Below are 48,056 nucleotides of genomic sequence, written 5' to 3'. Positions count from 1 at the left end.
CCGAGCCAGAGCGTCAGGAGGTAGCCCGGGCTGTCCCATGTGCACGTGTACTGATAGGCCTGGCCGGAGTTGACGAAGTTCTGGCCGGCCGTCTTGCAGGCAGCACTCGTCGAGTACACCTTGTAGGGCACGCTCGCGTTCGCCGGGGCGGCGAGCGCCAGCATTCCGGTGAGCGTCGCGGCCACGGCCACGGCGACCGAGGCGCCCCTGCGCTTGTTCATGTCCCCTCCAGGAAAAGCTCGTTGGTCGACCGGATCACCGGCATCCTCACATCATCGCAATGGACACGTCAATGATGCGGATCATGGGCGGTGTCCGCCGTGCCGGCCCCTCAGGAGGAGTGCCGGCTGCGGGAGGTGCGCCGCGGGGGGTGGGTGAGGGTGATCTGCCGCACGAGCTGGTGGAAGCAGGACAGCGCCGCGATGGCGGGGAGGCTCGCGACGGTCCAGTCGGTGATCGTCCGGGGGGCGGAGGCGACGCAGAACAGGATCGCGAAGGCCGAGAAGAGCAGCACCACCGCCCAGGAATGCGGCGCGCGGCGCTGGTGCAGCGCGGCCCGCAGGATCGACAGCGAGGCCACCATCCAGGGGCCGTACACCAGCAGCGGCCACCAGTCCGCGAGCCCCGACGCCCCGTCGGTGGCGGCGATGTGGCGCAGCGGGTCGTGGGCGACCATCCCGCCGAGCACGCTCACCATGGCCACGATGGTGGCGGCGACCGCCGCGACGAGGAAGCTGAGCGTCTGGGTCCTGGTCACCTTCTGCCGCAGCGCCGCCCGGCGGATCCTGCGGTGCCGGTGCCGGGTGAGCGGCAGCTCGTGGGTCGCGGCCTCCGGGGAGGGCGCGGCGAAGACGTCGTCCTCGTCGTCGTCCACCTCGTCCGGCAAAGGGGGTTCGAGGAGCTGGGCCAATTCCTCCTCGGACGTCCACACCCCGTTCAGGACGTCGTAGTCAGGGGCGGAGAAGACGCCGTTTCCCGACGTGTCGTCAGGGGTCCGGCGGGGACTGTAGATGGTGTGACCGTTGAGATGGTCCTCGTACGGCATGTCGTTCTCGAAGCGGAAACGGTCCTGCAAAGGCGGCATGAAGGAATCCCTGTCGGGGCCGGGCGTGGGCGGGGGATACGGGGAATGCACGCCCTAATACCGCCCCTCCAGATCGATTCCGGAGCAGCGGCGGGTGAAATCTCCCTCGATCCCGACCATTTCGTTGGCGAACTGTTCCAGTTCCGAAGAGCAGTACACGAGTGGAACGCGCTCCTCGCCACGCTCGATGTAGGCGTCCGAACTCCGGCCGAAGAATCCCGCCGTTCCCGGGACGAAGACCCATTCCCCGAGGGGGACGCCTTCCATCGGGCGGTACGGACGGCTGCGGCGGATGGGCGCCGGGACCGTCCGGGGGACCTCACGCCCGGACGGCGCACCCGGCGCGTTCTGGGGATCGACTGTGACCACATCCCCACAACGACCTTCGGACCGTGATGGAGTTGCGCCGTTCGAGTGACCTCCGCCCCGTGTTCCGTGAGGTGTTGGCCCTGGCCACAGGCCTCCGGCGGGCACCCTAGGGTTGGTGCCATGACCGAACCGACGCGCCGCAGCACGGCCGCCCTCGAGTTCATCGACGCCGTCGTCGACCACGGCACCTGGCACGGCTGGGACGAGCCCGTGACCGCCCTGCCCGGGTACCTCGACGACCCCGGGTACCGCGCCGACCTCGCCCGGGCACGTGAGCGCACCGGGCTCGACGAGTCGGTGGTCACCGGAGAGGGCCGGATCCGCGGCCGCCGGGTCGCCGTCGTCGCGGGCGAGTTCCGCTTCCTGGGCGGTTCGATCGGCGTCGCCGCCGGCGAACGCCTCGTACGGGCCGTCGAACGGGCCACCCGCGAGCGGCTGCCGCTGCTGGCCTCGCCCGCCTCGGGCGGGACGCGGATGCAGGAGGGCACCATCGCGTTCCTGCAGATGGTCAAGGTCGCGGCGGCCATCACCGACCACAAGGCCGCGGGCCTGCCCTACCTGGTCCACCTGCGGCACCCGACCACGGGCGGGGTCTTCGCGTCCTGGGGCTCCCTCGGGCACGTCACCGCCGCCGAACCTGGGGCGCTCATCGGCTTCCTCGGCCCCCGGGTGCACGAGGCCCTGTACGGCGAAAAGTTCCCGCCCGGCGTCCAGGTCGCGGAGAACCTGCTGGTCAATGGCATCGTCGACACGGTCCTGCCCTCCGCGGAACTCGCGGCCGCCGCGGCACGCGCCCTGGGGGTGCTGTGCGGCGACACGGCGGCTGCCCCCGGCACCGGACGGGCCGAGCCAGGTCCCGCCCCCTACGTCCCCGTCCCCCCGGCCGCGGAGTCCGTCCGGCACTCACGGCGGCCCGAACGGCCTGGACTGCGCGCCCTGCTGGCCGTGGCCGCCCGGGACGTGACCCCGCTCAGCGGCACCGGCGCGGGGGAGCGGGACCCCGGACTCCTGCTGGCGCTCGCCCGGATCGGCGGCACGCCCTGCGTCGTCCTCGGCCACGACCGGCCGGATACCGGCGACGGCCGGCCGCCCGCGCTCGGCCCCGCCGGCCTGCGGGTCGCCCGCCGTGGCATGGGCATCGCGGCGGAACTCGACCTGCCGCTGCTGTCCGTCGTCGACACGGCGGGCGCCGCGCTGTCCCGGGAGGCCGAGGAGGGTGGCCTGGCGGGCGAGATCGCCCGCTCCCTCGCCGACCTGATGAGCGTGCCCGCCCCCACGCTGTGCCTGCTGCTCGGGCAGGGCGCCGGCGGGGGCGCGCTCGCGCTGCTGCCCGCGGACCGGGTGGTGGCGGCGCGGCACGCGTGGCTCTCCCCGCTGCCGCCCGAGGGGGCCTCGGCGATCCTGTACCGGACGACGGAGCGGGCGTACGAGGTGGCGGAGCGCCAGGGGGTGCGGTCGGCGGACCTGGCCGCGCACGGGATCGTCGACCGCGTGGTCGAGGAGCGGCCCGACGCGGCGGACGAGCCCGAGGCCTTCCTGGCCCGCCTCGGCGCGGTCCTGGGCGAGGAGCTCGCGGCCCTCCGCACCCGCCCACGCGCCGTCCGCCTCGCCGCCCGCCGCACCCGCTACCGGAACCTCGGCCTGAGCTGACCTCACTCCGCGGACCTCGTTCCGCGCCGCGGGCGCCGGTGGGGCGCGTTCGGGGGCGGGATCCGCCCGCGCCCCGCCGGAGTCACAGGGGGTGGCTCCCCCGGCCACGGTGCCCCCGTCCGGGGCGGGGACACCGCTGATGCCGGCGAGGGGCGGTGTCGCCGTGGGGGCTATTGCGGCCATGGCCGGGAGCCGTCCGGTCCTCGTCCTCGGGCGCCGGGCGGCTTCCGCTCGGCGGTTGCCTGGCCGTCGCCGCCGCGCAGGCGTGGTGACCCGGGGGCGCTGGTCTGCCGGTCCTCGGGGGCCGGGCTTGGTGCGGGTGGCGTCCGGCGGGTTCCGCTGGGGTGCTGGACGGCTTCCGCGCGGCGGGTGCCGGGGCGAATCCGGGCTTGTCTCGAAGGTGGCGTTCGGTCGTGGGGGGATCTGCCCGCGCCCTGCCCCCGGAATCCAGGGGGGTGCCGCGCCTTGGACGGGACGGCGGTCCGCCCGCCCGTGGCGGGGGCATGGCCATGCGGCCGATGTTCGGCTGGGGGCGCCCGTCGACGCCGCGCCGCCGCTCCGCCCCGGCGGCGGGCCGTCCGCGGTCATCGGGCGGTGTCAGTGGGGGGTGGAAGGATCACGGGGTGGGCGAAATCAGCAGTGACGCGTACTGGGACACCGTGGCCGACCGCTTCGACGAGGAGCCCGACCACGGCTTGCGGGAGCCCGCCGTGCGGGAGGCGTGGGCGGCGCGGATGCGGGCGTGGCTGCCCGCCACCCCGGCGGACGTGCTCGACCTCGGCTGCGGCACGGGCAGCCTCGCGCGGCTGGCCGCCGAGCAAGGACACCGGGTGACCGCGGTCGACCGCTCCCCGCGCATGGCGGCGCTGGCCCGGGCGAAGCTGGCCGGCACCGGGGCCCGCGTGCTCCTCGGGGACGCGGCCGAACCGCCGGTCGCCCATGCCCGGTTCGACGTGGTGCTCGTCCGCCACCTGCTGTGGGCGCTGCCCGACCCCGTGGCGGCGCTGCGCCGCTGGGCCCGGCTGCTGCGCCGTGGCGGACGCCTGGTGCTGGTCGAGGGCCGCTGGGGGGAGGCCGAGCCGGTGGGCATCCGCGCCACCGAACTGGCCGCGATGGTGCGGCCGCTCGCCGAGCACACCCTGGTCGAGCAGCTCGCCCACGACACCGCGCTGTGGGGCGGCCCGGTCCACGACGAGCGCTACGTCGCGGTCGTGCGGATCAAACAGCCCCGCAGGCACACGGAGATCGTCGACGTGCACCTCGTCCTCCGCCGCGGCGACGAGGTCCTGCTCGGCCGCAGGGCCGGTACCGGATACGCCGACGGCCTGCTGCACGCACCCTCCGGCCACGTCGAGGACGGCGAGGACGTCCTGACCGCGCTGATCCGCGAGGCCCACGAGGAGGTGGGTGTCGTGCTGCGCCCCGAGGACGTCTCGGTCGCCCTCGTCATGCAGCACCGCGCGCCCGGCGGCGGTGAACGCATCGGCTGGTTCTTCACGGCGGACGCGGCCGTCCACGAGCCGGTCAACCGCGAGCCGGACAAGTGCTCCGGGCTCGGCTGGTTCCCCCTGGACGCGCTGCCGGACGACATGGTGGCGTACTGCAGGGCCGGTCTGGAGGCGTACCGCGCGGGCGAGCGCTTCGTGCTGCACCTGCACGAGCCGGGGGACGCGATCGCCCACGACCCGGCGGGGCCCGGCCGCGCCGTCGTCCTCACCGACGGCGCGTGCAGCACAATGGCCGCGACAAACAGCGCCGATCCGTCCCGCCGGGAGGACGACACACCGTGAGCCTCAAGATCACCGTCAGGCCCGACGCGGCCACCGCGCCCTACGAGCAACTGCGAGAGCAGATCGCGGACCAGGCCCGTTCCGGCGCTCTCCCGGTCGGCTACCGGCTGCCGACCGTCCGCGGTCTCGCCGACGACCTCGGCCTGGCGGCCAACACCGTGGCCAAGGCCTACCGCGCCCTGGAGGCGGACGGTGTGATCGAGACCCGAGGCCGGGGCGGCACCTTCGTCGCGGCCGCGGGCGACGCCGCGAACCGGGAGGCGGCCGCCGCCGCGTCCGCCTACGCCCAGCGCGCCCGGCGCCTCGGCCTGGACCGCGCCGCCGCCGAGGCCGCCGTGCGGGACGCGCTGCGCGCCGCGTACGAGGCGTAGCCCGCGCCGTTCACAGCAGCCCGGCCAGCTTGTAGAGCGCCAGCGATCCGGCGACCGCGACGTTGAGGCTGGCGCCCGTGCCCACCATGGGGATCTCGACGGCGAGGTCGAGCAGGTCCAGCGCCTCCGGCGGGATGCCCTGCTGCTCGTGTCCCAGCACGACGACCGTGGTGCGCCGCGCGGCCGGCAGGTCCGCCAGCCGGACCGCCTCGTCGGCGAGTTCGACCCCGACGACGTGCGCCCCGCGGTCGCGCTGCCGCTGCAGCCAGCCCAGGGGATCGCCGGTCCAGTGCACGCAGGCGGGCCGCCGCAGGGTGTTGCCGCGGGCGAGTGCCTCCGGCACCCAGGGGAAGCGCGGGACGACCAGGCACGCGCCGACCGCGTCGCAGGTGCGCAGCAGTGTCCCCAGGTTGGCGCCGTGCAGCGGCCACAGCGGCGCCGCGTACAGGTGGTCCCAGCAGCCGTGCGACCGCGGACGGCGGCCGCGGCGCAGTTCGGCCGGGGTGCGGGTCCGTATCCTCCCCCGTGCTCCGCCGGGGGAACCCCCGGCCATCAGAGGTAAAGGCCTCCGGAGGCGGAGGCCGCGGCCGTCTGGTGGGGGAGCGCCGTGCCGCCGGAGGCGGAGGCGGCGCGGCGCAGCGCGTACAGCTCCGCGAGCGTGGCGCCGTCCCGGCCGACGCCCTCGGACGTGCCGAGCCAGCCGGTCGCCTCGGCGCGGGTCAGCGGGCCGACCTCGATCCGGGCCAGGCAGCGGCCGGGGCGGACCACCGCCGGGTGCAGCCGCTCCAGGTCCTCGTTGGTCGTGATGCCGACCAGGACGTTGCGGCCCTGGCCGAGCAGTCCGTCGGTGAGGTTGAGCAGCCGCGACAGCGCCTGCCCGGTCTGGTGCTTGGCCTGGCCGCGAATGAGTTCGTCGCAGTCCTCCAGGAGCAGCAGCCGCCAGCGGCCCGGCCCTTCGGAGTCGTCCTCGCCGATGGCGATCTCCATCAGATAGCCGACGTCGTTGAAGAGCACCTCGGGGTCGAGGACGCAGTCCACCTGGCACCAGTCGCGCCACGCGCGCGCCAGCGTGCGCAGCGCGGAGGTCTTGCCGGTGCCCGGCGGGCCGTGCAGGAGCAGCAGCCGGCCGCTGACGTCGTCGGCGGTGAGCTTCATCAGTCCGTCCATGGCCTCCGCCACCGGCGCCGTGTAGTTGCCCCGCACGTCGTCCCAGGGGGCGGCGCTGATCTGCCGGGTGATGCGGTGCGGCCCGCGGCGCGGCGCGACGTACCAGAAGCCCATGGTCACGTCGTCGGGCTGCGGTTCCGGCTGGTCCTCGGCGTCCTCGACGGCCTGCGCCAGGACGCGTCGCGCCAGCTCCTCGCTGACCGCCGTCACCGTCACATCGGCACGACGGTGCCAGCGCGAGACGAGGATCGTCCAGCCGTCGCCCTCGGCGAGGGTCGCGCCGCGGTCCTTGTCCCGCGCGGAGCGCAGCACCGATCCGCCGCCCGGGACGAGCGTCAGTCCCGACTTGACCCGGTCCAGGGACGTGCCGCACGAGTGGGGCTGCTCGCCGGTGACGAAGCGGCTGAGGAACAGGGCGTCGATGGCGTCGGAGGGTGAGTCGTCGTCGTTCATGCCGAGACGGATGGACAGGGCGCGATGCGGTGGCGTTGCGTCGGGCATGCCGCACATGATCCGGCACAAGGTCCGCATTCGCACCGGGTTTTTGCGGAGTGGCGGAATCCCCCTGAATCCCTGAACTCCCGGTGAAACCGGCTTGATCCGGGCATTGCGCAGGTTACCCCGGCGGGTGATGGGACGTCACGCGGACGTGCCTATGGGGGGTTGCCGGTGGCGGGGCGGCGAGAGGTCACCGTGCTCCTGGGCGTCGGTGCGATCGCCCTGGTCCTCCTGCCGGCGACGTGCGGTCCCGATGGAGCCCGCCTGCTGCCAGGCGGTCGTGAACCGCGGCTGCTCCTCCAGCGCCGCCGAGACCGCCGTCCCCAAGGGGTGACGGTCCCGCCGGGCGTGGGCGTTCTCCGTCGTACTGTGCGACCGGCGTTGCCGGCGTGTTCGAGTGGTGCGGCTGCCGGAGTCCCTAAAGCGCTTGTCAACTACGGGAGTAGAGCCCATCGGCCGAGGTGGCGTCACTTCCGGTGCACGCAGCGGCGATCACGGACAGCGCACAGGAATGTCCATGTCATAAATCTTGGCATGGACACTTCCCGAACGTGTTACTGCGCGGTACGAAAGATGCGGCAGAGATCCTGCTAAGGGAGGTTCCATGAGACTGTCCCGTTTCGTGTCAGCCGCATCCGCGCTTCTCCTTACCGCCGCACTCGCCCTGGTTGGTGCCGGTTCCGCCCAAGCCGCCGGCCCCGTCTACGTGGCACTGGGCGACTCGTACTCCGCCGGGGTCGGGTCCGGCAGCTACGACAGCTCGAGCGGCAGTTGCTACCGCAGCAGCAAGGCGTTCCCCCGGCTGTGGGCGAACGCGCACAGCCCGTCCGGGTTCTCTTTCACGGCGTGTTCCGGAGCGACCACGACCGACGTGCTCAACAACCAACTCGGTCCGCTCAACGCCTCGACGACCCTGGTCAGCATCAGCATCGGCGGCAACGACGCCGGCTTCGCCGACGTGATGACCACCTGCGTCCTCAGCTCCGACAGCACCTGCCTCAGCCGCATCAACCAGGCCAGGGACTTCGCCAACAACCAACTGCCCGCACGGCTCGACTCCGTCTACAACGCCATCGGCTCACGGGCGCCTTCGGCCCGTGTCGTCGTCCTCGGCTACCCGCGCTTCTACAAGCTGGGCACCAGTTGCATCGGCCTCAGCGAGACCAAGCGCAGGGCCATCAACGACGCCGCCGACCTCCTCGACACCGTCACCGCCAAGCGCGCCGCCGACCACGGCTTCGCCTTCGCCGACGTCCGCGGCACCTTCACCGGGCACGAGCTCTGCTCGGGCTCGGCGTGGCTGCACAGCCTCACCCTCCCCGTCTACGAGTCCTACCACCCCACGGCCTCCGGGCAGTCCGGCGGCTACCTGCCGGTCTTCACCTCCGCCGCGTGACCCGCGGCACGGCAGCGCGCAGCACCCGGACGACATGAGGCGAGGGGTGCCGGGCCACGGCCCGGCACCCCTCACCCGTGCCGACGTGACCTCAGGGGGTCGGCGCCGTCCCGTCCGAACCGCTCGGTGACGGGCTCGGCGCCCGGCACGTCACCGTGAACGGGACGTGCCCGGACGCCGACTCCACCGGGCTCCGCACCGCGAACGACACCCAGCCCTCGATCGTGCCGTCCGGCTCGTAGGACGGCTCCGTGTACTCGACCGTGCGGCTCTTCGGGCCTCCCGCCGGGAATTCGAGGGTCTGCCGGCCGTGGCCGGAAGCACCGGCGCTGGACGTCCAGCGGTAGGTGACCGTCACCGGAGTGCGGTCGACCGTGACGACCGCCGAGAAGGACGGCGCCTGCTCTGCCGGCGGCGGACAGCCCCCGGTGTAGGTGTCGCGCACGGCCGAGACCGTGACGTGGACGTTCACTTGGACCGGTGTGCCGGCCGGCGGCGAGGTGTGCGGGGACCCGGAGTCACTGCCGCCGGCCGTCGCCTCGTAGCCGCTGGCGTCCGCGCCGCCGTCGTCGTCCCGCGAGCCGGTGACGGACGGGGTCTCCCCGCCGCCCGGAGTGTTCCCGGCGGTGGTGCCGTGGCCGGAGCCACCGGGCGAGCCGTCGTCGAGGAGTGCGTAGGCCGCGCCTCCGATGCCCAGGGCGAGGGCGAGCGCGCCCACCGCCATTGCCACCGCCGCGCGGCGCGGCCTGGCCGGAGAGGCCCCTGCCGGCGCGGCGCCGTACCCCGCGCCCACCGGTGCCGTCGGCCCAAGTGGCTTCGAGGAGACCGGAGTCGAGGAGACCGGAGTCGAGGAGACCGGGGTCGAGGAGACCGGGGTCGAGGAGACCGGGGTCGGCCGGGTCGGGGTGCCGTCCGGCCTCGGCGGCAGTGGCGCGGCGGCCTGCGTGGTGGCGTAGGCCGTGCCGGCGCCCGGTGGCGTGCGCCCGGAGGCGAGGGCGTCGAGCCGCCGTTGTACCTCCTCACCCGGGAGGCGGGCCGCCGGGTCCTTGCGCAGCATCCCTGTGATCACCGGGGCGAGCGGTCCCGCCCTGCGCGGTTCGGGCGGTTCCTCGTCCACCACCGCGCGCATCGTGCTCAGCGCGGTGTCGCGGCGGAACGGCGAACCGGCTTCCACGGCCACGTACAGCAGCACCCCGAGCGACCACAGGTCCGACTCCGGGCCGGGACGGCGCCCGAGCGCCCGCTCGGGGGCCAGGTACTCCGGTGAGCCGACCAGTTCGCCGGTCCGGGTGATCGCCGAGGAACCCTCGATCATGGCGATACCGAAGTCGGTGAGCACGACCCGTCCGTCATTGCCGATGAGCACGTTGCCCGGCTTCACGTCGCGGTGCAGCACCCCGGCGGCATGGCCGGCGCGCAGCGCCTCCAGCACCTTGCCGCCGATTCCCGCCGCCCGCCGCGGCTCCATGGGGCCCTCGGCGTCGAGGACGTCGGCGAGCGTCACGCCCCGGACGAGCTCCATGACGATCCACGGACTGCCCTCGGCCATGGCGACGTCGTACACCTTGATGACGTTGGGGTGCTCGACCCGGGCGGCGGCGATCCCCTCCTGCTGCAGCCGGGCGTACAGGCGCTCGACCTCCCGGTCGTCCAGGCCCGGCGGGGCCTTGACCTCCTTGACGGCCACCTCACGGCCGAGCAGTTCGTCCCGGGCCAGCCACACCACACCCATGCCGCCCCGGCCCAGCTCGCTGATCAGCCGGTAGCGCCCCGCCACAAGCCGTGTCATCGGCGTGTCCCCCCTTCGTGCCGCCCGCAGCCCAGCATGACCGAACTTCCCCCCGAACGGACCCTTTCGACGGAAAGCTCCGTCAACCGGCCATCGACAGCGCCGTCCTGAGCACCAGGCCGCAGCCCAGCACCAGCACCACGGACGCCGTGACCAGCGGCGTGAGCCGCCGCGCCGCCGTGAACAGCCGGCCGCGGCCCCGCAGCGCCGAGGCCGTCCCGGCCAGCCGGCCGAGGCGGACGACGGCGAAACCGGCGGCCGTGAGCGTGATCGCCAGACCCGCGCCGTACGCGAGGACCAGCAGGAAGCCGAACCAGGCCTGGCCCAGGGCCGCGGCGCCCACCAGGACGACGACCGCGGAAGGGCTGGGGACGAGGCCGCCGGCGAAGCCGAGCAGGACCGTGCCCCGGAGGGTGGGTCGCGATTCCTGCGTATCCGGATGCGTATGTGTGTGTGGGTGGACGTGGCCGTGGCGCTCGGGGGCGGGGTGTTCGGCGGTGAGGACGGCGGCGGGCGCGGCCTGTGGCGCCGTCCCGGGGGAGGGCGTGTGAGGGCGCGGGTGCTCGTGAGGACGGCTGTGGTGGTGATGGCCGTGGCTGTGGTGACCGTCCCCGTGGTCATGCCCGTGGCTGTGCGGCTGCCCCCGCGACCGCCATGCGCGGCGGAGCAGCGCCGCCCCGGCGCACGCGACCAGTACCCCGCTCGCGACTCCCAGCCAGCCGATGACCGAGGGCGCCGCGGCCGAACCGGTCGTCACCAGCAGGCCGAGCGCGAACACCCCCAGGGTGTGGGTGACCGTCACCGACGCGCCCAGCGCGACCATGTCCCGTCGCGACCGCCGGCCGCCCGCGGCGGCCGCCGCCGCCATCAGCGTCTTGCCGTGCCCGGGCGCGAGCGCGTGCATCGCGCCCAGGACAAGCGCCGTGAGCAGTGCCAGGGTGGCGAAGCCCGGGGTGAGCGCGTGCCGCGACACCAGGTCGGTGAGGGCCCGCGTCCAGCGGTCCGCGCCGCGCGGCAGCACACCGGCGGAGGCGGGGGCGTCCTCCTCCGCCGACAGCGCGGGGCCGCCCGGGGTCACCCGGAAGCCGGCCGCGCGTTCGTCGGCGGGTGAGGAGAGCAGGTCCATCGGGTACGCGGTGAGCCGGCGCGACACCGACTGCCCGGGCACGTCGGCGTCGTGGAGCGTCATACGGTCGCCGCGCGCGGTGATCTCCCGCCAGCCGGGCCCGGTGGCGACGTCCGCCGGACGGTAGTCCAGGGACGCCGGCTGCGTGGACGGCAGCCGCGCCGTCATCCGGCACTCGACGCGCAGCGTCGTCAGCCCGGCCTGCCCCGGCCGTACGGCCGCCGTGGCCCGGCGCACCGCCACCGGTTCGCGGCGCCCGCCGACGGACGCCCGCGCGCCCCTCGCGGCCGCCTCGCAGCGCGTCTTCGCCCAGTTCGCCAACTCGGCGCGGCCCAGAGCCCGGTCGCCGTCCCGGTCGATCGCGGGCACCGCCTGTGCCGCGGGGATCTCGGCGAGGTCCTCGACGTGATCGATCCGCAGCACACCGGGGGCGGCGACCAGGCCGTCGTAGCGGTTGACGGTGAAGTTGCCGAGCGGATGCGCCTGCGCGTGTTGCGCGGGCAGCAGCGCGAGGGCCGCTCCCGCCGCTGCCGCGGCCGCCGCGGCGGCCGTCCTGCGCCGGATCATGACGGGTCTCCTTCGATGCGGGCCAGCGCACGGCGGGCGGCCGGGGCTGCGGTGGGGGAGAAGCCGGGGTTGAGGCGGAGCGCCGCGGCCAGCGACGTCCTGGCCGCCCCGCGCTTGCCGAGGGCCGCCTCGATGACGCCGCGGTGGTAGAGGAAGGCGGCGTTGCGGTAGCCCGGCGCGGAGGAGCGCTCGGCGTACGGCAGGGCCTGGCGGTCGCGGCCGTTGACGTGCAGGGCCCAGGCGAGCGCGTCGGCGGTGTGGACGGTTGGCCGGCGTGACCATTCGGCCCGAGCCGCGCGCAGCGCCTCGGCGGCGTCCCCGTGGTCGGCGGCGACCAGCGCCGCGTCCAGGTCGGTGGCGACGCCGTTCGCCTTGGCGAGGGCGATCCAGGTGCGAGCCACCGTGTACTGCTGCCGCGCCCGCTTGTCCTGGCCTGCGGCCTCGTACAGCTCGCCCAGTCCGGCGAGTTGCGCGGGCAGCGGGTAGCGGTCGACGACCCGGCCCAGGTCGCGCAAGGCCCTCCCGCGGTCGCCGCGCGCCGCGTATGTGCGGCCGCGGCCCTCGAGCGCCGGCAGGTAGCCCGGGTCGGCCCGCAGCGCGGTGGCGAAGTGCCGCAGCGCCGCCGGGTAGCGGCCCTGGCTCCAGGCGAGCTGGCCCAGTGCCGTGGCGACGTAGGCCGTGTCGCCCGGGGTCGCGGCGGACTCCAGGGCGCGGGTCAGGATGCGGCGGGCACCGGCCGGGTCGCCGCGCAGTTCGTGGACGTAGGCCAGGCGGGTGAAGACCGGGATGCCGGGTCGCACCGCGTCGGCGTGCTCGGCGGCGCGCAGCGCCTCGTCGTAGCGGCCGAGTTCGACCAGGGCGTCGACCCGGACGGCGAGGGCGCGCTCGCCGTAGGGGTTCACCTTCAGCGCCCGGTCCGCCTCGGTGAGGGCGGTGCGGAAGTCGTGGCGGGCGGCGGCGAGTGCGGCACGCCCGGCGAGTGCGGCGTCGTTGTCGTGCGGGGCGATCCGCAGCGAGCGGCTGAAGGCCGCCTGCGCCTGCGGGTAGCGGGTGGGGTCGCCGCTGGTCCTGGCCTGCTCGACGTAGGCGGCGCCGAGCGCGGCCCACCCCGCGGCGTCCTTGGGCTGGGCCCGCAGATGCGTCTGCAGGGCCGCGATGCCGCCCGCGAGGTCGCCCTCGGCGAGGCGGTCCAGCGGGGCGTCGGCGGCGGGCGCCGCGTCCCGCGCGGAGTCCTGCGGGGCGGGGGACCCGCCGAGGACCAGTGCGCCCGCGGTGAGCGCCAGCGCGAGGCCGAGCACCAGCGCCGCGTACAGGACGGCGGCGCGAAGCCGGCCCAGGGCAGGTACGTCCATGGCTGCTGCCTTTCGGGATGACGGGGTGGAGCCCGGCCGGGGCGCTCGCGGTGCGCCCCGGCCGGGTGCCGCGCGGTGTGCTTCCCGCGGTGGCCTGAGGCCTGAGGCCGGAGGCCCGGCCTCAGGCGCGGCCGTGCGCCCGGCGGCCGGCGGGGCGGCGGCGCATCCGCCACCACAGCAGCGCGGCACCGATCAGCAGCACGCCCGCGCCGCCGGAGGCCGCGGAGGCGATCAGCACGGTGTCGTCGTCACCGCCGCCGGGAAGCAGGCCGCCCGCGTTGAGCTGTGTGATCCCGCCGGTCTGTGCCGAGTTGGTGGCCGGCTTGGCCAGCGGGCCGTCCGAACCGGAGGCCGGCAGGGCCACGTAGGGGAAGCTGGCGCCGAACGTCTGGTCGTTGGCGTTGACCGCGTCACCCAGGTCGTTCTTCGAGCCGACCAGTTCGCCCTCCACCACCTGCAGCGCGATGTCGACGACGTCGTCGCCGAGCCGGCGTCCGTTGGGGAAGCCGGCGGTGTCGCCGTCCAGGACGCCGAGCCGCTTGGGCTTGGCGGTCGGCGGGACGGCCGTGTTGAGCCGCAGCATCTCCGACGGGCGGACGCGCGGCGGCTGGTTGAGCTTCGGCACGCCCGTCAGGAACACCTGGACGAGGTCGTCGCGCGGGGTGGCCGGGGCCTTGATCTTGTAGATGCCCTCGATGAGCCCGGGCAGTTCGGGGTGCGTCACGTTCTTGAGGAACTGACCGTCGTTCCAGGGCGAGGACGCGTTGAACCGGTCCTTGTCCTTGAGCGGGTTGACCACCTCGTTCACCAGGGGCATGCCGAGGCGGGAGACCTGTGCCCAGTCGCCGTTCGCGGTCCGCCGCTGCGTGGTGGACCAGATACCGACCACCGGCTGCTTCGCCGACTGGCGGATCGCGGCCGTCGGGACCTGCAGGGCTATGGTGTTGACGTTGTAGCCCTTGAGGGTGTCGTCGCCGACCTCGGAGAGGTTGCCCCCGTAGAGCAGGTCGAAGACCCGCAGGTCCAGGAAGAACGGGTCGTCGGCCTGGCCGGCGAAGGCCGTGGTGCCGCGGCCGAGGTGCTTGACGGCCTGCTGGCGCAGCACGTTGTAGTCCGGCATCGAGGCCTTGCCGACGTTCGACGGCGCGACCGGTACGTCGTTCGCGACCTTGTAGCGGCCGGTGACCTGCTGGTTGTGCAGCCGGAACAGGTCGATGTCGTAGGTCTGGTAGAAGTTCAGGTCCGGGTCGTCGAGGCTGGTGACCGGGCCGGTGTTGTACAGGAACGTCTTCTCGTTGCGGAAGTGGTCCTGGAACGTCCACCGGTAGAGGTAGTCGCCCTGCGCGTCCCCGTCGTTGTCGATGTGGATGTCATACTGGGCGTCATCGGCGAACTTGTAGAAGTTCGGGCCGCCGGCCGGGTCCTCGAACGGGATCCAGTTCGCCACCAGCGTGGTGGTGTCCGGGCGGTCGGGGCTGACGAACGCGTAGACGTCCGTGGTGTCGTACTGCGGCTGCCCCGAGATCAGCGGCGCCTCCCGGTGGCTGGACGCCTGTGCCGTCCCCGGCTTCAGTCCGGTGACGCCCACGGCGGCGAGTCCCCCCGCGGCCAGTGCGCCCGTGGCCAGCAGGGCGATCGTGCGCGATCGCCCGAAACGGGCCCTGATCCTGCTCCTGCTGTGTGCGGTCATCGCTCGGTCCTTCGCGAGTCCGGCCCCTCCCCCTTGGAAGAGGTCCTGCGTGGGTTGTTCGGGGCCGGTCGGCTCGCGGATTGGCGGACCGGGAGGAATTTGTGTCACAGGGTTGTAACGTGATATGGGCCCGGCCGGACGTGCCGCGCACCGCGGAGGAAAGCGGGGCGACCCATGAGAGGTTCCGTGCACGAACTGGCCGCGGCGTACGCGCTCGACACCCTCGCGCCGCGGGAAGCACGCCGATTCGAGCGGCATTTGATGCGCTGCCACGCGTGCGCGGACCGCGTGCGGGAGCCGGCCGGGGACACCGTGCGGCTCGGCGCCGGGAGTCCGGCCTCGCCGTCGCCGCCCCCGATGGCGCCGCCCCCGATGGTGCCGCTGCCGGTGGACGACGCGCCGGACGGCCCGGAGGTCCCGGTGCCGCGGCGGTGGTGGGAGGCGTGGCGCCGGCCGTCCGCGACGCGCCTGGCCGCGGCGGGCGCAGGGGCCGCCCTCCTGGCCGGCTTGGTGCTGGGCGCCCTGCTGCTGCGGACCGCCGCACAACTGGACCGGGAGCGGGGGAACACGCGCGCGGTGAACGAGGTCCTGACCGCGGAGGACGCCCGCCCCGCCTACGCCAGCGACGACCGTGGACGAGGGGTGACCGCCGTGGTGTCACGGGACCTGCGCCGCGCCGTGGTGACGGTGCACGGGCTGCCGGGCCTGGAGGGACGCGAGGTCTACCAGCTGTGGCTGGTGAGCGAGCGCCCGACGTCCTACCGCTCCCTGGCGGTGCTGGGCGCCGATCCGGCGGCGGGCGGCACACCCGGGCCGTTCGTGGCCGACCGGTTGGACGAGTTGTCGTACGCGTTCACCGTGACGGTTGAGCCGAGTGGCGGATCCGTGGTGCCGACCTCGGATCCCGTGGTCCAACTTCCCCTGCTCGCGCTGGGGATCGGTTCATGACCGTCAACCCCCTTGACGCGAAGGTGAATCCGGGAACACGGATGCATAGGTGACGCTGCAGGACGATAGGGTTACCCTGCCCGGTGCCGGGTGCCCTCGAACGGGTGGGGAGTGTCATGGATCAGATAGCAATGCGGAGCAGGCCGCGAGTGCCTGCCGTCACGTGCGGGAGCAGCGCGTCCAGCGCGCGTCTCGACCGCCATCTCTCGGTGCTGGCCGGCCCTGCCGTGCCGCAGCGGGAGGCGGAGGAGGCCACGCTGCTGATGCGCGAGCTGACCTCGCGCGACCATGTGCGCGCGAACGCCAGCCGCGGTGCGCGTGTGTCGCTGTTCGCGCCGCTGCGGCGGCTGCGTCGTTCGCTCTTCGGCAGCCGCGGCTGACCGGAGGCGTTCTCGGCGTTCCTTCAGCGGACAGGCTCGGGCGCAGTGCACCGTCCCGGCACCGCGCCGCGTCATGCGGCGCGTCGGTGTGCTCCGTCCGGGCCTGTTGTCAAGTCGACTTGCGGTCACAGCAGGGCGAACTGCCCGTCCGGCCCCTCCTCGTGGTGATCCAGCACGGAGGCCGGACGGCGCGCCGTCTCGGACACCGGCAGGACGCGGGCCGCGCGCAACTCGGCGGCGCCGATCCGCGGGCCGGCCGCGACCCGGGCGGCAAGCGCGCGGCGTGACGGCCGCAACTCCGCCAGCAGGGTCAGCACACTGATCAGCTCCAGCAGTTCGGTCGTCCTGGCCCGCGGCCATGCGGCCGGCCGAATCGCGTCCAGGTCCTCCGCCGCCCCGTCGGGGATCCGCCGCCCGAACCAGGTCTCCAGCACCCGCGTCCCCCCGGCGTGGAACCCCCAGGCCGCCTCCGGCACCGGTGCCACCCGCCCGCTCCCCAGTACCAGCGCCGCTTCCCGCGGGTCGTACGACGGACCCTCCCGCGGCACGTCGGGCAGCGCCGCCCGGACATAGGGGCGCCGGCCGCCCGGCAGCCGGGGATGCCCCGCGGGGCGGTCCTCCGCCGGATCGGCGAAGCGGGTGCCGCGGGTGTGCAGCCACAGCAGACGGCGGCCCAGCGCGACGCCCTCCGCCCACAGGGCCGGATCGGCGGTGAGCGGGACCTCCACGGGCCAGCCGGTGGCGAGCGCGGCGATCCAGGCGAGCACGTCCTCCGCGCCGACCGGGGTGTCCAGCCGTCCGCGGAGGCGGTCCAGCAGACCCGGCGCGAGGTTGGGGTCCAGCCCGCCGGGGCGGCGGAACAGCGGCCGGATCCGGCCCGGCCGGCCGGCGGGGGAGTGGCCGTCGGGGAGCAGCGCGGAGAAGGCCAGCGGCGGCCCCGGGAGCTGCGGCAGGCGCGCCAACTCCACCGTGTACAGCTGCCGGTCCTCGTCGGCGACCCGCCACAACTCGGGGCGGGCCGCGTCGATCAGCCGCTGGTCGGGGATGAGCCACTGCTGGTCGTACGGGCCGTGCAGCACCCGCACCGGCTCCGCGCACGGGCCCTCCTCCCGCTCCAGCCGGGTGGTGGGCGCGGGGTGGCCCGGCAGTTGGGCGACGGCCGTGTGCGGGGTGCGTGCCCGGGTCGGGTGGAACAGCCGCTCGCGCTCGGTGCCCCTGGTCTTCACCAGCCGGTCCCAACGCGCGGTGAGGGTCGCCGCCTCGGGTGCCATGACCCAGCTCCGCCCCAGGCGCAGGGGCGGGACGGACCACGGCATCAGGTCGGCCAGCGTCGGCGCTTCATCGCTCACTGTGGGCATGCTACTGAGGCCCCTCAGGGTGCCTCCATGGTCACGGTGAAGGAGAAGCGGTCGCCCCGGTAGTGGATGCGCACCACGTCGACCACGCGGCCGGTGTCGTCGTAGGTCACCCCCGTGTAGTGCAGGATCGGGCTGAGCAGCGGCACCTGCAGCAGCCGGGCGGTGCCCGGGTCGGCCAGCCGTGCCTCGACGGTGTCGGTGATGCGGCTGATCCGCACCCCGAGGGCGTCCCGCAGCACCTTCGTCATCGGCCAGCGCGCCAGGTCCGCGAGGTCGATGCGGGCCGCCAGCTCCGGCAGGACGAAGTTCTCCGCCCAGTTGGTCGGCTCCCCCGACTCGTCGCAGCGCAGCCGGCGGTAGGCGATCGTCTCGGCCGGCGCGGGGAAGTACTCCGCGTACTCCGGTGGCACGGGCGCCGGGCCGTGGCCGAGCACACTGGTGCGGTCCCCGGACTGCTGGGCGACGATCGCGTCGACCGAACCCAGCAGCCGCACCGGCGCCCCGCGCAGCGCGGCCGGTTCGATGAAGGTGCCGCGCCGCCGGTGGCGGCTGATCAGACCCTCCTCCTCCAGCTCCTTCAGCGCCTGCCGCATCGTGAGCACGCTGACGCCGTAGTGTTCGGCCAGTGCGTCCTCGGTCGGCAGCCGCAGCGGGGCGTCCGGACGGCGGCCGAGTATCGAGGCGCGCAGGGACTGCGAGACCTGGTACCACAAGGGGAGTTTGCGGTTCAGGACCAGCGAGTCGGGTGCGAAGGTGCTGCTCGGGCTCGTCGTCATGGCCGGAAGTGTCGCTCAAGCCCCCGCCACACGCCGTCGTAATCCCGCTGCAGGTGCTCAGCCTCCAGCGCCTCCCGCGTCGGCACCACCGGCCAGCGCGTCTCGAACATGAAGGCCAGCCCGTCGTCCACCTTCTGCGGGACCAGTTCGGCGGTGCTCGCCCTGTCGAAGGTCGTCCGGTCCGGGCCGTGCGCCGACATCATGTTGTGCAGCGATGCCCCGCCGGGGACGAAGCCCTCCGCCTTGGCGTCGTACGCGCCCTCGATGAGCCCCATGAACTCGCTCATCACGTTCCGGTGGAAGTACGGCGGGCGGAAGGTGTCCTCGCCGACCAGCCAGCGCGGTGCGAAGACCACGAGGTCGGCGTTGGCCAGGCCCGGAGTGTCGGAGGGCGAGGTCAGCACGGTGTAGATCGACGGGTCGGGGTGGTCGTAGCTGACCGAGCCGAGCACGTTGAAGCGCCGCAGGTCGTACACGTACGGCACCAGGTTGCCGTGCCAGCCGACGACGTCGAGGGGGGAGTGGCCGTACTCGGCGGCCCACAGGTTGCCGCCGAACTTGTTCACCACCTCCACCGGCTCCTCGCGGTCCTCGTACGCCGCCACCGGAGCCATGAAGTCCCGCGCGTTGGCAAGACCGTTGGCGCCGATCGGGCCGAGGTCGGGCAGCTGGAAGTGCTGGCCGTAGTTCTCGCAGACGTAGCCGCGCGCCTCGCCGTCCGGCAGCTCGACCCGGAAGCGCACCCCGCGCGGGACCAGCGCGACGTGGCCCGGCCCGGCGGCCAGGACGCCCAGTTCGGTACGGAGCAGCAGCCGGCCGCGCTCCGGCACGATCAGCAGCTCGCCGTCGGAGGAGGAGAACACCCGGCTGTCCATGGAGCGGTTGGCCGCGTACCAGTGGATGCCGATGCCCTCGCGGCGCAGCACGTCCCCGTTGCCGCCGACGGTGACCAGGCCGTCCACGAAGTCGGCCGGCTCCTGCGGGAGCGGCAGCGGGCTCCAGCGCAGCCGGTTGGGATCGGGCTCGGCCTCAGTGAAGGGCGCGCTGCGCAGCCGCCCGTTGGGAATGCGGCGGAACGGCGGATGGGCCGCCGAGGGACGGATGCGGTACAGCCACGAGCGGCGGTTGTGATGCCGCGGCTCGGTGAAGGCGGTGCCGCTCAGCTGCTCCGCGTACAGGCCGAGCGGGGCGCGCTGTGGCGAGTTGCGGCCGGCCGGAACCGCTCCGGGGACCGCCTCGCTCGTGTGCTCGTTGCCGAAGCCGGGGAGGTAGGCGAGGTCCTTGCCGTCCTGGATCTGCGTGCTGGCGATCTCTGTGCTGGTCACGATTCCTATGGTTGTCCATAGGAATCAACCCCGCAAGGGACCGACGGGTCCCTGTGGAAAACCGGCATGATGGATCTCGTGCACAGCAGCGGCAACGGTCTCCGGCGCGTACCCGTCCAGCAGCGCAGCGCCGAACGCTTCGCCAGGATCCTCGACGCGGCAGCGGCGATCATCGACGAGAGCGGATACGAGGAACTGAGCACGCGTGACGTGGCCGACCGCGCGGGTGTGCCGATCGGCTCGGTCTACCGCTTCTTCTCCAACAAGCGCGCCATGGCCGACGCCCTTGCCCGCCGCAACCTCGACAAGTATCTCGCCGGGGTCACTGACCGCCTCGACGCCCTCGGCGCGGCCCGCGGCGGCGCCGAGGACTGGCGCCGCCTGATCGACGTCGTCGTCGACCAGTACGTCGCCATGCGGCGCACCGTGCCCGGCTTCGCCCTCGTCAGCTTCGCCGGCCCGGCCCCCGGACCAGCCGTGAACGACCTGGCCAACCACCTCGTCGCCGACCGGCTCCGCGCCCTGCTCATCGCCCCGCTCGGTGCCGCGGGCGTGGCCGTGACCGACGACCGGCGGCTGCGGACGGCCTTCGTGGTGGGCGTGGAGGCCGCCGACGCCCTGCTCAAGATGGCCTTCCGCGCGGATCCGCAGGGCGAGGCCGCGCTCATCGCCGAGACGAAGGTGCTGCTCCGCGCCTATCTGGCCAGGGTGCTGGAGCCGTAGCCCGCGAGCGTCGTCCTCGTGAGTGCTATCCCGACATGCATACCGGTCGGTATGGTGGCCGCACACGAGGAAGCGCCCTGCCCCGGGAGGCCCGATGGCCAGCAGTCGTACCGCCCTGCGTATCTGTCCGCTGTGCGAGGCCACGTGCGGACTGACCCTGACCATCGACGCGGACCGGGTCACCGGCGCCCGCGGCGACCGCGAGGACGTCTTCAGCGCGGGCTTCATCTGCCCCAAGGGCGCCGCCTTCGGCCAGGTCGACGGCGACCCCGACCGGCTCACCCGGCCGCTCGTGCGCCGCGACGGCGTGCTCACCGAGGCCACCTGGGCCGGGGCGTACGCCGCGGTAGCCGAGGGCTTCGACCGCCTCCGCGCGACCCACGGCACCGCGGCGGCCGGCGTCTACCTGGGCAACCCCAACGTGCACACCATCGCCGGCGGCCTCTACCCGCCGATGATCATCCGAGCCCTCGGCACCCGGGCGCTGTTCTCGGCCAGCACCCTGGACCAGATGCCCAAGCAGGCCGCGTGCGGCCACCTCTACGGGGACGCGCTCGCCGTCCCCGTGCCCGACCTGGACCGCACCGACCACCTGGTCGTCATCGGCGGCAACCCCATGGTGTCCAACGGCAGCCTCGCCACCGCCGCCGACTTCCCCGGCAAGCTCAAGGCGCTGCGCCGCCGCGGCGGCAGACTCACCGTCATCGACCCCAAGCGCACCCGCACCGCCGAACTCGCCGACCTCCACATCGCCCCACGGCCCGGCACCGACGCCGCGCTGCTCTTCGCCGTCGTCCACGTGCTGTTCGAGGAGGGGCTCACCCGCCTCGGCAACCTCCAAGGGCACGTCACCGGCGTCGACGAGGTCCGCGCACTGGCCCGCGACTTCACCCCCGAGACCGTCGCCCCGTACTGCGACGTACCCGCCGAGCGCGTCCGCACCCTCGCCCGCGACCTGGCCGCCGCCCCCAGCGCCGCCGTCTACGGGCGCCTGGGCAGCACCGCCGTACGCTTCGGCACCCTCGCCAGCTGGCTGATCGACGTCCTCAACATCCTCACCGGCAACCTCGACCGGCCCGGCGGCGCGATGTTCCCGCTGCCGGCCACCGCGCGCGCCCCCCGCCCCGCCGGGCCCGGCCGCGGCTTCACCACCGGCCGCTGGCACAGCCGGGTCTCCGGCCACCCCGAGGTCGCCTCCGAACTGCCCGCCGCCGCACTCGCCGAGGAGATCGACACACCCGGCGAAGGGCGGATCCGCGCCCTGGTCACCATCGCCGGCAACCCCGTGCTGTCCGCCCCCGACGGCGCACGGCTCGACCGCGCCCTGGCGGGACTGGACTTCATGGTCAGCGTGGACCCGTACCTCAACGAGACCACCCGCCACGCGGACGTCCTCCTGCCGCCGCCCCCGCCCTCCCGCAGCGCCCACTACGACTTCGCGTTCGGCAACTTCGCCGTGCGCAACAACGCTCGCTACAGCCCGCCCGCGATCCCCCTGGAGGAGGGCAGGCCCGGCGAGCCGGAGATCCTCGCCCGGCTCGTGCTCCTGCTCGGCGGCTTCGGCCCGGACGCCGACCCCGCGCTCGTCGACGAGCAAGCCGTCACCCACCGCCTGGCCAAGGAGACCGCCGACCCGCACTCCGCGGTCCACGGCCGCGACCCCGCCGAACTGGCCGCCGCGCTCACCGGAGGCACCGGCTACGAGCGCCGGCTCGACATGATGCTGCGACTCGGCCCGTACGGCGACGGCTTCGGCGCCGACCCCGAAGGGCTGAGCCTGCGCCGGCTCCTGGACCGGCCGCACGGGATCGACCTCGGCCCGCTGCGCCCGCGCGTCCCCGAGGTGCTGCGCACCGCCTCCGGCACGATCGAACTGGCGCCCGCGCCGCTCACCGCCGACGTGCCCCGGCTGCTGGCCGCGGTCGGCGACCGGTCCAGGGACGGACTGGTCCTCATCGGCCGCCGCCACCTGCGCTCCAACAACAGCTGGATGCACAACGTGCCCGCGCTCACCGGCGGGAGCAACCGCTGCACCCTCCAAGTGCACCCCGAGGACGCCACCCGGCTCGGCCTCACCGACGCGGCACCGGCCCGGATCAAGGGCGACGGCGGTGAGATCGAGGCCCCGGTCGAGGTCACGGACGCGATGCGGCCCGGCGTGGTGAGCCTGCCGCACGGCTGGGGCCACGACCGCGCGGGCACCCGGCTGACGGTCGCGGCCCGTGAACCGGGGGCCAACCTCAACCAGTTGCTCGACGGGACCCTGCTCGACCCGCTGTCGGGCACGGCCGTCCTCAACGGATTCCCCGTCCAGGTCGCACCGGCGTGATCCACCGCACGGGGTACCGTCCTGGAATCGGAAAACTATCGGCGCTAGTTTGGGCATGTCACGCCAGGTGCCACGCCAGGTGCCACGCCAGGTCCGCCCGGGAGGACAAGGGATGAAGCCGCACGACGGGATGTACATCGACGGCGACTGGCGGCCCGCCGCCGGCACGGAGACGATCGACGTCGTCAACCCCGCCGACGAGCAGGTGTTCGCCACCGTGCCCGCCGGTACCGCCGCCGACGTCGACGCCGCGGTCCGCGCCGCCCGCGCGGCCTTCCGCGGCTGGGCGGCAACCCCGCCCGCCGAGCGCGCCGCACGCATCGCCGCGCTGCGCGACGCCCTCGCCGCCCGCCGCGACGAGATCGCCGAGACCGTCACCGCCGAACTGGGCGCGCCGCTGCCGTTCAGCCAGGCGGTCCACGCGGGGCTCCCGATCGCGGTCGCGGGCTCGTACGCCGAACTCGCCGCCACCCACCCCTTCGAGGAGCGGATCGGCAACTCCACGGTCCTGCACGAGCCTGTCGGCGTGGTCGGCGCGATCACCCCCTGGAACTACCCGCTCCACCAGATCGTCGCCAAGGTCGCCCCCGCGCTCGCCGCCGGCTGCACGGTCGTCCTCAAGCCCGCCGAGGACACCCCGCTGGTCGCCCAGCTCTTCGCCGAGACCGTCCACGAAGCGGGCCTGCCCGCAGGCGTGTTCAACCTCGTCACCGGCCTCGGTCCGGTCGCCGGACAGGCCCTGGCCGCCCACGAGGACGTCGACCTGGTCTCGTTCACCGGATCCACCGCCGTCGGCCGGCAGATCGCCGCGACCGCGGGCGCCGCGGTCAAGCGCGTCGCCCTGGAGCTCGGCGGCAAGTCGGCCAACGTCATCCTCCCGGGCGCGGACCTCGCCAAGGCCGTGGGCGTCGGCGTCGCCAACGTCATGTCCAACACGGGTCAGACGTGCAGCGCCTGGACCCGCATGCTCGTCCACCGCGACCGGTACGAGGAGGCGGTGGCCCTCGCCGCGACGGCCGCCGCCAAGTACGTGCCCGGCGAGCGCATCGGCCCCGTCGTCAACGCCAAGCAGCACGAACGTGTGCGCGGCTACATCGCCAAGGGCGTCGAGGAGGGCGCCCGCCTCGTCGCCGGCGGCACCGACGCCCCGCGGGAGCGTGGCTACTGGGTCAGCCCCACCGTCTTCGCCGACGTGACCCCGCAGATGACGATCGCCCAGGAGGAGATCTTCGGCCCCGTCCTGTCGATCCTGGCCTACGAGGACGAGGAGGACGCGCTGCGCATCGCCAACGGCACCGTCTACGGTCTCGCCGGGGCGGTCTGGGCGGGCGACGAGGCGGCGGCCGTCGCCTTCGCCCGGCGCATGGACACCGGCCAGGTCGACATCAACGGCGGCCGCTTCAATCCACTGGCGCCGTTCGGCGGGTACAAGCAGTCCGGGGTCGGGCGCGAGCTCGGCCCGCACGGCCTCACCGAGTACCTCCAGACCAAGTCCCTCCAGTTCTGACCGCTACCGCCACCGCCCTGAGTGCAGGAGAAGACACCGTGGTCCGCGCCGCCGTACTGCCCGCCGTCAACGCGCCCCTGACCCTCGCCGGGATCGACCTGCCCGAACCCGGGCCGGGCCAGGTACGGGTGAAGCTCGCCGCGGCCGGGGTGTGCCACTCCGACCTGTCCCTGTCCAACGGGACGCTGCGGCAGCCCGCGCCCGCCGTTCTCGGGCACGAGGGCGCGGGCACCGTCGTCTCGGTCGGCGAGGGGGTCGCGGACGTGGCGCCGGGTGACCGTGTCGTCCTCAACTGGGCGCCATCCTGCGGCGTCTGCCACTACTGCGGGCTCGGCGAGCCGTGGCTGTGCGCCGGCGCGGGCGCGGCGGCTGGTGTGCCGTACGCGAAGCTCGCGGGCGGCGGGGCCGAGCTCTACCCGGGGCTCGGGACGGCCGCGTTCGCCGAGGAGACCGTGGTCGCGGCGGGCGCGGTGCTGCCCCTCCCCGACGGGGTCCCGCTCGTCGAGGCCGCGCTCCTCGGGTGCGCCGTGCTCACCGGCTACGGGGCGGTCCACCACAGCGCCGCGGTGCGCCCGGGTGAGTCCGTGGCCGTCTTCGGCGTCGGGGGGGTCGGCCTCGCCGTCCTCCAGGCCGCCCGCATCGCGGGGGCGGGCACCGTGGTGGCCGTCGACGTCTCCCCGGAGAAGGAGGCCCTGGCGCGGGCCGCGGGCGCCACGGAGTTCCTCCTCGCGGGGGAGGACGTCGCCAAGCGGATCCGGGCGCTGACCGGCGGGCACGGGGCGGACGTCGCCATCGAGTGCGTCGGGCGCGGCGAGACGATCCGCTCCGCGTGGTCCTCGACACGGCGTGGTGGCCGCACGACGGTGGTCGGTATCGGCGGGAAGGGGGATCTGGTCTCCTTCTCCGCGCTGGAGCTCTTCCACTTCGGCCGGACGCTCTCCGGGTGCGTGTACGGCAACAGCGACCCGGCGAGGGACCTGCCGGTGCTGGCGGAGCACGTGCGGGCCGGGCGGCTCGACCTGTCGGCGATGGTCACGGAGCGGATCGGGCTGGAGGGGATCCCGGGGGCGTTCGAGGGGATGCTTCGGGGGAGGGGCGGGAGGGCCCTGGTCGTCTTCTGACGGCGGGTCGCCGTGTCCGGGTTGCTTGTCCCTGCGGCGGGCATCCCCCGCCTTCCCTCCCCCAGCCTTCGGCCGGGGAGCCCCCCATCCGGCGCGGCTGGTCGCCGCCTCGCGGGGTGCGTTGGGCGGGCCGGGGCCTGCGGGGCCGGGCGTTCCGGACCGCACCCGCGTTCGCCGCCGCCCCCGTGGGCGACGACACCGGGGCGCACTCGACACTGCTCCGCACCGACGACATGAGCCAGGCGGAGCCGGTGGCCGGATACGGACCGACCACGCCCACTGGGGTTCGGGCCACGGCGGCGACTGGCGTACGCGTTCCGTCTGCTTCGCCGTCCCCTGCGAGCGGTGACCCGGATCCTCAGGAGTCGGTGTGGCCCAGCGCGGCGAACTGCACCGCGAGCCCGTCGACGAGGGCGCGCAGCCCCGTCTCGAAGGCGCCCTCGTCCACCCGCTGCTGCCGTTCCGCGAGCAGGTGGGCCTGCCCGAGGTGCGGATAGTCCGCCGGGTCGTACGCCGAGGGGTCGTCGACGAACCCCCGCGCGAAGGACCCCAGCGCTGACCCGGCCACGAAGTACCGCATGAGCGCGCCCACGCGGGTGGCGTGGGCCGGGGGCCAGCCGGCGGCGGTCATGCCGCCGAAGACCGCGTCGGCCATGCGCAGGCCGGCCGGGCGGCGGCCCGGGCCCTGGGCGAGGAAGGGGACGATCCGGGGGTGGGCCGCGAGGGCGGCGCGGTAGGAGCGGGCCCAGGTCACGAGGGCGTCCCGCCAGTCGCGGACGTCGTCGAACATGGAGAGGTCGACCTCGCCGACGACCGCGTCGGCGACCGCGTCGAGGATCTCGTCCTTGGTCGTGAAGTGGTTGTAGAGGCTCGGCCCGCTGACGCCGAGCTCCGCCGCGAGGCGGCGCGTGGAGACGGCCTGCAGGCCCTCCGCGTCCACGAGCGCGAGTGCCGTGGCGACGATGCGTTCGCGGCTGAGCAGGGGCTTGCGGGGTCGGGCCATGCGGCACATAGTAGAGGCTGCCCCCAGGAAACTAGCAGTGATAATTTAAAGTCGAACCGAGGTGCGCCGTGAATCTTGAGCTGTCCGAGGAGCAGGCCGCGGTCCGCGCGCTGGCCGCCGAGTTCACCGAGCGCGAGATCGCGCCCCACGCGGCCGCGTGGGACCGGGCCGAGAGCGTGGACCGGGGCATCGTCAAGAAGCTGGGCGCCGTGGGGTTCCTGGGGCTGACCATCCCGGAGGAATACGGCGGCTCGGGCGGCGACCACCTGGCGTACTGCCTGGTCACCGAGGAACTGGGCCGCGGCGACTCCTCGGTGCGCGGCATCGTCTCCGTATCGCTCGGGCTGGTGGCGAAGTCCGTCGCCCACTGGGGGACGCGGGAGCAGAAGCGGCAGTGGCTGCCCCGGCTGGCCTCCGGCGAGACGGTGGGCTGCTTCGGGCTGACCGAGCCCGGCACCGGGTCGGACGCCGGCAACCTGACCACGCGTGCCCGGCGCGAGGGCGGTGACTACGTGATCAACGGCGCCAAGATGTTCATCACGAACGGCACCTGGGCGGACGTCGTCCTGCTCTTCGCCCGCACCAACGACGTCCCCGGCCACAAGGGCGTCAGCGCCTTCCTCGTGCCCACCGGCACCCCCGGCCTCACCCGGCACGAGGTGCACGGGAAGCTGGGGCTGCGCGGACAGGCCACGGCGGAGCTCGTGCTGGAGGACGTGCGCGTGCCGGCCTCGTCGATGCTCGGGCCCGAGGGCAAGGGCTTCTCGGTGGCGATGTCCGCCCTGGCCAAGGGCCGCATGTCGGTCGCCGCCGGGTGCGTCGGCATCGCGCAGGCGGCCCTGGACGCCGCCGTGGGCTACGCCAAGGAGCGCGAGCAGTTCGGCAGGCCGATCGCCGCGCACCAGCTGGTGCAGGAGCTGCTCGCGGACATCGCGCTGGACGTCGACGCGGCCCGGCTGCTGACCTGGCGGGTCGCCGACCTCATCGACCGCGGCCTGCCCTTCGCGGCGGAGTCGTCCAAGGCGAAGCTCTTCGCCAGTGAGGCGGCGGTGCGCTGCGCAAGCAACGCGCTGCAGGTCTTCGGCGGCTACGGCTACATCGACGAGTACCCGGTGGGCAAGCTGCTGCGGGACGCCCGCGTGATGACCCTCTACGAGGGGACCAGCCAGATCCAGAAACTGCTGATCGGCCGGGAGCTGACGGGGATCGCCGCCTTCTGACGGCGCCGGCCGGCGCCGACCGACCGCTCGGTATCTAAGCGCTTGCTCAGCATCCATGTAGGGTGTCCGCCATGGACGTGGAGGCGGAGCAGTCGGAGCGGACCGAGGCGTGGAGCGGCATCACCCCCGACGCCGCCAGGCGGCTGGTGATCGCCGCGGTCGAGGCGTTCGCGGAACGCGGCTACCACGCGACGACCACGCGCGACATCGCGGGCCGGGCCGGCATGAGCCCCGCGGCGCTCTACATCCACTACAAGACCAAGGAGGAGCTGCTCTACCAGATCAGCGTGGTGGGGCACCGGCTCTCCCTCGGGCTGCTCCAGGACGCCGCGAACGGCGCGGGTGGCCCCGCCGACCGCCTGGCCGCGGCCGTGCGCTCCTTCGTCCGCTGGCACGCGGAGCACCACACCACGGGCCGCGTCGTGCAGTACGAGCTCGGCGCGCTCGGCCCCGAGCACTACGGCGAGGTGGTGGAGCTGCGCCGGGAGAGCGAGGCCGCGGTCCGCTCGGTGATCCACGACGGCGTGCGGGCAGGGGAGTTCGACGTGCCGGACGTCTCCGGGACCACCGTCGCGCTGCTCTCGCTCTGCATCGACGTGGCCCGCTGGTTCAACCCCGGCGGGCGCCGGACGCCGGACGAGATCGGCGCGCTGTACGCCGATCTCGCCCTGCGCATGGTCGGGTACGCGCCTCGTCAGAGGTAGAAGCGGACGACCGTCTCGGCCACGCACACCGGCTTGTCGCCGCCCTCCCGCTCCACGGTGATCGCCACGACGAGCTGGGCGCCGCCGGGCACCTCGCTCACCTCGGCGATCCGGCCGGTGGCCCGCAGGCGGGAGCCGACCGGCACGGGGGAGGGGAAACGGACCTTGTTGACCCCGTAGTTGACGCCCATCTTCACGCCCTCGACCCGCAGCAGTTCCGGGGTGAAGGACGGGATCAGCGACAGCGTCAGGTAGCCGTGCGCGATGGTGGTGCCGAAGGGGCCCTGGGCCGCCTTCTCCGGATCCACGTGGATCCACTGGTGGTCCCCGGTGGCGTCCGCGAACAGGTCGATCCGCTTCTGGTCGACCTCCAGCCAGCCGGTCGTGCCGAGGTCCTCCCCGATGGCGGCCTTCAGTTCGCCGACCGAGGTGAAGATCCTGGGCTGTCCCATGTCATGCCTCCCGTACTGTCCAAGCGCTTGCTCAGCATGGTCTTCGCGGACGACCCCTGTCAACGCCCCGCAACCGGCGCGTATCAACGGCCGCAAGTCCGGTTTGTGACTATCTTTCATCTCCGTATGCCCCTGTTCGCGCTGGTGGAGGAGACGGAAGTGGCCGAGGCCCCCACGGAGACCAGCCCGCCCGACTGGCACACGCTGGAGGTCCGGAACGGCGGCGGCACCCCCTCCCCGGCGGCCACCCGCACCGTCCTGCTGCGTCCCGCGACCTGGCCACAGACCTGGCTCGCCCTCGCCGTCTACTGGCTCGCCAGCCGGGTGGTCATGCTGGCCCTGCTGCGCAGCGGGCAGGGCGACATCGCCCGCGAGGTGCACTTCCTCTACCGCCAGTGGAGCGAGGGCTTCGCGCACGGGACCTTCCCCGTCGGCGACGTGACCTGGCAGTACCCGCCGGGCGCCGCGCTGGTGATGCTCGTACCGGCGGTGCTGCCCGGGCTCAGCTACTTCCAGGGCTTCGTCCTGCTGTCGCTCGCCGCCGACGCCGTCGTCCTGCTCCTCCTCCTGCGGGCCGGGACCGGCCGGCCCGGACGCAGCACGGCCGGTGCGTGGCTGTGGGCGCTCGCCCTGCCGCTGCTGATGCACCTGCCCTACGCCCGGTACGACCTGATGGTCACCGTCGTCGCCGTCGGCGCGCTGCTCGCGCTGCCCGCACGGCCGCGGCTCGGCGGCGCGCTCGCCGGGCTCGCCGCCCTGATCAAACTCTGGCCCGTGCTGACGGTGCTCGGCACCCCGCGCGGCCGGACCACCCGGCAGACCTGGACCGCGCTCGCCGTCTCCGCCGGGGGGCTGCTGCTGGTGCTGTGCACCGTGTTCCGCGGCGCACTCGGTTTCCTGTCCGCCCAGCACCACCGCGGGGTCGAGATCGAGTCCCTCGGCGGGACCTTCCTGCACGTCGCCGAGATGTTCGGCTGGCCGGGGCGGGTGGTCGCGCACTACGGGTCGCTTGAGTTCACCGGCCCGTACGTCGCCGAGATCACCACCGCCTCCCTGCTGCTCACCGGGACCGCCCTGCTGTGGCTGCTGATGTGGCGTGTGAAAGCGGCCCGTTGGACCCCGGCCACACCGTACGACGCGGCGCTGACCGCGGTGCTCCTCTTCACCGTCACCAGCAGGGTCATCAGCCCGCAGTACCTGATCTGGCTGATCGGCCTCGGCGCGGTCTGCCTGACCATGCGGCAGACCACCCAGCGGCCGGTCGCCGCGCTGGTGCTGCTCGCCACCGCCGTCACCACGGTCGACTACCCGCTCTTCTTCGCGGACGTCACGGCCGTCACCTGGCAGGGCGCCGTCATCGTCGCCGTCCGCAACGCGCTGCTGGTCGCCGCCGCGCTCGTCTCCTGTGTACGGCTGTGGCGCACGAGCGTCCCGCATCGCAAGCGGCTCGCCGAGCTCCCGTAGATCCGGTCAGGATCCCGGGGGGAGCACCGCGAACCGACCGTCGGCCAGCCCCGCCGCGCCCCGCCCCGGCTACCAGATCGCGGGCCTGCGGCCGGCCCACGGCCGGGCCGACTCCAACTGCGCCGACAGCGAGATGAGCGTGGCCTCGTCCCCGTAGCGGCCGCCGAACATCACACCGATCGGCAGCCCCTCCTCCGTCCAGTGCAGCGGCACGCTCACCGCCGGCTGGCCCGTGGCGTTGAAGATCGGCGTGAACGGCGTGTAGCCGGCCAGCCCCGCGAACTCCGCGGCCGGGTCATCGTCGTCGCGCAGGCCCGCGCTCCCGACGAACGCCGGGGGCTGGGCCAGCGTCGGGGTCAGTACCAGGTCGTACGAGGAGAGCAGCGCGTCCGCGATCAGCTGCCCCAGCGCCCGGAACGCGTACAGCGACGCCGCGAAGCCGGGGCCGCTCACCTTGCCGCCCTCGGCGCGCAGGTGCCGCGTGAGCGGCATCAGCAGCTCCTCCTGCTCCGGCGCCACCGGGTAGATGGTGGCCATCACGCCCCACACCCGGGTGAAGGCGTCCAGGATCGCGCCGTCGACGGGCAGGTCCACCTCGTCCACCTGGTGGCCCAGTTCACGCAGCAGGTCCGCGGTGCCGTCGTACGCGGCACGGCAGTCCGGGTGCAGTTCGACCCCGGGCACGGGCGGTCGGGGCAGCCCGACCACACGCAGGCTTCCCGGCTCGCGGGAGACGTACGAGGAGAAGGTCTCACCCGGCGGCAGTGAGGGGGCGCTGTACGGGTCGCCCGGCATCGGGCCCGCCAACACGTCGAGCAGGGCCGCCGCGTCCGCGACCGTACGGGCGATCGGGCCGCTGCCGCTCAGGCCGCTCACGTCGTGCTGCACCGGGCCCGCGCTCACCCTTCCGCGGCTCGGCTTGATGCCGAACAGGCCGCAGACGGAGGAGGGGATGCGGATCGAACCGCCGCCGTCGCTGCCCTGCGCGAGGGGGGCCAGCCCCCCGGCGACCGCGGCCGCCGCGCCGCCGCTGGAGCCGCCGGCGGACCGCTCCAGGTCCCACGGGGTGCGGGCGGGCGGGGCCAGCTTGTTCTCGGTGTAGCAGGGCAGCCCGAACTCCGGGGTGTTGGTCTTGCCCAGCAGGACCGTGCCGGCCGCGCGCAGTCTGGCGGCGACGTGGTCGTCGACGTCCGGCACGTGGTCGGCGTACGCCTGCGAGCCCAGGGTGCAGCGCACGCCGGCCACGAAGTTGAGGTCCTTCACGGGCACCGGGACGCCGTGCAGGGCCGACAGCTCCCCCTGCCGGTCCCCGCGGCGCGCCGCGAGTGCCTCCGACTCCGCGTCGGCGGCCTGCTTGCGGGCGATCTCCGGGGTGACGGTGATGAACGCCCCGAGGGTGTCGTTGTGCCGGTCGACGCGGTCCAGATAGTGCTCGGCGAGCTCCGTAGGGGAGACCTCCCCGGCCCTGATCGCCTTCCCCTGCTCCAGCGCCGTCAGATCGTGCAACTCCGCCATGTGCCGGTCCCGTCCTGTCCGCGCGAGGTGGTTGCCTGGGGTGGCATCGTCGCACCACGGCGCCATGGGTGTCAGTACCGCGGGGTACGTGTGTGCGGCCGGTCGTCGTGTGCGGCGCCGTTGTGGTCGCGGTGCGGGTTTCTCCCCCGCCCTCCGATCGCCCGGCGCGGTTGGTGCGGGGCTTGCGCGTGCGTGTGGGTGGGCCGGGGTAGGGGCCGCCGGGGCTGCGCGGCGTTCCGGACCCCATATGTGCATGGCGGGCCGCACTTGTTGTGCCGTCTGTGCCGCACAACACATACACGTCAGCGTCCGGAACGCCCACCCACCCCCAGCTTCGGCCGGGGGTGCCCCCACCTCCCCCGCCCCCTCCGACGGTTCCGCGACCAACGGCCGGTGGAGGGTCAGAAGGCGGTCCGGGCTGCCGCAAGTGCCCTACTCACCTCCTACCGGCGAAGGAGTGTCGCGGAGTGCCCTCGCAGGGGACGAGCGGGGAACCCGGCGCCGAATGACGTGGACGCGAACCGCGAGCCCCGAGGTCGGGGCACCCCGGCCGAAGGCTGGGGGAGTGCCCCGGCGCGGCACCGACCCCGCGACGACCGTGCGAGGCGGTCACTGACCGCGCCGGGCAATCGGGCGGGAGGACGGGGAGAACCACAACATCAACCACTACGCGTCCGCACACGGCAACGGGCCGCAAGCGCGGACACCGCCCGCAGGCTCACCCCGAGGGGACGAGTGCGCCGCGCGCCTCCGCCAGGGCGGCCTCGCAGAGAACCGGCACCGGCACCACGATCCCGCACCGCCCGCACACGGGCCCCGCCCCGGGGTAGTGGTTGAGCCCGTTCCGCCACCGCAGCCGCTCCTCGCCGCAGACCGGGCACCCCGCCCCCGGCCCCGCGTCGATCGCCGCGATGATGCGCCGCAGTACGTCCGCCAGCCGGTCGTCCGGGTGGATGCGGGGGTTCTCGCACCAGGCGACACCGTTGCCGCCCCACGTGCGCCGGTGCCAGTCGTCGAGCGCGCCGGGCTGCCGGATGCCGTAGAACTTCTCCTCCTTGCGGCGCGCCGCGAACTCCCGCTCATAGGTGAGCCAGACCGCCCGCGCCTCCTCCAGTTCCGCGAGCGCCGTGACGAGCCGGACCGGGTCCGGCTCGCGGTCGTCGGGCGCGATCCCCGCGCCCGTGCACAGGTGGTCCCAGGTCGCGCGGTGCCCGTAGGGCGCGAAGCGCTCCAGGCACCTGCGCAGGTAGGTGCGGCGCTGGGTGGGGGAGCGCCGGGGATCGCGCACCTGTCTGGCGAGGCTCCGGAATCCGGCCATGGTGTGCCACCTCCGTCGTCGGTGTCGCATCGCTTTCGAATGGACGTAACGGACGGCGTTCCGGATCCGTCCCCGGGGTGGCGGGTTCCAGCCGGGATGGCGTAGCTGAAACGTGACGCATGTTCACCTTACTCGGCGGTCATATTTCGAAGTAACCTGCGTCACACCGCGCTTCGGGAGGAGTCGTCATGCGATCCAGATTTGACAGGTTCAGAACAAGATTCAGAACGACCGCCGCGGCGGCGGTCATCGCCCTGGGCGCGAGCCTCGTCGCGCCGCTGCCCATGGCGGCGCACGCCGCCCCCGCCACCGACTACTGCCAGGGGCGGTGCTCGGACATCCTGCCGCCGGGCGAGAACGGCAACGCCACCCTCGCCCAGATCCTGCTGAACCAGATCTTCGGCACCCAGCCCGAGCACGCGGAGGACCAGCTCGGGCCGTACGCGAACCTGGCCGGCGGGTACCAGAACCTCACCGACGCCACGATCAACGACTTCTTCAACGACGCCTCCTTCGGCGTCCCGTCCGGGCAGGTCGCCTCGACGGTCTCGCCCCGCAGCGACGTGACGATCACCCGCGACAAGAAGACCGGGGTGCCGCACATCGCCGGCACGACCCGGTACGGGACCGAGTTCGGCGCCGGCTACGCCGCGGCGCAGGACCGCCTCTGGCTGATGGACCTGTTCCGGCACGTGGGCCGCGGCCGGCTGACCTCGTTCGCCGGCGGCGCCCCCGCCAACCAGGGGCTGGAACAGGAGTTCTATCGCGCCGCACCGTACACGGAGGAGGACCTGCAGGCCCAGATCGACTGGATCGCCGCGCAGAACGGGGAGCGCGGCCGGCAGGCGCTGGCCGACGTGGGCGCCTACGTCGACGGGATCAACGCCTACATCGCCGCCTCCGACAGCGGCCGCTACTTCCCCGGTGAGTACGTGCTGACCGGCCACAAGGACGCCATCACCAACGCCGGCACCATCGAGAAGTTCAAGCCCACCGACCTGATCGCCCTGGCCTCCGTGATCGGCGCGCTGTTCGGCACCGGAGGCGGCGGCGAGGTGTCCAACGCCCTGTCCCTGCTGGCCGCCCAGCAGAAATACGGGGTCACCGAGGGCACCAGGGTCTGGGAGTCCTTCCGGGAGCGCGACGACCCCGAGGCGGTCCTGACCGTGCACGACGGCGAGAGCTTCCCGTACGCCGTCCGGCCGGAGAACCCCCAGGGGAGGGCTCTGCCCGACGCCGGGAGCGTGACGGTGGAGCCGCTGGTCCACGACCGCACCGGCAGCGCGGGCACCGCGGAGGCGTCCGCGGCGTCGAAGAGCGCCACCACGAGCGCGCTCTCCGCGAACACCCGGGGCATGTCCAACGCGCTGCTGGTCAGCGGCGCGCACACCGCGAGCGGGCACCCGATCGCCGTCTTCGGCCCGCAGACCGGCTATTTCGCGCCACAGCTGCTGATGCTCCAGGAGATCCAGGGCCCCGGAATCAGCGCCCGCGGCGCGTCCTTCGCGGGCTTGAGCATGTACGTGGAGCTGGGGCGTGGCCAGGACTACGCGTGGAGCGCGACCACCTCGGCCCAGGACATCACCGACACCTACACCGTGGAACTCTGCCAGGACGACGTCCACTACCTCTACCGCGGCACCTGCACGGCCATGGAGAAGCTGGAGCGCAGCAACTCCTGGCAGCCCACCACCGCCGACGGCACCGCGGCCGGCTCCTACCGGATGCAGATCTACCGCACCAGGTACGGACCGGTGACGCACCGCGCCACGATCGATGGCCAGAAGGTCGCCTACGTGTCGCTGCGCAGTTCCTACATGCACGAGGCCGACTCGGTCGTCGGCTTCCAGATGCTCAACGACCCGGCCGCCGTCACCGACGCGGCCTCCTTCCAGCAGGCCGTCCAGCACATCAACTACACCTTCAACTGGTTCTACGCCGACTCCCGGCAGGCCGCCTACTTCAACAGCGGCGCCAACCCGGTGCGCGCCGCCGACGTCGACCCGACCTTCCCGGTATGGGCCGAGCCCGCCTACGAGTGGCGCGGTTTCGACCCCGCCCACAACACCGCCGACTACACGCCCGCCTCGGAGCACCCGCAGTCCGTCGGCCAGGACTACTACGTCTCCTGGAACAACCGGCAGGCCAAGGACTACGACGCGGCCGGGTTCGGCAACGGCTCGGTGCACCGCGGCGACCTCCTGGACGACCGGGTGAAGAAGCTGGTCGCGGCGGGCGGCGTCACCCGGGCCCAGCTCACCAAGGCGATGGCCGACGCGGCCCTGACCGACCTGCGCGGTGAGGACGTGCTGCCCGGCCTGCTCAAGGTGCTGCGCAGCGGGACCATCTCCGACCCCGCGGTGTCCGCGGCCGTCACCAAGCTCTCCGACTGGGTGGCCGCCGGTGCCAAGCGCCGGGAGACCTCGCCGGGTTCGCACGCCTACGCCAACGCGGACGCGGTGCGGATCATGGACGCGTGGTGGCCGCTGCTGGTCCAGGCCGAGTTCGAACCGGGCCTGGGGAGCGAGCTGTACGCGGCGCTGACCGCCAACCTCACCGTGGACGAGGCGCCCTCGGCCGGGCACGGCCCGACCGGCTCGCACGCCGGCAGCTCCTTCCAGTACGGCTGGTGGTCCTATGTCGACAAGGACATACGGGCGGTGCTCGGCGAACCCGTGCAGGGCGGCCTGGCCCGTACCTACTGCGGCGGCGGCGAGCTCGCGGCCTGCCGAAACGTGCTGACCGGCACCCTCAAGCAGGCCGCCGCGAGGACCGCCGCCCAGGTGTACCCGGGTGACGAGAACTGCTCGGCCGGAGACCAGTGGTGCGCCGACACGGTCATCCACCGCACCCTCGGCGGCATCAAGCACGGCAAGATCAGCTGGCAGAACCGCCCGACCTACCAACAGGTCGTGGAGTTCCCCGCCCACCGCTGACCCGTCGTGCACGGCCCGCGCGGGCCGGTGGCCGGCCCACGGCCTCAGGCCAGGAGCCGGCCCGCGCGCAACACGATCCGCGCCAGCTCGGGGTGGCAGATGTCGCTGTGCGCCCCGGAGGGCGGACCCCCGTGGCACACCACGGCCGAGGCGTCCACGCTGACGCACCCGGCCCGCGGGAACGCCCCGCGCAGCGCCTCGGCCAGCGGCATGTCCATGGTCTCGTCGACCGCCTTGATGCCGTCGTGGCCCATCGCGCCCCAGCGGTCGCCCTGGCCGGGCCCGAACCCGCGGTCGTCGCCCGCCAGCCGGGACGCGATCGGGTACATCGTGCCGAGCGCCATGTCGTGGCGGGAGTAGCAGGCGACCACCGGGCCCGCGACCTTGAGCCGGGCGGTGCTCAGCGCGCCGCCGTGCGCCCCGTCATGGGGCAGCCGGGACGCGAACGCGTAGTGCGAGAAGGCGCCCTGGAGCAGGGTCACGGATCTCACCGCGCGCACCCCGTCGGGCAGTCCGCGCAGCGCGTAGGAGACCAGCCGGCCGCCGAAGCTGTGCCCGACCAGATGGACGGAGAGCGAGGGGTGGGCGCGCGCGAGCCGGCCGAGGAGCGGGCCGAGTCCGCGCTCGCCGACCGTCCCGGCCCGCCGCTTCATCGCGTAGTACGTCGCCTGGCGCAGCATCTCCTTGGCGCCGTTCCACAGCCGTGTCCAGCCCCCGCCCGCCAGCGGCAGCCCGGCGGCGCCGTCCTCCAGGGCCGCCGCGTACTCCTCACAGGCGGCCACGGGGTCGCCGCACAGGACGGCCGGATCCGCACCCGGCGCCGCGTCCGAGGTGTCCTCCGCGCACAGCCCCGCCACGGCCTCCGCCGGCACCCCGGTCAGCCGCCGCACCAGGGCGGCGAACTCCGCGAACGGCTCCTCGCCGTCCGGGCGTTCCTCCAGCAGCTCGGCGATCCGGCGGATCTCGTCCTCGTGCCCGGGGAAGACCGCCACGAGCGCGTCACGGGTGGCCGCGTCCAGCGCCGGCTCGGGCCGCAGTGGCTCGGGGCCGGGCAGCAGGGCGTCGAAGTCGGGGATCGGCTCGTCCGAGAAGCGCATGGAGGGCCACAGCACGCCCACGTAGCCCATGACCGTACCGGGCCGGGCGCGGCCGGCCAGCAGCCCGGGGACGGGGGCGAGGAACCGGTCGTACAGGGCGGTCGCGCCGGATCGGTCGCTGTTCCAGCCGTGCGAGAAGACCAGCAGGTCGGTGACGCCCTTCGCGCCGACACCCGCGGCGAGCCGGTGGCGTTGCGCCCGGTCGGGGTCGCCGTCCGCGTCGAAGGTCATCTCCCAGTACGGTTCGACACTCATCCCCGGCATGACCGTCCCCCTGACTCGCCCGGACCGATGCGGTCGCATCATCCCAATCCGGCGCGGGTGCGGCCATACACCGCGCGAGGGGAATTCCATCGCCTCCGGAGCGCCCTTCCCAAGCTCTGACCGACCGCTTAGTATGCCCTCGGAGCTGTTCCCAGTCGAAGGAGACGCGATGGAAGCGCGGCGCGATGCCCGGGTGGTCGTCACCGGTGCCGGCGGCGGGATCGGGGCGGCGCTGGCCCGGAGATTCGCGGCACAAGGCGCGCGCGTCGTCGTCAACGACCTGAACGAGGACGCCGCCAAGGCCGTCGCTGACGAGATCGGCGGCATCTGCGTCCCCGGCGACGCCTCGGCGGTCGTCGAGCCGGCCCGTGCCGCGCTCGGCGGCGGCATCGACGTGTTCTGTGCCAACGCCGGCACCGGCAGCATGGCCGGGGCAGAGGCCGACGACGCCGTCTGGGAAATGGTCTGGGACGTCAACGTCATGGCCCACGTGCGCGCCGCCCGCGCGCTGCTCCCGGAGTGGCTGGAGCGCGGCGAGGGCCGCTTCGTCGCCACCGTCTCCGCCGCCGGGCTGCTGACCATGGTCGGCGACGCCCCCTACTCGGTCACCAAGCACGGAGCCCTGGCCTTCGCCGAGTGGCTCGCCGTCACCTACCGCCACCGGGGCGTGCGCGTCCACGCCGTCTGCCCGGAGGGCGTGCGCACCGACATGCTGCGCGCGGCCGGGCCCGCGGGCGACCTGGTGCTCGCCCCCACCGCCATCGAGCCGGAGGATGTCGCCGAGGCCGTGTTCCAGGGCATCGCCGAGGAGCGTTTCCTGATCCTTCCGCACTCCGGGACGGGCGCCTACTACACCGCCCGCGCCGGGGACACCGACCGCTGGATCGACGGCATGAACCGACTGCAACGGAAGCTGGAGGAGGGGCGCGGCGCGTGAGCCCGTACGAGAGCGAGCCCTGCTGATCGAAGTCCTGTCCGAGCCGCCCAGGACGCCGAGCGGCAAGATCCTCCGCAGGGAGCCGCGCGCACGGAGGGATCGAGTCACATACCGGTCGGTATGCTGTCCGGGCGCACCGGTTCGGAGAGAGGGCAGGCCATGGCACGGAGCACCACCCCACCCAAGGCGACCGCGCCCGCGGTACCCCAGCGGCTGCTCGCCGAGGCCACCCGCCTCTTCGCCGAGCGCGGATACGACCGGACGTCGGTGCAGGAGATCGTGGAGGCCGCCGGGGTCACCAAGGGCGCGCTCTACCACTACTTCGGCAGCAAGGACGACCTGCTGCACGAGATCTACGGGCGCGTGCTGCGGCTGCAGATGGAGCGCCTGGAGGCGATCGCCGGCAAGGAGACGTCGCCGGTGGCGGACCGCCTGGTCGAAGCCGCCGCCGACGTCGTCGTCACCAGCATCGACAACCTGGACGACACCAAGATCTTCTTCCGGTCGATGCACCAGCTCAGCCCGGAGAAGCAGAAGGCCGTGCGGGCCGACCGCCGCCGCTACCACGAGAAGTTCCGCGCACTGGTCGAGGAGGGGCAGCGCGAGGGCGTGTTCCGGCGGGAGGTCCGGCCGGATCTCGTCGTCGACTTCTTCTTCGGAGCCGTGCACCACCTCGGCACCTGGTACCGGGAGGACGGGCCGCTGTCCGCCGGCCAGGTCGCCGCCGACTTCGCAGACATGCTGCTGCACTCCGTGCGGCAGCCCTGAACCGAACCGGGAGCAGACCGCATGAAGGCATGGCGTGTGCACGAGAACGGGGAGCCGCGCGAGGCGATGCGCCTGGACGAGGTCCCCGACCCGCAGCCCGGCCCCGGTGAACTGCTCCTGAAGGTCCGCGCCGCGAACGTCAACTTCCCCGACGGGCTGCTGTGCCGGGGGCACTACCAGGTGCGGCCGCCGCTGCCGTTCACACCGGGCGTCGAGTTCTGCGGCGAGGTCCTCGCGGTCGGCGAGGGCGTCACCGGGCACTTCGTCGGCGACCGGGTCATCGGCCCGGCCGCGCTGCCCGGCGGGGCCTTCGCCGAGCTGGCCGTCGTCCCCGCCGCGAGCGTGCTGCCCGCGCCCCCCGCGCTGGACGACGCCGAGGCTGCCGCCCTCCACATCGGCTATCAGACCGGCTGGTTCGGGCTGCACCGGCGGGCGGGGCTCCGGGCGGGCGAGACCCTGCTCGTGCACGCCGCGGCGGGCGGAGTCGGCAGCGCCGCCGTCCAGCTCGGCAAGGCGGCGGGCGCCACGGTGATCGGCGTGGCCGGCGGACCCGGGAAGGCGAGGACGGCGCGGGAACTGGGCGCCGACGTCGTCGTCGACCGGACCTCCGAGGACTTCGTGGCCGCCGTCAAGGAGGCCACCGGCGGCCGCGGCGCCGACGTCGTGTACGACCCGGTGGGCGGGGAGGCCTACACCCGGTCCACCAAGTGCGTCGCCTTCGAGGGCCGCATCCTGGTCGTGGGCTTCACCAGCGGGACGATCCCAAGCCCCGGTCTCAACCACGCCCTGGTCAAGAACTACTCCATCGTGGGCCTGCACTGGGGCCTGTACAACACCCATGACCCGGCCGCCGTGCGCGGCTGCCACGAGGAGCTCACCCGTCTCGCCGCGGAGGGCGCGATCAAGCCCCTCGTCAGCGAGCGCGTCGCACTGGAGGACGCCGCCGACGCCGTCCAGCGCGTCGCCGACGGTACGACGACCGGCCGCGTGGTGGTCGTGCCCCGCTGACCGCGCGGCGCCCGGCGCGCCGGCGCCGGCCCTCGCCCGCGGACCCGGCCCGGCGGGGCGCCGCGGGTGGGTGCCGCCGCTCGCGGAAGCGGTGGCGGAGGGGGAGCCGCCCAGGTACCCGGACGGCGACCTGGGCGCCGTCCTCGGCCGGTCGCGGCGTCACGGCGCGGCGGGTCCCCGGAGATCCGGCGGTCACCGGCGCGGACCTGCCCGTCGGCGTGCTCATCGCGTGCCTTCCGGCTCGTGGCCGGGCCCCGTGGCCCGGCGGCGGGAACACCATCGCGAGGCGTGCTGACCGTGCACGCACCATCGGTGCATCGGTGCATCGGTGCATCGGTGCATCGGTGCGCGCGTCGGGCCCGCACCGGGCGCGCACCGCGGCGCCGCCCCGGACACGAACCGGAAAGGCGCCGCGTGCCCCCGTGGGTCAGCCCTCCCGGGCGTACCGCTTCAGTTCACGGCGCGCCAGGGAGCGCTTGTGGACCTCGTCGGGTCCGTCGGCCAGCCGCAGCGTGCGGGCCGCCGCGTACAGCTCCGCCAGCGGGAAGTCCTGGCTGACGCCGCCCGCGCCGTGCAGCTGGATGGCGCGGTCGAGGATCAGCCCGACCTTCTCCGGGGTGGCGATCTTGATGGCCTGGATCTCGGTGTGGGCACCGCGGTTGCCGACGGTGTCCATCAGCCAGGCGGTCTTGAGGACCAGCAGCCGCAGCTGCTCGATCTCCACCCGGGCCTCGGCGATCCACTGCTGCACGACACCCTGCGCCGCCAGCGGCTTGCCGAAGGCGACCCGGCCCGTGGCGCGCCGGCACATCAGCTCCACCGCCCGCTCGGCCATGCCGATCAGCCGCATGCAGTGGTGGATGCGGCCCGGTCCCAGCCGTGCCTGGGCGATGGCGAAGCCGCCGCCCTCCTCGCCGATCAGGTTCTCCGCGGGGACCCGCACGTCGTGGAAGACGACCTCGGCGTGGCCGCCGTGGTCCCCGTCGTCGTAGCCGAACACCCGCATGCCGCGGCGCACTTCGAGGCCGGGGGTGCCACGCGGCACCAGGATCATGCTCTGCCGGCGGTGCCGTTCCGCGGCCGGGTCGGTCTTGCCCATGACGATGAAGATCCGGCACCGCGGGTTCATCGCGCCGGAGATATACCACTTGCGGCCGTTGATGACGTACTCGTCGCCGACCCGCTCGATCCGCGTCTCGATGTTGGTCGCGTCCGAGGAGGCGACGTCGGGCTCGGTCATAGCGAACGCCGAGCGGATCTCGCCCGCGAGCAGTGGCTCCAGCCAGGTCTTGCGCTGCTCCTCGCTGCCGAACTCGTCCAGCACCTCCATGTTGCCGGTGTCCGGCGCGGCGCAGTTGAGGGCCGGCGGTGCCAGGTGCGGGCTGCGGCCGGTGATCTCGGCCAGCGGCGCGTACTGGAGGTTGGTGAGCCCGGCGCCCCGCTCGCCGGGGAGGAAGAGGTTCCACAGGCCGAGTTCGCGCGCCTTGGCCTTCAGTTCCTCCACGACCGGCGGCGCGGACCACACGGCCTCGCCCTCGGCCTCCTCCCGCTGCCGGCGGAAGACCGGTTCCGCGGGGTACACGTGCTCGTCCATGAACGCGAGCAGCCGCTCGCGCAGTTCCTCGGTCCTGGCGTCGTACGCGAAATCCATGGCTCAGCCTTCCTGAAGCGTCCGCAGGCCGTTGTCGATGAAGGCCGGGACCAGGGCGCCGATCCGGTCGAAGCCGGCGCCGAGGGTCTGGCCGAGGGTGTAGCGGTAGTGGATGCCCTCGAGGATCACCGCGAGCTTGAAGTAGGCGAAGGCGGTGTACCAGGCGACCGAGGACACGTCGCGGCCGGAGCCGGCCGCGTAGCGCTCGATCAGCTCGGCGGGGGAGGGGTGGCCGGGCGCGCCCCCGGTGACGGAGACGGGGGTGCCCGGAGTGGGGCGCAGCTCGCTGTACATGAGCAGCAGCCCGAGATCGGTGAGGGGGTCGCCGAGCGTGGACATCTCCCAGTCGAGGATGGCCCGGACGGTGTCGTCGGCGCCGACGAGAACGTTGTCGAGCCGGTAGTCGCCGTGCACGACCGCCGCGGGCGCGGAGGCGGGCAGGCGGGTGCCGAGCAGCGCCGCGAGTTCGTCGATGCCCGCCAGCTCGCGGCTGCGCGAGGCGTCGAGCTGCTTGCCCCAGCGGCGCAACTGCCGCTCCAGGAAGCCGTCGGGCCGGCCGAAGTCGTCCAGTCCCACCGCTCTCGGGTCCACGGTGTGCAGCGCGACCAGGGTGTCCAGCAGGCGCAGCACGATGGCCCGGGTGCGCTCCGGCCCGAGCGCCGCGAGCTGTCGCTCGGTGCGGTAGGGCGTGCCCTCGACGAAGTCCATCACGTAGAAGGGCGCGCCGACGACTTCGGGGTCCTCGCAGAGCAGCACGGCTCCCGGGACGGGGACGGGGGTGTCGCGCAGGGCGCTGATGACACGGTGCTCGCGGGTCATGTCGTGCGCCGTCGCCAGGACGTGGCCGAGCGGGGGGCGCCGGACGACCCAGCGGGAGACGCCGTCGGTCACCGCGTAGGTCAGGTTCGACCGGCCGCCCTCGATGAGCCCGCCGTGGATCGGGCCCGCCACCAGCCCGGGCCGCTCGGCGTCGAGGTGCCGCCGCAACCGCTCCAGATCGAGTCCCGGTGGGTTCTCCGTCCCGCTCATCCCTGCTCCTCGCCGCTGTCATGAGTGTCCCGGCTATCATGCCGACCAGTCGGTATGTCGTCCAGTCCGCCTGCGGTCCGCCCGAGCGAAAGGCGGGTGTCCGGCCTTCCCGCCGCTGCGAGACTGACGCCATGATCCCGCCCGCCGCCCTCGACTCGCTGTACGGACCGGCGCATGGCGGCGCCTTCGGCGATCGCTGGTTCTTCACCTCGCGCGAGGAACGGGAAGGCGCCATCGCGCACCGGATCACCCCCGGGGACGTTCCCTGGTACTGGACCGACGACACCGCCCAGGCCCTGGCGCCCTTCGGGCACCTCGCGGCGAACGGCGTATCCGTCCGGCAGGACGCCCTCGCGGCCGGCCTCGCCGGGGCCTACGCCGCCGATCCGTACCGCGAGTACGGCCCCTCCATGCACGACGTCCTGCGCCGCATCGGCGCAACCACCTGTGCCATCGCCGCCCGCACCGGTGTCGCCGATCTGCCGCCCACCTGGCGCGCGGCCTTGGAGCCGCTTACCGGCTGGGTCCCGGCGCCACCCGGTGGACCGGCGTGGCGCCGCCGACCTGCGCGTTCTTGACGGGCATCCGGACGCCACCTAAGGTCGCGTTCTGGTGGACGTACGGAATTCACATACATGAACCGAGGGGTGGCGTGCAGTGACACCGCAGAGGGACCTGACGATCACCGGGGTGCGCCTCACCCCCGTCCTCATCTCCGACCCGCCGCTGCTCAACACCCAAGGCGTGCACCAGCCCTACACCCCGCGCCTGATCGTCGAGGTGACCACCGCGGGCGGCGTGAGCGGCGTCGGGGAGACCTACGGCGACACCCGCTACCTGGAACTCGCGCGACCGCTGGCGGAGGCCCTGCCCGGCTGCCGGGTCGACGACCTGAACAATCTGCCGTCCCTCGCGACGCTGGTGTGCGCGCCCCCCGAGGAGACCTCCGACGCGGTGGACGCCGGTGGCCTGCGCGGCGTCCAGACCGCCGACAAGCTGTTGCTCTCGGTGGTCTCGGCCTTCGAGGTGGCCTGCCTGGACGCCCTCGGCAAGGCGCTCGGGCTGCCCGTGCACGCCCTGCTCGGCGGGAAGGTCCGCGACACGGTCGACTACAGCGCCTACCTCTTCTACCGCTGGGCGGAGCACCCCGGAGGCCAGGGGCCCAGGGACGACTGGGGCGCCGCGCTGGACCCGGCCGGGGTGGTCGCGCAGGCCCGCAGGCTGGTGCGCGAGCACGGCTTCACCTCGTTCAAGCTGAAGGGCGGGGTGTTCGCGCCGGAGGAGGAGATCGCCGCCGTACGCGCCCTGGCCGAGTCGTTCCCCGAGCAGGCGCTGCGGCTGGACCCCAACGGCGCCTGGTCGGTGGAGACCTCGCTGCACGTGGCGCGCGAGCTCGGCGACGTCCTGGAGTACCTGGAGGACCCGGCCGCGGGCACCGCCGCGATGGCCGAGGTGTCCGCCGGCACCGACGTTCCGCTCGCCACCAACATGTGCGTGACGACCTTCCCCGAGATCGCCGAGGCCTTCGCCAAGGACGCGGTCCAGATCGTGCTCTCCGACCACCACTACTGGGGCGGGCTGCGTAACACCCGCGAACTGGCCGCGATCTGCCGGACCTTCGGCGTCGGCCTGTCGATGCACTCCAACACCCACCTGGGCATCAGCCTGGCCGCCATGACCCATGTCGCCGCCACCGTGCCCGGCCTGCACCACGCCTGCGATTCGCACTACCCCTGGCAGACCGAGGACGTCATCACCCGCCGCCACGAGTTCCGCGGCGGGCGGCTGCCCGTCTCCGACGCCCCCGGCCTCGGGGTCGAGCTGGACCGTACGGCACTGGACGTGCTGCACCGGCGCTGGCTGGAGGACGACGGCACCTTCCACGTGCGCGACGACGCCGCCGCCATGCGCAAGGCCGAGCCCGGCTGGGTCACCCGTCGCTGGTGACCCGGGCCGGCCTCAGGCCAGGCACTCCGGGATCCGGCCGCCGTTCAGCACGGCCATGTCGGTGATCACGGGCGGCAGGTCCAGCGGCGAGCCGAGCGGCAGGCCGTCCAGTTCCGCGTACGCGCGGTGCAGATTGGCGACCAGCCGCTCCGGCTCGCGCAGCGCAGCGAACTCGCCGAGGTCGGCCGCCCGCGCCACCTCCATCGGCGTCCGACCCGCCTTGTGGCCCTCGGCCGCCAGCTCGGCCACGAACCGCAGGTAGCCCTCGACGGTGGCGTACACCGAGGGGTCGCAGATGCCGCCGTGCCCGGGTACGACGACCTCGGCGTCGAGCGAGCGCAACACCTCCAGGGCGCGCAACGAGCCTTCGAGCGAGCCCATGGGGACGAACGGCGCGCCTCCGTTGAAGACCAGGTCGCCGGTGAAGACGACCTTGCGCCCCGGGAGCCAGACGATCGTGTCGCCGAGGGTGTGGGCCACCCCGGGGTGCAGGAGCTGCACCTCCTCCTCGCCGACGTGGAGGGTCAGCCGGTCCTCGTAGGTGACCGTCGCCGGGATCACCGGCACCTCGCCGTACTCCACGTCCGGCCAGATCGCGTGCAGCTGGTGGCCGGCCGCGACCTGCTCGGAGACGCACGCGGAGTGCCCGATGATCCGGGCCTCCTCCGCGAAGACGCTGTTGCCGTAGGTGTGGTCACCGTGGTGGTGGGTGTTGACCACGTGCGCGGGCATCGGCGCGCCGGAGGCGACGAGCGCGTCGCGCAGCATCAGGGCCCGGCGCTCGGTGGCGGCGGTGTCGATCAGCAGCGTCGTGTTCCCGTCGGTCACCCAGCCCGCGTTGTTGAGGCACCAGCCTCCGTCCGGCTGGACGTAGGCGTGGACCCCGGGAGCCACTTCCTCGGCGAACGGGTGCTCGGTGTGCAGCTGTGACATTTCGACGCCCTTCCCTGGTCAGACGCATGGAACGTACCAGGAAAGGGCGTACGCGCGGCGACGCGGGGGCGTCGCCTACAAGACGAGCGAGAGCAGCAGGACGAAGACGATCCCGACGACGGAGATCACGGTCTCCATGGCGGACCAGGACTTCAGGGTCTGCGGGACGTTCATCCCGAAGTACTCCTTCACCAGCCAGAAGCCCGCGTCGTTGACGTGCGAGAAGAACAGCGAGCCGGCGCCGACGGCGAGCACCAGCAGCGCGGCGTGCGTCGAGGTCATGCCCTCGGCCAGCGGCGCGACCAGACCCGCGGCGGAGATGGTGGCCACGGTGGCGGAGCCGGTCGCGACCCGGATGAGGACGGCGATCAGCCAGGCCAGCAGCAGCGGCGAGATGTTCCAGCCGTCCGACCAGTTCAGGATCATGTTGCCGATGCCGGCGTCGATGAGGGTCTGCTTGAAGCCGCCGCCCGCGCCGACGATCAGCAGGATGGCGGCGATCGGGCCGAGCGACCTCTCCACCGTCGTGGAGATCCGCTCCTTGGTGAAGCCGGCCGCCCGTCCCAGGGTGAACATGCCCAGGACCACGGCGGACAACAGGGCGACCAGCGGCGAGCCGATGACGTCGAAGATCCGGAAGACCAGGCCGCCCTGGTCGTCGACGAGGACGTCCACCAGCGCCTTGCCGAGCATCAGCACCACCGGCAGCAGCATCGTGGCCACGGTGGGGGTGAAGCCCGGACGCTTCTCCAGGTCGTCCGAGGCCCGGGTGGGGGTGAGGTGGTCGGGCGGGGTGACCTTCACCCAGCGGTCGGCGAACCGCCCGAAGAGCGGGCCGGCTATCGCCACGGTGGGCAGGGCGACGAGCACGCCGAGCGCGAGAGTGGTGCCCAGGTCCGCGTGGATGGAGTCGATCGCGGCGAGCGGGCCGGGGTGCGGCGGCACCAGGCCGTGCATCACGGACAGACCGGCCAGCGCCGGGACGCCGATCCGGATCAGCGAGTGGTTGCCGCGCCGGGCCACCAGCAGCACGACCGGGATCAGCAGCACGATGCCGACCTCGAAGAAGAGCGGCAGCCCGATCAGGCCCGCGATGAGCGCCATCGCCCACGGCAGCCGGCGTTCGCTCGTCCTGGCGAGGATCGTGTCGACGATCTGGTCGGCGCCGCCGGAGTCGGCGAGGAGCTTGCCGAGGATCGCGCCGAGCGCGATGAGGACGCCCACACTCGCGACGGTCGCGCCGAGGCCGGTGGTGAAACTGGCGATGGTCTTGGCGAGGGGGGCGCCCGCGACGGCACCGAGGACTCCGGTGCCGATGGTGAGGGCGAGGAAGGCGTGCATCTTCCAGCGGGTGATCAGCAGGACGATCACCGCGATGCCGGCGAGCGCGGCGAGGGCGAGCTGGGTGTCGCCCGCGCTGGTGATCGGTTCCGTCGCCGCCGGGGCCGCGGCCAGCAACTCGGCGCTGAGTGCAGACACGTTCTACTCCGTGGGGGGGGAGGGAAGGGGGAAGGGGGCTCAGTGGGGGAGCGCGCCCAGGGCGCGCTCGGCGATCTGCTGGGGGCTGCCGTCGATCGGCACGACCGCGCCGGCCTCGTCGGGCTCCAGCGCTTCGAGCGCCTCGAACTGGGAGTGCAGCAGGCCCGCGGGCATGAAGTGCTGCATCCGCACCGCCAGGCGCGTGGCGATCAGTTCCTCGGAGCCGTGGAGGTGGACGAAGAACAGCCCGGGGGTGTCCCGGCGCAGCCGGTCGCGGTAACGGCGCCGCAGCGCCGAGCAGCTGACCACGCCGCCGCGGTCGCCGCGCCCGACGATCCACGCCGCGATGGCGTCCAGCCAGGGCGCGCGGTCCTCGTCGTCCAGCGGGTGCCCGGCCGACATCTTGGCGATGTTGGCGGGCGGGTGGAAGTCGTCCGCCTCGGCGTACGGAACGCCCAGCCGCTCGGCGAGCAGCCCCCCGACGGTGGACTTGCCCGAGCCGGAGACGCCCATCACCACCACCAGGGGGAGATGCGGGCCTTCCTGGCCTGCCTCGGTCATCACAGGTACCTCCTCGTCCGCGTGACCGCCCCAGGAAACGCCATAGGTACTACTTATTCAAGGGTTCGAAATCAAATCGTCATACGAGGCCGTTCCCGCATAGGCTGTCGCCCATGGATCGGCAGGGAGAGCACGGCGGCCTGCACGCCCGTGTCTTGGCGGAACTCGGCCCCGCCATCGCCTCGGGCGCGCACCCGCCCGGCACCGTGCTGCGCATCGACGAGCTGGAGCGGCAGTACGGTGTCTCGCGCACCGTCGTCCGCGAGGCCGTACGCGTCCTGGAGGCCATGCACCTCGTCGAGTCGCGGCGCCGGGTCGGCATCACGGTGCGCCGCACCGAGGAGTGGAACGTCTTCGACCCGGCCGTCATCCGCTGGCGGCTCGCCGGCGCGGACCGGCCCCGGCAGCTGCGCTCGCTCACCATGCTCCGCACCGCGGTCGAGCCCGTCGCCGC

42 protein-coding genes (1 of these 42 cut by a window edge) are annotated in these 48,056 nt (G+C 73.6%); 20 read left to right on the top strand and 22 right to left on the bottom strand.

Annotated features, from left to right (window positions below):
• Nucleotides 1-221 (bottom strand): hypothetical protein (locus tag AC3EUJ_RS20280; RefSeq protein WP_431963292.1); only part of this gene is annotated, 221 nt, incomplete at its 3' end.
• A gap of 110 nt (nt 222-331) precedes the next feature.
• The gene (locus AC3EUJ_RS20275) at nt 332-1,084 is read right to left on the bottom strand and encodes a DUF2637 domain-containing protein (RefSeq protein WP_431963290.1); all 753 of its coding nucleotides are present in this window, start codon (nt 1,082-1,084) and stop codon (nt 332-334) included.
• A 489-nt stretch (nt 1,085-1,573) separates the two neighbouring features.
• On the opposite strand from AC3EUJ_RS20275, the gene AC3EUJ_RS20270 reads away from it, so the two are divergent.
• From AC3EUJ_RS20270 to AC3EUJ_RS20260, 3 genes are all read left to right on the top strand, one after another.
• Nucleotides 1,574-3,103 carry a carboxyl transferase domain-containing protein gene (locus AC3EUJ_RS20270; protein ID WP_431963288.1) on the top strand — a complete coding sequence of 510 codons (1,530 nt, stop codon included), beginning with the start codon at nt 1,574-1,576 and terminating at the stop codon, nt 3,101-3,103.
• Nucleotides 3,104-3,726: 623 nt separating this feature from the next.
• Nucleotides 3,727-4,893 carry a methyltransferase domain-containing protein gene (locus AC3EUJ_RS20265; RefSeq protein ID WP_431963286.1) on the top strand — a complete coding sequence of 389 codons (1,167 nt, stop codon included), beginning with the start codon at nt 3,727-3,729 and terminating at the stop codon, nt 4,891-4,893.
• Nucleotides 4,890-5,264 (top strand): GntR family transcriptional regulator, encoded by a 375-nt coding sequence (locus AC3EUJ_RS20260; RefSeq protein WP_431963284.1) that lies wholly within the window; start codon nt 4,890-4,892, stop codon nt 5,262-5,264. The genes AC3EUJ_RS20265 and AC3EUJ_RS20260 overlap by 4 nt, the downstream gene beginning before the upstream one ends.
• Before the next feature lie 10 nt (nt 5,265-5,274).
• On the opposite strand, the gene AC3EUJ_RS20255 is transcribed toward AC3EUJ_RS20260, so the two are convergent.
• From AC3EUJ_RS20255 to AC3EUJ_RS20245, 3 genes are all read right to left on the bottom strand, one after another.
• Nucleotides 5,275-5,817: a TrmH family RNA methyltransferase gene (locus AC3EUJ_RS20255; protein ID WP_431963282.1), complete on the bottom strand. Its 543-nt coding sequence runs from the start codon at nt 5,815-5,817 to the stop codon at nt 5,275-5,277.
• On the bottom strand, nt 5,817-6,932 hold the full coding sequence (locus tag AC3EUJ_RS20250) for a DUF5925 domain-containing protein (RefSeq protein WP_431963280.1): 1,116 nt from the start codon (nt 6,930-6,932) through the stop codon (nt 5,817-5,819). Before AC3EUJ_RS20250 ends, AC3EUJ_RS20255 begins: the two co-directional genes overlap by 1 nt.
• 138 nt (nt 6,933-7,070) lie before the next feature.
• Nucleotides 7,071-7,256: a hypothetical protein gene (locus tag AC3EUJ_RS20245; protein ID WP_431963278.1), complete on the bottom strand. Its 186-nt coding sequence runs from the start codon at nt 7,254-7,256 to the stop codon at nt 7,071-7,073.
• A 277-nt stretch (nt 7,257-7,533) separates the two neighbouring features.
• On the opposite strand from AC3EUJ_RS20245, the gene AC3EUJ_RS20240 reads away from it, so the two are divergent.
• The gene (locus AC3EUJ_RS20240) at nt 7,534-8,325 is read left to right on the top strand and encodes an SGNH/GDSL hydrolase family protein (RefSeq protein ID WP_431963276.1); all 792 of its coding nucleotides are present in this window, start codon (nt 7,534-7,536) and stop codon (nt 8,323-8,325) included.
• Nucleotides 8,326-8,416: 91 nt separating this feature from the next.
• On the opposite strand, the gene AC3EUJ_RS20235 is transcribed toward AC3EUJ_RS20240, so the two are convergent.
• The 4 genes from AC3EUJ_RS20235 to AC3EUJ_RS20220 form a co-directional block, all read right to left on the bottom strand.
• Nucleotides 8,417-10,114, bottom strand: coding sequence for a serine/threonine-protein kinase (locus AC3EUJ_RS20235; protein WP_431963274.1), 1,698 nt, complete (start codon nt 10,112-10,114; stop codon nt 8,417-8,419).
• Between the two features lie 82 nt (nt 10,115-10,196).
• On the bottom strand, nt 10,197-11,807 hold the full coding sequence (locus AC3EUJ_RS20230) for a HoxN/HupN/NixA family nickel/cobalt transporter (protein WP_431963272.1): 1,611 nt from the start codon (nt 11,805-11,807) through the stop codon (nt 10,197-10,199).
• The gene (locus AC3EUJ_RS20225; RefSeq protein WP_431963270.1) at nt 11,804-13,159 is read right to left on the bottom strand and encodes a tetratricopeptide repeat protein; all 1,356 of its coding nucleotides are present in this window, start codon (nt 13,157-13,159) and stop codon (nt 11,804-11,806) included. The genes AC3EUJ_RS20230 and AC3EUJ_RS20225 overlap by 4 nt, the downstream gene beginning before the upstream one ends.
• A 121-nt stretch (nt 13,160-13,280) precedes the next feature.
• Complete coding sequence (locus AC3EUJ_RS20220; protein WP_431963268.1) at nt 13,281-14,849, bottom strand: DUF4331 domain-containing protein; 1,569 nt, start codon at nt 14,847-14,849, stop codon at nt 13,281-13,283.
• A gap of 174 nt (nt 14,850-15,023) precedes the next feature.
• Here AC3EUJ_RS20220 and AC3EUJ_RS20215 point away from each other — a divergent pair, with 174 nt between their 5' ends.
• Both AC3EUJ_RS20215 and AC3EUJ_RS20210 read left to right on the top strand, forming a co-directional pair.
• Nucleotides 15,024-15,797, top strand: a complete 774-nt coding sequence (locus tag AC3EUJ_RS20215) for an anti-sigma factor (RefSeq protein ID WP_431963266.1) — start codon at nt 15,024-15,026, stop codon at nt 15,795-15,797.
• 116 nt (nt 15,798-15,913) lie between these two features.
• Complete coding sequence (locus AC3EUJ_RS20210) at nt 15,914-16,177, top strand: hypothetical protein (RefSeq protein ID WP_431963264.1); 264 nt, start codon at nt 15,914-15,916, stop codon at nt 16,175-16,177.
• Between the two features lie 125 nt (nt 16,178-16,302).
• Here AC3EUJ_RS20210 and AC3EUJ_RS20205 read toward each other — a convergent pair whose 3' ends face one another.
• Genes AC3EUJ_RS20205 through hmgA form a run of 3 tightly spaced genes read right to left on the bottom strand, consistent with a single transcriptional unit; the run spans nt 16,303 to nt 19,636 of the window.
• Nucleotides 16,303-17,535, bottom strand: a complete 1,233-nt coding sequence (locus AC3EUJ_RS20205; protein WP_431963262.1) for a type ISP restriction/modification enzyme — start codon at nt 17,533-17,535, stop codon at nt 16,303-16,305.
• A 14-nt stretch (nt 17,536-17,549) separates the two neighbouring features.
• Nucleotides 17,550-18,311, bottom strand: a complete 762-nt coding sequence (locus AC3EUJ_RS20200) for a GntR family transcriptional regulator (protein WP_329188710.1) — start codon at nt 18,309-18,311, stop codon at nt 17,550-17,552.
• On the bottom strand, nt 18,308-19,636 hold the full coding sequence (gene hmgA, locus AC3EUJ_RS20195; protein ID WP_431963259.1) for a homogentisate 1,2-dioxygenase: 1,329 nt from the start codon (nt 19,634-19,636) through the stop codon (nt 18,308-18,310). Before hmgA ends, AC3EUJ_RS20200 begins: the two co-directional genes overlap by 4 nt.
• A 66-nt stretch (nt 19,637-19,702) precedes the next feature.
• On the opposite strand from hmgA, the gene AC3EUJ_RS20190 reads away from it, so the two are divergent.
• The 4 genes from AC3EUJ_RS20190 to AC3EUJ_RS20175 all read left to right on the top strand — a co-directional run bounded on the left by AC3EUJ_RS20190 (nt 19,703) and on the right by AC3EUJ_RS20175 (nt 25,316).
• Nucleotides 19,703-20,359 (top strand): TetR/AcrR family transcriptional regulator, encoded by a 657-nt coding sequence (locus tag AC3EUJ_RS20190; protein WP_431963257.1) that lies wholly within the window; start codon nt 19,703-19,705, stop codon nt 20,357-20,359.
• A 94-nt stretch (nt 20,360-20,453) separates the two neighbouring features.
• Entirely contained in the window at nt 20,454-22,688 is a 2,235-nt protein-coding gene (locus tag AC3EUJ_RS20185) for a molybdopterin oxidoreductase family protein (protein WP_431963255.1), read from the top strand.
• Nucleotides 22,689-22,800: 112 nt separating this feature from the next.
• Nucleotides 22,801-24,195, top strand: a complete 1,395-nt coding sequence (locus tag AC3EUJ_RS20180) for an aldehyde dehydrogenase family protein (RefSeq protein ID WP_431963253.1) — start codon at nt 22,801-22,803, stop codon at nt 24,193-24,195.
• A 38-nt stretch (nt 24,196-24,233) separates the two neighbouring features.
• Nucleotides 24,234-25,316 carry a zinc-binding dehydrogenase gene (locus tag AC3EUJ_RS20175; RefSeq protein WP_431963251.1) on the top strand — a complete coding sequence of 361 codons (1,083 nt, stop codon included), beginning with the start codon at nt 24,234-24,236 and terminating at the stop codon, nt 25,314-25,316.
• 358 nt (nt 25,317-25,674) lie between these two features.
• On the opposite strand, the gene AC3EUJ_RS20170 is transcribed toward AC3EUJ_RS20175, so the two are convergent.
• The gene (locus AC3EUJ_RS20170; protein ID WP_431963249.1) at nt 25,675-26,319 is read right to left on the bottom strand and encodes a TetR/AcrR family transcriptional regulator; all 645 of its coding nucleotides are present in this window, start codon (nt 26,317-26,319) and stop codon (nt 25,675-25,677) included.
• 68 nt (nt 26,320-26,387) lie between these two features.
• Here AC3EUJ_RS20170 and AC3EUJ_RS20165 point away from each other — a divergent pair, with 68 nt between their 5' ends.
• Both AC3EUJ_RS20165 and AC3EUJ_RS20160 read left to right on the top strand, forming a co-directional pair.
• Entirely contained in the window at nt 26,388-27,539 is a 1,152-nt protein-coding gene (locus tag AC3EUJ_RS20165; protein ID WP_431963247.1) for an acyl-CoA dehydrogenase family protein, read from the top strand.
• Between the two features lie 71 nt (nt 27,540-27,610).
• A complete protein-coding gene (locus AC3EUJ_RS20160; RefSeq protein ID WP_431963245.1) occupies nt 27,611-28,243 on the top strand; it encodes a TetR/AcrR family transcriptional regulator in 633 nt (210 codons plus the stop codon).
• Here the strand turns inward: AC3EUJ_RS20160 and AC3EUJ_RS20155 are convergent.
• Nucleotides 28,234-28,695 (bottom strand): MaoC family dehydratase, encoded by a 462-nt coding sequence (locus AC3EUJ_RS20155; RefSeq protein WP_431963243.1) that lies wholly within the window; start codon nt 28,693-28,695, stop codon nt 28,234-28,236. The genes AC3EUJ_RS20160 and AC3EUJ_RS20155 overlap by 10 nt on opposite strands.
• Nucleotides 28,696-28,821: 126 nt before the next feature.
• Between AC3EUJ_RS20155 and AC3EUJ_RS20150 the strand changes: the two genes are divergently transcribed.
• Nucleotides 28,822-30,159: a glycosyltransferase 87 family protein gene (locus tag AC3EUJ_RS20150; protein WP_431963241.1), complete on the top strand. Its 1,338-nt coding sequence runs from the start codon at nt 28,822-28,824 to the stop codon at nt 30,157-30,159.
• A gap of 69 nt (nt 30,160-30,228) precedes the next feature.
• Here AC3EUJ_RS20150 and AC3EUJ_RS20145 read toward each other — a convergent pair whose 3' ends face one another.
• Together AC3EUJ_RS20145 and AC3EUJ_RS20140 are read right to left on the bottom strand one after the other, a co-directional pair.
• The gene (locus AC3EUJ_RS20145; protein WP_431963239.1) at nt 30,229-31,674 is read right to left on the bottom strand and encodes an amidase; all 1,446 of its coding nucleotides are present in this window, start codon (nt 31,672-31,674) and stop codon (nt 30,229-30,231) included.
• Between the two features lie 718 nt (nt 31,675-32,392).
• A complete protein-coding gene (locus AC3EUJ_RS20140) occupies nt 32,393-32,992 on the bottom strand; it encodes a hypothetical protein (RefSeq protein ID WP_431963237.1) in 600 nt (199 codons plus the stop codon).
• A 188-nt stretch (nt 32,993-33,180) separates the two neighbouring features.
• Here AC3EUJ_RS20140 and AC3EUJ_RS20135 point away from each other — a divergent pair, with 188 nt between their 5' ends.
• Entirely contained in the window at nt 33,181-35,928 is a 2,748-nt protein-coding gene (locus AC3EUJ_RS20135; protein ID WP_431963235.1) for a penicillin acylase family protein, read from the top strand.
• Between the two features lie 44 nt (nt 35,929-35,972).
• Here AC3EUJ_RS20135 and AC3EUJ_RS20130 read toward each other — a convergent pair whose 3' ends face one another.
• On the bottom strand, nt 35,973-37,280 hold the full coding sequence (locus AC3EUJ_RS20130) for a lipase family protein (protein WP_431963233.1): 1,308 nt from the start codon (nt 37,278-37,280) through the stop codon (nt 35,973-35,975).
• A gap of 178 nt (nt 37,281-37,458) precedes the next feature.
• Here AC3EUJ_RS20130 and AC3EUJ_RS20125 point away from each other — a divergent pair, with 178 nt between their 5' ends.
• From AC3EUJ_RS20125 to AC3EUJ_RS20115, 3 genes are all read left to right on the top strand, one after another.
• Nucleotides 37,459-38,226: an SDR family oxidoreductase gene (locus AC3EUJ_RS20125; RefSeq protein ID WP_431963231.1), complete on the top strand. Its 768-nt coding sequence runs from the start codon at nt 37,459-37,461 to the stop codon at nt 38,224-38,226.
• 159 nt (nt 38,227-38,385) lie between these two features.
• Nucleotides 38,386-38,994, top strand: a complete 609-nt coding sequence (locus tag AC3EUJ_RS20120; protein ID WP_431963229.1) for a TetR/AcrR family transcriptional regulator — start codon at nt 38,386-38,388, stop codon at nt 38,992-38,994.
• Between the two features lie 21 nt (nt 38,995-39,015).
• Nucleotides 39,016-40,002 carry an NADPH:quinone oxidoreductase family protein gene (locus AC3EUJ_RS20115; protein WP_431963227.1) on the top strand — a complete coding sequence of 329 codons (987 nt, stop codon included), beginning with the start codon at nt 39,016-39,018 and terminating at the stop codon, nt 40,000-40,002.
• A gap of 427 nt (nt 40,003-40,429) precedes the next feature.
• Here the strand turns inward: AC3EUJ_RS20115 and AC3EUJ_RS20110 are convergent, their stop codons facing one another.
• Entirely contained in the window at nt 40,430-41,653 is a 1,224-nt protein-coding gene (locus AC3EUJ_RS20110; protein ID WP_431963225.1) for an acyl-CoA dehydrogenase family protein, read from the bottom strand.
• A 3-nt stretch (nt 41,654-41,656) separates the two neighbouring features.
• Entirely contained in the window at nt 41,657-42,682 is a 1,026-nt protein-coding gene (locus tag AC3EUJ_RS20105) for a phosphotransferase family protein (protein ID WP_431963223.1), read from the bottom strand.
• Nucleotides 42,683-42,813: 131 nt separating this feature from the next.
• On the opposite strand from AC3EUJ_RS20105, the gene AC3EUJ_RS20100 reads away from it, so the two are divergent.
• Nucleotides 42,814-43,260 (top strand): ADP-ribosylglycohydrolase family protein, encoded by a 447-nt coding sequence (locus tag AC3EUJ_RS20100; RefSeq protein WP_431963221.1) that lies wholly within the window; start codon nt 42,814-42,816, stop codon nt 43,258-43,260.
• Nucleotides 43,261-43,339: 79 nt separating this feature from the next.
• Nucleotides 43,340-44,629, top strand: coding sequence for a glucarate dehydratase family protein (locus AC3EUJ_RS20095; protein ID WP_431963219.1), 1,290 nt, complete (start codon nt 43,340-43,342; stop codon nt 44,627-44,629).
• Nucleotides 44,630-44,641: 12 nt separating this feature from the next.
• Here AC3EUJ_RS20095 and AC3EUJ_RS20090 read toward each other — a convergent pair whose 3' ends face one another.
• The 3 genes from AC3EUJ_RS20090 to AC3EUJ_RS20080 form a co-directional block, all read right to left on the bottom strand.
• A complete protein-coding gene (locus AC3EUJ_RS20090; protein WP_431963217.1) occupies nt 44,642-45,562 on the bottom strand; it encodes an MBL fold metallo-hydrolase in 921 nt (306 codons plus the stop codon).
• Between the two features lie 75 nt (nt 45,563-45,637).
• A complete protein-coding gene (locus AC3EUJ_RS20085; protein WP_431963215.1) occupies nt 45,638-47,041 on the bottom strand; it encodes a GntP family permease in 1,404 nt (467 codons plus the stop codon).
• Between the two features lie 39 nt (nt 47,042-47,080).
• Nucleotides 47,081-47,602 carry a gluconokinase gene (locus AC3EUJ_RS20080; protein WP_431963213.1) on the bottom strand — a complete coding sequence of 174 codons (522 nt, stop codon included), beginning with the start codon at nt 47,600-47,602 and terminating at the stop codon, nt 47,081-47,083.
• Between the two features lie 113 nt (nt 47,603-47,715).
• Here AC3EUJ_RS20080 and AC3EUJ_RS20075 point away from each other — a divergent pair, with 113 nt between their 5' ends.
• Nucleotides 47,716-48,056: the 5' portion of a FadR/GntR family transcriptional regulator gene (locus AC3EUJ_RS20075; RefSeq protein ID WP_431963211.1), read on the top strand. 367 nt of this gene lie beyond the right edge of the window; 341 of the gene's 708 nt are visible here — the first part of the coding sequence; it begins with the start codon at nt 47,716-47,718; the stop codon falls past the right edge of the window.

The sequence above is a fragment of the Actinacidiphila sp. bgisy160 genome, assembly GCF_057707815.1.
This window is presented reverse-complemented; position numbering and strand designations above follow the sequence as displayed.

Excerpts from the sequence above, each read along its gene's own strand:
- AC3EUJ_RS20275 (WP_431963290.1), bottom strand. The coding sequence starts at position 1,084 with ATGCCGCCTTTGCAGGACCGTTTCCGCTTCGAGAACGACATGCCGTAC.
- AC3EUJ_RS20270 (WP_431963288.1), top strand. The coding sequence starts at position 1,574 with ATGACCGAACCGACGCGCCGCAGCACGGCCGCCCTCGAGTTCATCGAC.
- AC3EUJ_RS20255 (WP_431963282.1), bottom strand. The coding sequence starts at position 5,817 with ATGGCCGGGGGTTCCCCCGGCGGAGCACGGGGGAGGATACGGACCCGC.
- AC3EUJ_RS20250 (WP_431963280.1), bottom strand. The coding sequence starts at position 6,932 with ATGCCCGACGCAACGCCACCGCATCGCGCCCTGTCCATCCGTCTCGGC.
- AC3EUJ_RS20240 (WP_431963276.1), top strand. The coding sequence starts at position 7,534 with ATGAGACTGTCCCGTTTCGTGTCAGCCGCATCCGCGCTTCTCCTTACC.
- AC3EUJ_RS20235 (WP_431963274.1), bottom strand. The coding sequence starts at position 10,114 with ATGACACGGCTTGTGGCGGGGCGCTACCGGCTGATCAGCGAGCTGGGC.
- AC3EUJ_RS20230 (WP_431963272.1), bottom strand. The coding sequence starts at position 11,807 with ATGATCCGGCGCAGGACGGCCGCCGCGGCGGCCGCGGCAGCGGCGGGA.
- AC3EUJ_RS20225 (WP_431963270.1), bottom strand. The coding sequence starts at position 13,159 with ATGGACGTACCTGCCCTGGGCCGGCTTCGCGCCGCCGTCCTGTACGCG.
- AC3EUJ_RS20220 (WP_431963268.1), bottom strand. The coding sequence starts at position 14,849 with ATGACCGCACACAGCAGGAGCAGGATCAGGGCCCGTTTCGGGCGATCG.
- AC3EUJ_RS20215 (WP_431963266.1), top strand. The coding sequence starts at position 15,024 with ATGAGAGGTTCCGTGCACGAACTGGCCGCGGCGTACGCGCTCGACACC.
- AC3EUJ_RS20210 (WP_431963264.1), top strand. The coding sequence starts at position 15,914 with ATGGATCAGATAGCAATGCGGAGCAGGCCGCGAGTGCCTGCCGTCACG.
- AC3EUJ_RS20205 (WP_431963262.1), bottom strand. The coding sequence starts at position 17,535 with ATGCCCACAGTGAGCGATGAAGCGCCGACGCTGGCCGACCTGATGCCG.
- AC3EUJ_RS20200 (WP_329188710.1), bottom strand. The coding sequence starts at position 18,311 with ATGACGACGAGCCCGAGCAGCACCTTCGCACCCGACTCGCTGGTCCTG.
- AC3EUJ_RS20190 (WP_431963257.1), top strand. The coding sequence starts at position 19,703 with ATGATGGATCTCGTGCACAGCAGCGGCAACGGTCTCCGGCGCGTACCC.
- AC3EUJ_RS20185 (WP_431963255.1), top strand. The coding sequence starts at position 20,454 with ATGGCCAGCAGTCGTACCGCCCTGCGTATCTGTCCGCTGTGCGAGGCC.
- AC3EUJ_RS20180 (WP_431963253.1), top strand. The coding sequence starts at position 22,801 with ATGAAGCCGCACGACGGGATGTACATCGACGGCGACTGGCGGCCCGCC.
- AC3EUJ_RS20170 (WP_431963249.1), bottom strand. The coding sequence starts at position 26,319 with ATGGCCCGACCCCGCAAGCCCCTGCTCAGCCGCGAACGCATCGTCGCC.
- AC3EUJ_RS20160 (WP_431963245.1), top strand. The coding sequence starts at position 27,611 with ATGGACGTGGAGGCGGAGCAGTCGGAGCGGACCGAGGCGTGGAGCGGC.
- AC3EUJ_RS20155 (WP_431963243.1), bottom strand. The coding sequence starts at position 28,695 with ATGGGACAGCCCAGGATCTTCACCTCGGTCGGCGAACTGAAGGCCGCC.
- AC3EUJ_RS20150 (WP_431963241.1), top strand. The coding sequence starts at position 28,822 with ATGCCCCTGTTCGCGCTGGTGGAGGAGACGGAAGTGGCCGAGGCCCCC.
- AC3EUJ_RS20145 (WP_431963239.1), bottom strand. The coding sequence starts at position 31,674 with ATGGCGGAGTTGCACGATCTGACGGCGCTGGAGCAGGGGAAGGCGATC.
- AC3EUJ_RS20140 (WP_431963237.1), bottom strand. The coding sequence starts at position 32,992 with ATGGCCGGATTCCGGAGCCTCGCCAGACAGGTGCGCGATCCCCGGCGC.
- AC3EUJ_RS20135 (WP_431963235.1), top strand. The coding sequence starts at position 33,181 with ATGCGATCCAGATTTGACAGGTTCAGAACAAGATTCAGAACGACCGCC.
- AC3EUJ_RS20130 (WP_431963233.1), bottom strand. The coding sequence starts at position 37,280 with ATGAGTGTCGAACCGTACTGGGAGATGACCTTCGACGCGGACGGCGAC.
- AC3EUJ_RS20125 (WP_431963231.1), top strand. The coding sequence starts at position 37,459 with ATGGAAGCGCGGCGCGATGCCCGGGTGGTCGTCACCGGTGCCGGCGGC.
- AC3EUJ_RS20120 (WP_431963229.1), top strand. The coding sequence starts at position 38,386 with ATGGCACGGAGCACCACCCCACCCAAGGCGACCGCGCCCGCGGTACCC.
- AC3EUJ_RS20115 (WP_431963227.1), top strand. The coding sequence starts at position 39,016 with ATGAAGGCATGGCGTGTGCACGAGAACGGGGAGCCGCGCGAGGCGATG.
- AC3EUJ_RS20110 (WP_431963225.1), bottom strand. The coding sequence starts at position 41,653 with ATGGATTTCGCGTACGACGCCAGGACCGAGGAACTGCGCGAGCGGCTG.
- AC3EUJ_RS20105 (WP_431963223.1), bottom strand. The coding sequence starts at position 42,682 with ATGAGCGGGACGGAGAACCCACCGGGACTCGATCTGGAGCGGTTGCGG.
- AC3EUJ_RS20100 (WP_431963221.1), top strand. The coding sequence starts at position 42,814 with ATGATCCCGCCCGCCGCCCTCGACTCGCTGTACGGACCGGCGCATGGC.
- AC3EUJ_RS20090 (WP_431963217.1), bottom strand. The coding sequence starts at position 45,562 with ATGTCACAGCTGCACACCGAGCACCCGTTCGCCGAGGAAGTGGCTCCC.
- AC3EUJ_RS20080 (WP_431963213.1), bottom strand. The coding sequence starts at position 47,602 with ATGACCGAGGCAGGCCAGGAAGGCCCGCATCTCCCCCTGGTGGTGGTG.